The organism is Streptomyces sp. NBC_00005, assembly GCF_045160215.1.
GTDB lineage: Bacteria > Actinomycetota > Actinomycetes > Streptomycetales > Streptomycetaceae > Streptomyces.
Map to the genome: position 1 here is coordinate 10501952 of NZ_CP108316.1, position 57348 is coordinate 10559299.

51 protein-coding genes and 6 pseudogenes (1 of these 57 running past the window's edge) are annotated in these 57348 nt (G+C 69.5%); 42 read left to right on the forward strand and 15 right to left on the reverse strand.

From position 1 onward, the window contains the following. The 3 genes and pseudogenes from OG303_RS47985 to OG303_RS47995 all read right to left on the reverse strand — a co-directional run. A protein-coding gene (locus OG303_RS47985) for a hypothetical protein (RefSeq protein ID WP_405876351.1) crosses the window boundary here: on the reverse strand, positions 1-79 show its start. The gene continues 602 nt to the left of window position 1, outside the view; only the first 79 of its 681 coding nucleotides appear in the window; the start codon lies at positions 77-79; its stop codon lies off the left edge, out of view. 79 nt (positions 80-158) lie between these two features. Beyond that, positions 159-1188, reverse strand: a pseudogene (locus tag OG303_RS47990) (IS701 family transposase); the annotation flags it as partial. Between the two features lie 248 nt (positions 1189-1436). After that, positions 1437-2042, reverse strand: a complete 606-nt coding sequence (locus tag OG303_RS47995; RefSeq protein WP_405876352.1) for a dihydrofolate reductase family protein — start codon at positions 2040-2042, stop codon at positions 1437-1439. Between the two features lie 467 nt (positions 2043-2509). On the opposite strand from OG303_RS47995, the gene OG303_RS48000 reads away from it, so the two are divergent. The 20 genes from OG303_RS48000 (at position 2510) to OG303_RS48095 (ending at position 19662) form a co-directional block, all read left to right on the forward strand. Further along, complete coding sequence (locus tag OG303_RS48000) at positions 2510-2824, forward strand: DUF6400 family protein (protein ID WP_405876353.1); 315 nt, start codon at positions 2510-2512, stop codon at positions 2822-2824. Further along, positions 2811-3068 (forward strand): hypothetical protein, encoded by a 258-nt coding sequence (locus tag OG303_RS48005; protein WP_405876354.1) that lies wholly within the window; start codon positions 2811-2813, stop codon positions 3066-3068. Before OG303_RS48000 ends, OG303_RS48005 begins: the two co-directional genes overlap by 14 nt. Positions 3069-3263: 195 nt before the next feature. Further along, positions 3264-5045 carry an enoyl-CoA hydratase-related protein gene (locus OG303_RS48010; RefSeq protein ID WP_405876355.1) on the forward strand — a complete coding sequence of 594 codons (1782 nt, stop codon included), beginning with the start codon at positions 3264-3266 and terminating at the stop codon, positions 5043-5045. 63 nt (positions 5046-5108) lie between these two features. Next, positions 5109-6182, forward strand: coding sequence for a hydrogenase expression protein HypE (locus OG303_RS48015; RefSeq protein ID WP_405876356.1), 1074 nt, complete (start codon positions 5109-5111; stop codon positions 6180-6182). 81 nt (positions 6183-6263) lie between these two features. After that, a complete protein-coding gene (locus tag OG303_RS48020) occupies positions 6264-8048 on the forward strand; it encodes a nickel-dependent hydrogenase large subunit (RefSeq protein ID WP_405876357.1) in 1785 nt (594 codons plus the stop codon). Beyond that, positions 8045-8584: a hypothetical protein gene (locus OG303_RS48025; RefSeq protein WP_405876358.1), complete on the forward strand. Its 540-nt coding sequence runs from the start codon at positions 8045-8047 to the stop codon at positions 8582-8584. Before OG303_RS48020 ends, OG303_RS48025 begins: the two co-directional genes overlap by 4 nt. Continuing rightward, positions 8581-9243: a DUF5947 family protein gene (locus OG303_RS48030; RefSeq protein ID WP_405876359.1), complete on the forward strand. Its 663-nt coding sequence runs from the start codon at positions 8581-8583 to the stop codon at positions 9241-9243. Before OG303_RS48025 ends, OG303_RS48030 begins: the two co-directional genes overlap by 4 nt. Beyond that, positions 9240-9932, forward strand: a complete 693-nt coding sequence (locus OG303_RS48035) for a DUF6084 family protein (protein WP_405876360.1) — start codon at positions 9240-9242, stop codon at positions 9930-9932. Before OG303_RS48030 ends, OG303_RS48035 begins: the two co-directional genes overlap by 4 nt. Then, positions 9929-11368 (forward strand): hypothetical protein, encoded by a 1440-nt coding sequence (locus tag OG303_RS48040; protein WP_405876361.1) that lies wholly within the window; start codon positions 9929-9931, stop codon positions 11366-11368. Before OG303_RS48035 ends, OG303_RS48040 begins: the two co-directional genes overlap by 4 nt. Further along, positions 11365-11919 (forward strand): hydrogenase maturation protease, encoded by a 555-nt coding sequence (locus OG303_RS48045; RefSeq protein WP_405876362.1) that lies wholly within the window; start codon positions 11365-11367, stop codon positions 11917-11919. The genes OG303_RS48040 and OG303_RS48045 overlap by 4 nt, the downstream gene beginning before the upstream one ends. Before the next feature lie 11 nt (positions 11920-11930). Beyond that, positions 11931-12035, forward strand: a complete 105-nt coding sequence (locus OG303_RS48050; protein WP_405876363.1) for a DUF6893 family small protein — start codon at positions 11931-11933, stop codon at positions 12033-12035. Positions 12036-12185: 150 nt separating this feature from the next. Then, positions 12186-12593 (forward strand): hydrogenase maturation nickel metallochaperone HypA, encoded by a 408-nt coding sequence (locus OG303_RS48055; protein ID WP_405876364.1) that lies wholly within the window; start codon positions 12186-12188, stop codon positions 12591-12593. A 3-nt stretch (positions 12594-12596) separates the two neighbouring features. After that, positions 12597-13373 (forward strand): hydrogenase nickel incorporation protein HypB, encoded by a 777-nt coding sequence (gene hypB / locus OG303_RS48060; protein ID WP_405876365.1) that lies wholly within the window; start codon positions 12597-12599, stop codon positions 13371-13373. Then, positions 13370-15745, forward strand: coding sequence for a carbamoyltransferase HypF (hypF, locus tag OG303_RS48065; protein WP_405876366.1), 2376 nt, complete (start codon positions 13370-13372; stop codon positions 15743-15745). The genes hypB and hypF overlap by 4 nt, the downstream gene beginning before the upstream one ends. Before the next feature lie 31 nt (positions 15746-15776). Then, positions 15777-16082: a HypC/HybG/HupF family hydrogenase formation chaperone gene (locus OG303_RS48070; RefSeq protein ID WP_405876367.1), complete on the forward strand. Its 306-nt coding sequence runs from the start codon at positions 15777-15779 to the stop codon at positions 16080-16082. Beyond that, positions 16079-17209, forward strand: a complete 1131-nt coding sequence (gene hypD / locus OG303_RS48075; protein ID WP_405876368.1) for a hydrogenase formation protein HypD — start codon at positions 16079-16081, stop codon at positions 17207-17209. Before OG303_RS48070 ends, hypD begins: the two co-directional genes overlap by 4 nt. Then, complete coding sequence (gene hypE, locus OG303_RS48080) at positions 17202-18281, forward strand: hydrogenase expression/formation protein HypE (RefSeq protein WP_405876369.1); 1080 nt, start codon at positions 17202-17204, stop codon at positions 18279-18281. Before hypD ends, hypE begins: the two co-directional genes overlap by 8 nt. Before the next feature lie 218 nt (positions 18282-18499). Next, a complete protein-coding gene (locus OG303_RS48085) occupies positions 18500-18739 on the forward strand; it encodes a transposase domain-containing protein (protein ID WP_405876370.1) in 240 nt (79 codons plus the stop codon). A gap of 128 nt (positions 18740-18867) precedes the next feature. Next, positions 18868-19179, forward strand: a complete 312-nt coding sequence (locus OG303_RS48090) for a hypothetical protein (RefSeq protein WP_405876371.1) — start codon at positions 18868-18870, stop codon at positions 19177-19179. A 78-nt stretch (positions 19180-19257) separates the two neighbouring features. Continuing rightward, the gene (locus tag OG303_RS48095) at positions 19258-19662 is read left to right on the forward strand and encodes a transposase (RefSeq protein WP_405876372.1); all 405 of its coding nucleotides are present in this window, start codon (positions 19258-19260) and stop codon (positions 19660-19662) included. 26 nt (positions 19663-19688) lie between these two features. Here OG303_RS48095 and OG303_RS48100 read toward each other — a convergent pair. Continuing rightward, a pseudogene (locus OG303_RS48100) lies at positions 19689-19880 on the reverse strand (hypothetical protein); the annotation flags it as partial. Between OG303_RS48100 and OG303_RS48105 the strand changes: the two are divergent. The 4 genes and pseudogenes from OG303_RS48105 (at position 19828) to OG303_RS48120 (ending at position 23081) form a co-directional block, all read left to right on the forward strand. After that, positions 19828-20283 carry a zinc ribbon domain-containing protein gene (locus OG303_RS48105; protein WP_405877843.1) on the forward strand — a complete coding sequence of 152 codons (456 nt, stop codon included), beginning with the start codon at positions 19828-19830 and terminating at the stop codon, positions 20281-20283. The pseudogene OG303_RS48100 and the gene OG303_RS48105 overlap by 53 nt on opposite strands. Continuing rightward, positions 20256-20659: pseudogene (locus tag OG303_RS48110) on the forward strand (SDR family oxidoreductase). The gene OG303_RS48105 and the pseudogene OG303_RS48110 overlap by 28 nt, the downstream one beginning before the upstream one ends. 36 nt (positions 20660-20695) lie before the next feature. Beyond that, positions 20696-21769, forward strand: a complete 1074-nt coding sequence (locus OG303_RS48115) for a sugar ABC transporter substrate-binding protein (protein ID WP_405876373.1) — start codon at positions 20696-20698, stop codon at positions 21767-21769. A 256-nt stretch (positions 21770-22025) separates the two neighbouring features. Then, positions 22026-23081 carry an IS110 family transposase gene (locus OG303_RS48120; protein ID WP_405877845.1) on the forward strand — a complete coding sequence of 352 codons (1056 nt, stop codon included), beginning with the start codon at positions 22026-22028 and terminating at the stop codon, positions 23079-23081. Positions 23082-23871: 790 nt separating this feature from the next. Here OG303_RS48120 and OG303_RS48125 read toward each other — a convergent pair. Further along, positions 23872-25098 (reverse strand): cytochrome P450, encoded by a 1227-nt coding sequence (locus OG303_RS48125; protein WP_405876374.1) that lies wholly within the window; start codon positions 25096-25098, stop codon positions 23872-23874. 683 nt (positions 25099-25781) lie between these two features. Here OG303_RS48125 and OG303_RS48130 point away from each other — a divergent pair. The 3 genes from OG303_RS48130 to OG303_RS48140 all read left to right on the forward strand — a co-directional run bounded on the left by OG303_RS48130 (position 25782) and on the right by OG303_RS48140 (position 27335). Then, a complete protein-coding gene (locus OG303_RS48130) occupies positions 25782-25967 on the forward strand; it encodes a hypothetical protein (protein WP_405876375.1) in 186 nt (61 codons plus the stop codon). Next, positions 25964-26275, forward strand: a complete 312-nt coding sequence (locus tag OG303_RS48135) for a hypothetical protein (protein WP_405876376.1) — start codon at positions 25964-25966, stop codon at positions 26273-26275. Before OG303_RS48130 ends, OG303_RS48135 begins: the two co-directional genes overlap by 4 nt. Positions 26276-26501: 226 nt before the next feature. Further along, positions 26502-27335, forward strand: coding sequence for a PIG-L family deacetylase (locus OG303_RS48140; protein ID WP_405876377.1), 834 nt, complete (start codon positions 26502-26504; stop codon positions 27333-27335). Between the two features lie 505 nt (positions 27336-27840). Here OG303_RS48140 and OG303_RS48145 read toward each other — a convergent pair. Further along, positions 27841-28206, reverse strand: a complete 366-nt coding sequence (locus OG303_RS48145; protein ID WP_405876378.1) for a hypothetical protein — start codon at positions 28204-28206, stop codon at positions 27841-27843. 1121 nt (positions 28207-29327) lie between these two features. On the opposite strand from OG303_RS48145, the gene OG303_RS48150 reads away from it, so the two are divergent. After that, positions 29328-30302: a hypothetical protein gene (locus OG303_RS48150; protein ID WP_405876379.1), complete on the forward strand. Its 975-nt coding sequence runs from the start codon at positions 29328-29330 to the stop codon at positions 30300-30302. Positions 30303-30418: 116 nt separating this feature from the next. Here OG303_RS48150 and OG303_RS48155 read toward each other — a convergent pair whose 3' ends face one another. Further along, positions 30419-30814 carry a helix-turn-helix domain-containing protein gene (locus OG303_RS48155; RefSeq protein WP_405876380.1) on the reverse strand — a complete coding sequence of 132 codons (396 nt, stop codon included), beginning with the start codon at positions 30812-30814 and terminating at the stop codon, positions 30419-30421. Between the two features lie 118 nt (positions 30815-30932). Between OG303_RS48155 and OG303_RS48160 the strand changes: the two genes are divergently transcribed. From OG303_RS48160 to OG303_RS48170, 3 genes are all read left to right on the forward strand, one after another. Next, positions 30933-32186: an IS256 family transposase gene (locus tag OG303_RS48160; protein ID WP_405876381.1), complete on the forward strand. Its 1254-nt coding sequence runs from the start codon at positions 30933-30935 to the stop codon at positions 32184-32186. Then, complete coding sequence (locus OG303_RS48165; RefSeq protein ID WP_405876382.1) at positions 32183-32662, forward strand: hypothetical protein; 480 nt, start codon at positions 32183-32185, stop codon at positions 32660-32662. The genes OG303_RS48160 and OG303_RS48165 overlap by 4 nt, the downstream gene beginning before the upstream one ends. Before the next feature lie 162 nt (positions 32663-32824). Then, a complete protein-coding gene (locus OG303_RS48170; RefSeq protein ID WP_405876383.1) occupies positions 32825-33313 on the forward strand; it encodes a GNAT family N-acetyltransferase in 489 nt (162 codons plus the stop codon). Positions 33314-33976: 663 nt separating this feature from the next. Here OG303_RS48170 and OG303_RS48175 read toward each other — a convergent pair. Further along, positions 33977-35197 (reverse strand): metallophosphoesterase, encoded by a 1221-nt coding sequence (locus tag OG303_RS48175; protein ID WP_405876384.1) that lies wholly within the window; start codon positions 35195-35197, stop codon positions 33977-33979. A 683-nt stretch (positions 35198-35880) separates the two neighbouring features. Here OG303_RS48175 and OG303_RS48180 point away from each other — a divergent pair. Beyond that, a complete protein-coding gene (locus OG303_RS48180) occupies positions 35881-36246 on the forward strand; it encodes a hypothetical protein (RefSeq protein ID WP_405876385.1) in 366 nt (121 codons plus the stop codon). A gap of 88 nt (positions 36247-36334) precedes the next feature. Here OG303_RS48180 and OG303_RS48185 read toward each other — a convergent pair whose 3' ends face one another. After that, positions 36335-36553 (reverse strand): hypothetical protein, encoded by a 219-nt coding sequence (locus tag OG303_RS48185; protein WP_405876386.1) that lies wholly within the window; start codon positions 36551-36553, stop codon positions 36335-36337. 3 nt (positions 36554-36556) lie between these two features. Here OG303_RS48185 and OG303_RS48190 point away from each other — a divergent pair, with 3 nt between their 5' ends. Next, complete coding sequence (locus tag OG303_RS48190; RefSeq protein WP_405876387.1) at positions 36557-36796, forward strand: hypothetical protein; 240 nt, start codon at positions 36557-36559, stop codon at positions 36794-36796. A 194-nt stretch (positions 36797-36990) separates the two neighbouring features. Beyond that, a complete protein-coding gene (locus OG303_RS48195; protein ID WP_405877847.1) occupies positions 36991-37383 on the forward strand; it encodes a helix-turn-helix domain-containing protein in 393 nt (130 codons plus the stop codon). A 147-nt stretch (positions 37384-37530) separates the two neighbouring features. Here the strand turns inward: OG303_RS48195 and OG303_RS48200 are convergent. Continuing rightward, positions 37531-37683, reverse strand: a pseudogene (locus OG303_RS48200) (IS5/IS1182 family transposase); the annotation flags it as partial. Positions 37684-38363: 680 nt separating this feature from the next. Between OG303_RS48200 and OG303_RS48205 the strand changes: the two are divergent. Genes OG303_RS48205 through OG303_RS48215 form a run of 3 tightly spaced genes read left to right on the forward strand, consistent with a single transcriptional unit; the run spans position 38364 to position 47678 of the window. Further along, entirely contained in the window at positions 38364-39296 is a 933-nt protein-coding gene (locus tag OG303_RS48205; protein ID WP_405876388.1) for a prenyltransferase/squalene oxidase repeat-containing protein, read from the forward strand. Further along, entirely contained in the window at positions 39280-46821 is a 7542-nt protein-coding gene (locus tag OG303_RS48210; RefSeq protein ID WP_405876389.1) for an SDR family NAD(P)-dependent oxidoreductase, read from the forward strand. The genes OG303_RS48205 and OG303_RS48210 overlap by 17 nt, the downstream gene beginning before the upstream one ends. Continuing rightward, on the forward strand, positions 46821-47678 hold the full coding sequence (locus tag OG303_RS48215; protein WP_405876390.1) for an alpha/beta fold hydrolase: 858 nt from the start codon (positions 46821-46823) through the stop codon (positions 47676-47678). Before OG303_RS48210 ends, OG303_RS48215 begins: the two co-directional genes overlap by 1 nt. 372 nt (positions 47679-48050) lie before the next feature. On the opposite strand, the gene OG303_RS48220 is transcribed toward OG303_RS48215, so the two are convergent. Then, positions 48051-48788 carry a LuxR C-terminal-related transcriptional regulator gene (locus tag OG303_RS48220; protein WP_405876391.1) on the reverse strand — a complete coding sequence of 246 codons (738 nt, stop codon included), beginning with the start codon at positions 48786-48788 and terminating at the stop codon, positions 48051-48053. 516 nt (positions 48789-49304) lie between these two features. Continuing rightward, positions 49305-49496 (reverse strand): annotated as a pseudogene (locus OG303_RS48225) (hypothetical protein); the annotation flags it as partial. A gap of 228 nt (positions 49497-49724) precedes the next feature. On the opposite strand from OG303_RS48225, the gene OG303_RS48230 reads away from it, so the two are divergent. From OG303_RS48230 to OG303_RS48245, 4 genes are all read left to right on the forward strand, one after another. Beyond that, positions 49725-50135, forward strand: a complete 411-nt coding sequence (locus OG303_RS48230; RefSeq protein WP_405876392.1) for a hypothetical protein — start codon at positions 49725-49727, stop codon at positions 50133-50135. 184 nt (positions 50136-50319) lie between these two features. After that, a complete protein-coding gene (locus OG303_RS48235; protein ID WP_405876393.1) occupies positions 50320-51159 on the forward strand; it encodes an SDR family oxidoreductase in 840 nt (279 codons plus the stop codon). Between the two features lie 110 nt (positions 51160-51269). Beyond that, positions 51270-52475 carry a cytochrome ubiquinol oxidase subunit I gene (locus tag OG303_RS48240; RefSeq protein WP_405877849.1) on the forward strand — a complete coding sequence of 402 codons (1206 nt, stop codon included), beginning with the start codon at positions 51270-51272 and terminating at the stop codon, positions 52473-52475. Next, positions 52472-53035 (forward strand): gluconokinase, encoded by a 564-nt coding sequence (locus OG303_RS48245; RefSeq protein WP_405876394.1) that lies wholly within the window; start codon positions 52472-52474, stop codon positions 53033-53035. The genes OG303_RS48240 and OG303_RS48245 overlap by 4 nt, the downstream gene beginning before the upstream one ends. Before the next feature lie 4 nt (positions 53036-53039). Here the strand turns inward: OG303_RS48245 and OG303_RS48250 are convergent, their stop codons facing one another. Together OG303_RS48250 and OG303_RS48255 are read right to left on the reverse strand one after the other, a co-directional pair. Continuing rightward, positions 53040-54788 (reverse strand): cation:proton antiporter, encoded by a 1749-nt coding sequence (locus OG303_RS48250; RefSeq protein ID WP_405876395.1) that lies wholly within the window; start codon positions 54786-54788, stop codon positions 53040-53042. 69 nt (positions 54789-54857) lie between these two features. Beyond that, the gene (locus tag OG303_RS48255) at positions 54858-55313 is read right to left on the reverse strand and encodes a DUF6325 family protein (RefSeq protein ID WP_405876396.1); all 456 of its coding nucleotides are present in this window, start codon (positions 55311-55313) and stop codon (positions 54858-54860) included. A gap of 153 nt (positions 55314-55466) precedes the next feature. Between OG303_RS48255 and OG303_RS48260 the strand changes: the two genes are divergently transcribed. Further along, on the forward strand, positions 55467-56837 hold the full coding sequence (locus tag OG303_RS48260; protein WP_405876397.1) for a hypothetical protein: 1371 nt from the start codon (positions 55467-55469) through the stop codon (positions 56835-56837). Here OG303_RS48260 and OG303_RS48265 read toward each other — a convergent pair. Next, positions 56821-57300: pseudogene (locus tag OG303_RS48265) on the reverse strand (DUF389 domain-containing protein); the annotation flags it as partial. The gene OG303_RS48260 and the pseudogene OG303_RS48265 overlap by 17 nt on opposite strands. Positions 57301-57348 lie beyond the last annotated feature (48 nt).

The window sequence follows — 57348 nt, forward strand, 5'->3', positions numbered from 1 at the left end:
GCCATCGGGACAGTCCAGCACACAGCGTCGACTTGCCCACTCCGGGAGATGCTCCCCACACGGTGATCAGAACCGTCATGGTTGCCGAGCCTAGGAACGGCAACCGTCACTGCCAACCCCGCCGCATCTCCGCCAGCCCCTGCCGCAGATCGTGACCTTCATCCCCGAACGGCTCGGTCCCGGTAGTGGCTGGCCCGGGATCGGGCCTGGTGGCGGCGTCGCCAGTCGGCCCCGCCGAGCCGATGGGCGACGTCGAGGGCGGGCCGGACGACGAGCGTGATGAACAGGCGCTGGATCTCCTTGCAAGTGAGCGGTATAAGGCCGTCCGACGCGGGGCTGCGGGCATGTTCGTCTGCGCGGACGACGGCCAGGAAGGCATACGCGAGCATGGCGAGGGTGACCCAGCGGGATCAGGACGCGTAACGGCGGAGCTGGTGCTCGTCCAAGCCGGCCAAGCCCTTTCCGGACTGGAAGAACTCCTCGACTCGCCACCTGGACCCTGCGACTCGCACCAGCGTGGTCAGTGGCACCGGTTCGGGCGAGTAGCAGCGGTAGTAGGCGAGTTCACCGGTCGTGCGGTTGCGGCGGATCAGCAACCGGCGGTGGCCCGGCGCCGGTTCGGCCAGGTCGATGACGGCCCAGGCGTAGAGCCTCTGTCCTCCGCGCCGCTTCCGGCCGGGAGCTTCTGCCAGGCTCGCTTGGGCACCTTCTTCATCAGAGTGTCGGCGCGGAACGTGCCCGCACTGGTGGTCCCTTCGGCAGAGCAGGCCACGGCGAGGACATAGCCGACGCCGCGTTCCTCCAACGCGGACCGTAGTTTCGGGTTGCCGCCGTAGACCTCGTCGCCGGCCACCCAGCCGGCGCGGTGTCCGGCGTCCAGGAACCGTTCGATCATTGTGCGGGCCAGGTCCGGCTTGGTCGCGAAGGCAGTGTCCTCGCCGAGCCCCGCGGCCCGGCAGCGATCCGGGTCGCACGTTCAGGAGCGCGGCATGTACAACTCCCGGTCCACCGCCGCGTGCCCGCGCTCGCCCGCATAGACGAGGTAGACGGCCACCTGCGCGTTCTCGATCCGCCCGGCGGTGCCGGTTATTGGCGCTGGACGCCGACAGCGTGGGTGCCCTTTTTCACGTCTCCTCTCTCGTCGACGACCAGTACCGCACCCTCGTCGTGCAGGTGCTCGACGACGTATGCGCGCCCTGCCCAGGCCGGTCCTGCGGATCGCCTCCACCAGCAGTACACCGCCGGCCTGGGAGACCACCCCGCGACCCCCACCTTCGGTACGGAGACGCGGGTAGGACCCGATGCGCTTCTTCACCTGGAGAGTGCCTCTTTCACGCGACGACCTGGACCCTAGAAAAGTCCCATCGTTGCAGGTCAGGAGCACTCTCCACGTTTCTGATCACCTACCGGACGCCCTGCCACGTGAAAGCGCGAGGCTAGTAGCTGTCGTAGCTGGGCTTACCGTTCGGCCGGTAGACGCCGACGACGGTGCCGCCCTTCGTCGTCGAGACGCTGACCGGCTCCAGCGCAGTGGGGATCGCTCCGTCGGCGAACAGCCGCTTGCCGGTACCGACGATCACCGGATGGATGGTCAGCCGGTACTCGTCGACGAGGCCGTGCTGCATGAGGGTCTGGGCGAGGTCGCCGCTGCCGACGACGTTGATGTTGCCGCCGTCGGACGTCTTCAGCTTGCGTACGGCATCGACGATGTCGCCCTCCAGCAGCGTGGAGTTCTGCCACTCGACGGACGTCAGGGTCCGAGACGCCACGTACTTGTGCATGCTGTTCATCCGATTGGTGAACGGGTTGCCGGGATCGGCGGTCGGCCAGTACGACGCGAAGATCTCGTACGTCTTGCGGCCGAGCAGCATCGCGTCGGAGTGCTCGTACCAACCGGCGATGGCCGTGCCGACCTCGTCGTCGGCCACCGGTTTCTGCCAGCCACCGTGCTCGAAGCCGCTCTCAGCGTCCTCGTCCGGACCGCCCGGCGCCTGCATGACGCCGTCCAGCGTCAGGAACGTGCAAACGATGATCTTGCGCATGGTGCGCTCCCTTCGTCGACGGGTAGACGGCACAGCCGCCGGAAACTCATCGGCGGAACTTCCGCGGCGCAGCACAGCGGAACCCTTGGTGCGGAAATGCCTCGGAACTGCTGGGCAGAGCTGGGATACCGGTGGGGGATATCGGGAGTAAGGACGCGTTTCTCCTCGCCGCTCAGCTGTACGCCGCGAAGGGCGCCTGACGGGCATCTGCCCAGTTCAGGCGCCCACTTTTCCCGTGACGCGGGTGCCGTCCGACGAGGCGCCGACCGCTGCCGTGCGTCGGCTGGGGGTTCGGGCCGAGGCCCGCAGCGGGCCTTCTCCCGGGGCCCGTGTGGTGCGGGGAATTCGCCCAGCTCCACCGGGTCGATGTGGGGTCCGCCTCCGGGCGCCCCCGAGGCCGCGGACCTGCTGTGACTTCTCCCACCTGCTCTTGCCGGGGCGAGGAATGCTTACCTACGTTCGGTCGCATGTCCTCCCACGGCCGCGCCCTTCCTGGCGAACCGGACGAACCCGCTGAGGCGCGCAGGCCTGCGGCGGACCGACCTGGCGCCCTCCCCTTGGTCGACCTGGACGTCGACCTGAGCTCACACGAACTTCTCCGGCGCGCTCATGTTCTGGACGCTCTCGGCTCCGACTGGGACCCCGTCGCAGCACTGCGCGGCGAGGAAGCGGCGTATGAGCTGCTCTATTCCGGCCTCAGTGCGGAGCAGCAGCGCGTGTACGACGAGCTGGTCTCGGCCGGTGTGCTTCCGCGGAGAGGGGGCGGCCATGCTGCCGCTTGACCCGCAGGCCGACATCGGGCGTCGCGCCTGGGTTGCCTGCCCGAACTGCGACGACCATCGCGGGTGCGCCACCTGCGAGCAGGGGCGCACCTGCTCCGAGCACTGGCGCTACCTGCTGTCCAACGTCGGCAGCCTGCTCCACCTGCAATGCCGGTCGTGCACCCACATCTGGACACACGAGACCCGTTTCGGTGCCACCCGCTCCCCGTGGGAGCGCATTACCAGCGGTCTGCGACGACGGTGATCATTTACCGCGGCTGACTCGGTGAGCCAGGTCGTCGGTGCCGTCGCGGGTCATGGCCGGTGAGGCCAGACGGCGGATCGGCGCCCGCTTTTCGGATGACCTGACCGTCTGTCGTCGGGGACGGCCAGGCAGCCTTGGCCGAGGATCGCGGTCGGCGGCCATTCCTGCCTGCCGTTCGTCCGCCCGGAGGCAGCCGTGCACATCCTGCTCCTAGCCAGCGCGTTCAACAGTCTCACTCAGCGCGCCCACGCCGAACTGCGCGACCGTGGCCACTCCGTGGCGGTGGAACTCGCCCTGCCCGGCAGCCCGTTGCCGGAAGCCGTGCGGCGGCATGCACCGGAGCTCATTGTGGCGCCGATGCTGAAGACGGCGATTCCCGAGGAGGTGTGGGCGGCGCACCCGTGCCTCGTCGTCCATCCGGGACCCGTGGGTGACCGAGGACCGTCGTCCTTGGACTGGGCGATTCACGAGGGCGCCGACCAGTGGGGCGTCACCGTCCTGCAGGCCGACGGGGAGATGGACGCCGGGGATGTGTGGGCCTCCGTACCGTGCCCGGTCCTTCCGGTGTCCAAGAGCGAGCTGTACCGGGGCGAGATCGCCGACGCAGCTCTCGAGGCCGTCCTGCTCGCGGTGGAGCGCTTCGCCGGGGGAACTCACGTACCGCGCAAGCAGGACGCGGCATGTACGGCCGACGCTTGCCTGCGCTTCCGTCCGTACCTCGACCAGAGCGTCCGGCGGATCGACTGGGCCGAGGACTCCACACCGGACGTCCTGCGCAAGCTGAGAGCGGCGGACTCGCAGCCCGGCGTGCTGGACACGCTGCTCGGCGGTGAGTGGTATCTGCACGGCGGTCATCCCGAGAGCGTGTTGCGCGGCCGCCCTGGCGAGCTGCTGGCCACCCGAGCCGGGGCGATCTGCCGGGCCACCAAGGACGGCGCCGTGTGGATCCCCGAACTGCGGCCCCGGCGCGGGCCCGGGCAGCCGCCCACGTACAAGCTGCCCGCTGTGCTAGCCCTGGGCGACCGGCTGCCGCCGCTGCCCGAGCACGCCCTGCCCCTGTTGTCCGAGGTGCGCGAGCGGACCTGGGCGGACATCCGCTACCGGGAGGACGGGAACGTGGGCTTCCTCTCGTTCTCCTTCCCCGGCGGCGCCATGAGCACGGAGCAGTGCCGACGTCTGCTGGACGCCTACCGGGAAGCGTGCGCGCGGCCCACGTCGGTGCTGGTGCTGGGGGGCGAACGGGACTTCTTCTCCAACGGGATCCACCTCAACGTCATCGAGGCCGCCGCCGACCCCGCCGCCGAGTCCTGGGCGAACATCAACGCCATCGACGATCTGGTCGAGGCGGTCCTGACGACGACGGACCGGCTGGTGGTCTCGGCGGTCGCGGGCAATGCCGCGGCGGGCGGGGTGATGCTCGCCCTGGCAGCCGACGAGGTGTGGTGCAGATCGGGCGCCGTGCTGAACCCCCACTACGGTCTGATGGGCCTGTACGGCTCGGAGTACTGGACGCACACCCTGCCGCGCAGGGTGGGTCCCGCGACGGCCGAACGGCTCATGCGTGAGGCTCTGCCGGTGAGCTCGGCGAGCGCACTGAGCCTCGGACTCGTCGACCGGGTGGTCGACTGCGGTCCTGATGAGTTCGCGCGGGAGGTCGGCGGCCTGGCGGCGCGTCTGGCGTCACTTCCGGCGACGGCGTCACGGATCACCGCGAAGAAGACGGAGCTGGACCGGCTGGAGAGTGCGACCCCGCTGGCCGGCTTCCGTGAGCGGGAGCTGGCCCGGATGCGCCGGACCTTCGACGACCCGGCCGCCCCGTACCACGCTCTGCGTCGTTCCTTCGTCCACAAGGAGCGGCCAGCGTGCACCCCGCCGCACCTTGGTCCGGTCGCGGTTGCGCAAACCGGTCCGATCCCCTCTGCCGCGGATGTCACCGGAACGGCCCTCGATGGTGTCTCGTCAAGGCCGAACGGCTGATACGAAGACAAGCGATGGCCGAAATGTAGGCCTTCATCCCTTACCTCCCCAGGAGGCGGTCCCATGACTGAGGCGACGACGAAGACAGTCGGCGCTGCGCCCGCCGACGAGACACCCACGATCCACATTCTCTGGATCAACGCGGGCCTGAGCTGCGACGGCGACTCGGTCGCGTTGACGGCGGCCATGCAGCCGAGCATCGAGGAGATCGTGCTCGGTGTGCTGCCGGGGCTTCCGAAGATCGCCGTCCACTGGCCGCTCATCGACTTCGAGTGCGGTCCGGTCGGCGGCGCGGACACGTTCATCGAGTGGTTCTTCAAGGGGGAGCGGGGCGAGATCGACCCGTTCGTCCTGGTTGTCGAGGGCTCCATCCCCAACGAGGCGATCAAGCCCGAGGGCTATTGGTGCGGCTTCGGCGACAACCCGGAGACCGGCCAGCCGATCACCACCAGCGAGTGGATCGACCGGCTCGCCCCGAAGGCACTGGCGGTCGTCGCCATCGGCACCTGCGCCACCTACGGCGGCATCCACGCCATGGCGGGCAACCCGACCGGCGCCATGGGCGTGCCGGACTACCTCGGCTGGGACTGGAAGTCCCACGCCGGAATCCCCATCGTGTGCGTCCCCGGCTGTCCGATCCAGCCCGACAACTTCTCCGAGACGCTCACCTATCTGCTCTACCAGGCGGCCGGCTCCGCCCCGATGATCCCGCTGGACGACAAGCTGCGTCCCACCTGGCTGTTCGGGGCCACCGTGCACGAGGGCTGCGACCGCGCGGGCTACTACGAACAGGGCCAGTTCGCCTCGTCGTACGACTCGCCGACATGCCTGGTCAAGCTCGGCTGCTGGGGCCCCGTCGTCAAGTGCAACGTGCCCAAGCGCGGCTGGATGAACGGGATCGGCGGGTGCCCCAACGTCGGCGGCATCTGCATCGCCTGCACCATGCCCGGGTTCCCCGACAAGTTCATGCCGTTCATGGACGAGCCCCCCGGCGCAAAGGTGTCGAGCGGCGCCAGCGGGGCGTACGGCGCCGTGGTCCGCAAGCTGCGCTCGATCACGGCGAAGACGGTGGACAAGGAGCCCAAGTGGCGCCGCACCGGAGAAAAGATCACCACCGGCTACCGACCCCCGTGGTGAGCATCAGCCACACATGATCCGCTCCCCGCTTCGTGCACCCCCCACACGAACCTCCCGCGCAACGAAGGGCACGGCACACAGATGGCACCGAAGACGAAGGCGGCCGGCGACGGCAGCGACCTGGTGGAGATGGCCTGGGACCCGATCACCCGGATCGTGGGCAGCCTGGGTATTCACACGAAGATCGACTTCAAGCAGAAGCGGGTCGCGGAGTGCTACAGCACGTCGTCGGTCTTCCGCGGATACAGCGTCTTCATGCGCGGCAAGGATCCCCGCGACGCCCATTTCATCACCAGCCGCATCTGCGGGATCTGCGGGGACAACCACGCCACCTGCTCGGTGTACGCGCAGAACATGGCGTATGGCGTGAAGCCCCCGCACCTCGGCGAGTGGATCATCAACCTCGGCGAGTCCGCGGAGTACATGTTCGACCACAACATCTTCCAGGAGAACCTGGTGGGGGTCGACTACTGCGAGAAGATGGTCAAGGAGACCAACCCCGGCGTCCTCGAACTCGCCGAGCGCACCGAGGCCCCGCACGCCGCGGAGCACGGCTACCGCACGATCGCCGACATCATGCGCTCGCTCAATCCCCTGGAGGGCGAGTTCTACCGCGAGGCCCTTCAGGTGAGCCGCTACACGCGGGAGATGTTCTGCCTGATGGAGGGCCGCCATGTGCACCCCTCCACGCTCTACCCGGGCGGCGTCGGAACCATCGCTTCCGTGCAGCTCTTCACGGACTATCTCAGCCGGCTGATGCGCTACGTGGAGTTCATGAAGCGAGTCGTGCCCCTGCACGACGACCTGTTCGACTTCTTCTACGAGGCGCTGCCCGGTTACGAGGAAGTGGGCCGTCGGCGGGTCATGCTCGGCTGCTGGGGCGCGCTCAACGACCCCGAGTACTGCGACTTCACCTACGCCAACATGACTGACTGGGGTCGGCGCATGTTCGTCACCCCCGGCATCGTCGTCGACGGCAAGCTCGTCACCAACGACCTCACCGAGATCAACCTCGGGATCCGCATCCTGCTGGGCAGCTCCTACTACGAGGACTGGCAGGGCCAGGAACAGTTCGTCACCCACGATCCGCTCGGCAACCCGGTGGACCCGCGCCACCCGTGGAACCAGCACACCATCCCCGCCCCGCAGAAGCGGAACTTCGACGACAAGTACAGCTGGGTCATGTCGCCCCGCTGGTTCGACGGCAAGGACCACCTCGCCCTGGACACCGGCGGCGGCCCCATCGCCCGCCTGTGGTCCACCGCGCTGTCCGGGCTCGTCGACATCGGATACGTCAAGGCAACCGGCCACAGCGTGGTCATCAACCTGCCCCGCACCATGACCAAGCCGGAGACCACCTTCGAGTGGAAAATTCCGCAGTGGTCCAACGCGCTGGAGCGCAACCGCGCCCGTACGTACTTCCAGGCGTACGCCGCCGCCGTCGCCCTGCACTGTGCGGAGAAGGGCCTGGCAGAGGTCCGCGCCGGACGCACCCAGACCTGGGAGAAGTTCGAGGTCCCGGACGAGGGGCTCGGCGTCGGCTTCACCGAGGCGGTCCGCGGCGTCCTCTCCCACCACATGGTGATTCGCGACGGCAAGATCGCCAACTACCACCCGTACCCGCCCACGCCCTGGAACGCCAGCACCAGGGACACCTTCGGCACGCCTGGCCCGTACGAGGACGCCGTACAGAACACCCCCATCTTCGAGGAGAACACCCCGGAGAACTTCAAGGGCATCGACATCATGCGCGCTGTGCGCAGCTTCGACCCCTGTCTGCCCTGCGGAGTCCACATGTACGTCGGCGGCGGCAAGACGGTGAAGTCGATGCACGTGCCCACCGGCCTGAGCGGACTGGGCGGATGAGCGCGCCGACGGCGACGGCGCCGGTGAACGCGGAGCAGACCGGACGCCGTGTCGAGGAGGTGCTGGAGCGACTGGCCGCGAGCGGCGACCCGGCCGCCGCCGCGGCGGCGGAGGAACTCGTCCGCTCCCTCATGGACTTCTACGGTGCCGGCCTGGCCCGCATCCTCCACCTGCTGTCCTCCGCTCCCGGCGAAGCGTCGGCGGGACTGCTCGGTGACGAACTGGTCGCGAGCCTGCTCGTCCTGCACGAACTGCACCCCGAGGACCGCGACACCCGTATCGCCCGCGCCCTCGGCGTCGTACGGGAACACGCCCTGGACGTCGTGGGCTTCGACGAGGAGAGCGGCAAGCTGACGCTGCGGGCCGGGGAGGCCGGTGGCTGCGGTTGTGGCTCCGGCTCCGGTGCGGGCGCCCGGGAGGCCGCGGAGGCGGCGCTCGCCTGCTTCGCACCGGAGGTCAGGGCCGTCGACGTACAGACCGCGCCCGCCGGGCCCACGCTGCTCCAGATCAGCACGGCACCGACGGGGGCCCGATGACGGCGTCACCGGCGGCGCGCACGTCCGGCCTGCGGAGGTTCCTCAGCGAGAGGCCTCCGCAGCCCGAACGGTGCGAGCTGTGCGCCGTGACGGTGGAGGCGGGCCACCGTCATCTCGTCGACACCGAGAAACGCGCCCTCGTCTGCGCCTGCACCCCCTGCGCGCTGCTGATGGCAGAGCCGGGCGCCGCCGCGGGCCGCTTCCGTACGGTCCCGGCCCGCTACCTCACCGACCCCGGTCATCGCCTCGACGAGGGCGCGTGGGACGCGTTGCAGATCCCGGTCGGCGTCGCCTTCCTCTTCCGCAGCGCGGCGCTCGACCGGCTGGTCGCCCTCTACCCGAGCCCGGCCGGAGCCACCGAGAGCGAACTGGAACCGGCCACCTGGACGTCGGTCCTCGGCGGCAGCCCCCTCGCCGAACTGCTCGAACCCGACGTGGAGGCGCTGCTGCTGCGCCGCACCGACGGCCGCTTCGAGTGCCACCTCGTACCGATCGACATCTGCTACGAACTCGTCGGCCGTATGCGCCTGTTGTGGCAGGGCTTCGACGGCGGGGCCGAGGCCCGCGCCGCGCTGGACGCGTTCTTCGCGGACGTCGCGCGACGCGCCCGGCCCGTGGACGCGGCGGGACATTCGTCGAAGGAGGCGGTGCGGCCGTGACCGCGTTCTCCTTCGCCTGCATCGGCGTCCGCGCCGACCGGTACGCCGCAGGGCCGACCCTCGTCTTCCGGCTGCGCGTCACCGCCGGCGACAACGCCCACGTGCACGCCCTCGCGCTGCGCTGCCAGATCCGTATCGAACCCGCCCGCCGCAGTTACGAGTCCGCCGAGGCGGACGGGCTGGCGGACCTCTTCGGCGAGCGCTCACGCTGGGGCAGCACGCTCCAGCCGGTGCAGTTCGCCCAGGTCTCCCTCATGGTCCCGAGCTTCACCGGAGAGATCGAGGCCGACCTCGTCGTGCCCTGCACCTACGACATGGAGATCGCCGCCACCCGCTACCTCACCGCCCTCACCGACGGCGAGGTCCCCCTGCTGATGCTCTTCTCCGGTACGGCGTTCACCGGAGCAGGCGGTTTCCAGGTCGAGCCGGTCCCGTGGGACCGGGAGGCGGCCTTCCGGATGCCGGTCGCCACCTGGCGGGAGATGGTCGAGCAGCACTTCCCCGGGTGCGGCTGGATCCGGCTGCCGCGCGACACCATGGACGCCCTCCTCGCCTACCGCTCCCGGCGCGCGTTGGCCTCCTGGGAGGCGACCCTCAAGGCCCTGCTCGACGCCGACAGCGCCGCGGACCCGCCCCGGAGCGACCCGCTGCGCGCGCTCACCTCCACCACCGGAAGGACGGATCCGTGACTGTGACCGCGTTCGCCTCCGCGACGGAGGAGCGGTTCGCCCTCGCCCGGCAGGTGGCCGACGCCGTCCTCTTCGAGGGCTATGTGCTCTACCCGTACCGCGCCTCGGCCGCCAAGAACCGACTGCGCTGGCAGTTCGGGGTGCTCGTACCTCCCGGCTGGGGCGCCGAGTGCGAGGAGCACGACTTCCAGCACACCGAATGCCTGATGGAACCGAGGGCGGGCGCGACCCTCTCGGTCGAGGTGCGCTTCCTGCACGCCCGACGGCGCACGGTGCAGCGGGCCCGCCCGGACGGCGGCTACGACACGGTCTCCGAGCTGCACCTCGACGACCGGGTGCTGGTGCCCTGGGACGAGGGCGGCGAGGAGCGTGTCGAGGTGGTCGCGTCGGTGGACGAACTCCTCGGAGACGGCATCACCCATCCTTTCCGACTCCCCGCCCGGGAGGACACCGCACCGGTCCTGGACGCGGCCGGCCGGACCGTCGGCCGACTGGTCCGGCGATGTGCGGAGATCAGCGGGACGGTCCGGCTGTCCGCCCGCGAGCTCGACGGTCCCTACCGCGCCATGCGGCTGACCGCCGTCGTCGAGAACACCAGCGACTGGACACCGCCCGAGGGGCGCGCCGCCGACCGGGACGCGGCGCTGCCGCACTCCCTGGTGGCCACCCACCTCCTCATGGCCCTCAGCGCCGGATCGTTCCTGTCGATGACAGATCCCCCCGAGTGGGCGAAGGACGCGGTCGCCGCCTGCCGCAACCTGCACACCTGGCCCGTACTCGCCGGCGAACCCGGCAGCGCCGACCTCGTGCTGTCCTCGCCGATCATCCTGGAGGACCATCCGGCCATCGCACCGGAGAGCCCCGGTGCGATGTACGACGCCACCGAGATCGACGAGATCCTCGCGCTGCGCACAGCGGCCCTCACCGACGAGGAGAAACGCGAGGCCCGGGGCACCGACGAGCGGGCGGCCGCCGTGATCGAGCTGGCGGACTCGATGCCGGCCGAGGTTCTGGAGCGCCTGCACGGGGCGGTACGGAGCCTGCGCGAGGTCACCGGTCCCGACCCCGCCGCCCCGGACCTAGGCTTCCCCGACGAGTTCGGGGTGCAGCGCCCGGACACCCCCTGGTGGGACCCCGCGAGCGACGCGGGCTTCGACCCGGCGCAGGACCGCGTGGTCGTGGACGGCCGGTCGGTGGGCAAGGGCAGCCGCGTCGAGCTGCACCCGGGCCTGCGGCGAACCGACGCGCAGGACATCTTCCTGCGGGACCGCACCGCGAAGGTCGAGGCGGTGCTGCACGACGTCGACGGCGGGGTGCACCTGGCGGTCACGGTCGAGGGCGACCCGGGCGCCGACATCCGCCGCGAGCAGGGACGGTTCCTGTACTTCCAGCCCGACGAGATCACACCGCTGGAGGACCGGGAGGCCGACGCATGAACCTTCCCCCACCGGCAGGTCCAAGGACCCTCGTGGCGGGCATCGGCAACATCTTCCTCGGTGACGACGGCTTCGGCGTGGAGACCGCGCGCCGACTGGCGGAACGGCAACTGCCGGAACACGTCGAGGTGGTGGATATCGGCGTACGCGGCGTCCACCTCGCCTACCAGGTCCTGGACGGCTACGACACCCTCGTCCTGGTGGACGCCACCGCGCGCGGCGAAGCCCCCGGCACGCTGTACGTGATCGAGGACGACGGCACCGGCCGCGATGCCGGTGGGGTCCCCGCGATCGACGGCCATCGGATGACCCCCGACACCGTCCTGGCGTTGCTCGGCACACTCTGCGCCGGCACCGGTGGACAACCGCCGCGACGCGTCCTGATCGTCGGCTGCGAACCGGCCTCCGTAGAGGAGGGCATCGGTCTCAGCCCGCCGGTGACCGACGCCGTACCGCAGGCCGTCCGGCTGATCGAAGAACTGCTGCGGGGCGGCACACCATCCGTGGCGCCGTCCGTGGCGCAGGCCTCAACCGCTGAGGCTCAGACATGAGGAGAGACGGGATGAAGAAGATCGTCATCGGTGGAGCGGCACTCGCCGCCCTGGGCGTCGTCGTCGCCGAGGTGCTTCCCGACATCCGGCGCTACCTGCGGATCCGACGGATGTGAACCGGGGCCGGGGGTGCCGCCCCGTGGTGCCGTGCGGTTGCGTCGAACGGCGTACCTGCCCGGCCGGTGACGGCGTGCCGGGCCGTGCCCCCGGGTGTGCGCGCCTCTAATGAGGCGGTCGGGAGCCAGGCCGCGGAAGGACGGAGACCCATGCACGAGATGTCCATTGCGCTGGCCGTCGTCGACCAGGTGACAGAGGCCGCCGAGCGGGCCGGTGACGTCACGGCGGTGCGATCGGTACGGCTCCAGGTGGGCGAACTGGCCGGTGTCGTACCCGACGCGCTCGCCTTCTCCTTCGAACTGGCCTGTGCCGGAACCCTGCTGGAAGGCGCCGAACTGCTCACCGAAGCGGTGCCGGGGCGGGCCCGCTGCACATCCTGCGCACACGAATGGGCCGTAGGCATGCCACCCCGGCTGACCTGCCCCGAGTGCGGTGGAACGAGTACCGACCTGCTGGCGGGCCGGGAACTGCAGATCGTCGACGTGCACTGGGAGGACGGCCACAGGCACGGCCCCGCGCACGCGCCCACCCGCGAACCGATCTCCGAGGAGCGCTGAACGATGTGCCGTGTTGTCGACCTGCGCCAGGCCGTACTCGCGAAGAACGACGCGAGCGCCCATGAACTGCGCGCACATCTCGCGGCGCGAGGCACCGCGGTCGTCAACCTGCTGTCCAGTCCGGGCAGTGGCAAGACCGCGCTGCTGGAGCGCGAACTGCTGCGGGCACGGGAGCGGTCCGTTCCCGTCGCGGCGCTGAGTGCCGATCTCGCCACCGAGAACGATGCGGCACGCCTGGCGCGTTCGGGTGTCCCGGTCAAGCAGGTGCTTACCGACGGACTGTGTCATCTGGAATCGGGGATGCTCGCCGTTCACCTGGACGGGTGGCTGCCCGACGACACGCGGCTGCTGTTCGTGGAGAACGTCGGCAACCTTGTCTGCCCGGCCTCCTACGACCTGGGGGAAACGCTGAGGGTCACCCTCGCCTCCGTGACGGAGGGCGAGGACAAGCCACTCAAGTACCCCACCGCCTTCGGCCTCGCGCACCTGGTCGTGGTCACCAAGACCGACATCGCGGAGGCCGTCGAGTTCGACGAGGCCGCGTTCCGCGCGAATGTGGAGCAGGTCAACCCGGGAGTCGAGGTGGTCCTGACCTCGGCACGCCGGGGGCAGGGAGTCGGTGCGCTGCTCGACCGGGCGATGGCAGCCGCGGACGGCGCGCCCGTCCACTCGCCGGTCATGGCCCGCCAGCCCCATCACGACGGTCACACGCACGCGGACAACGGTCACCCACACGCGCATCCGGAGGCCACCGGCACGATGGCCCACACCCACTCGTGAGCGGTCCGCAGGCGCAGGCCGCCGTTGCCGAGGACACTCCGCGACGCCGACGGGTCACCGTCCGGGGCGTGGTGCAGGGCGTGGGCTTCCGGCCCTACCTGTACGGCCTCGCCACCGAACTCGCCCTGGCCGGACACGTGACCAACACCCCGGAGGGCGTCGTCGTGGAAGTCGAGGGCACCGCCTCGGCCGTGGCCCGGTTCTGCGACCGGATCGCCGCCCAGGCACCCCCGCTGGCCCGCGTCGAGTCCGTCCACCACCGGGAGATGCCTCCCGCCGGCGGCACCGCATTCACCATCCTCACCTCCCGCACCGACGGACCGGCCCGCACCCTGGTCTCCCCGGACTCCGCCACCTGCGCCGACTGCCTCGCCGAGCTGGCCGACCCGACGGACCGGCGCTACCGCCACCCGTTCGTCAACTGCACCCACTGCGGACCGCGCTTCACGATCGTCACCGGAGTGCCGTACGACCGGGCCAACACCACCATGGCCGGCTTCGCGATGTGCCCCGACTGCGCCCGGGAGTACGCGGATCCGGCCGACCGCCGTTTCCACGCGCAGCCGGTCGCCTGCCCGGCCTGCGGGCCCCGTCTGCGGCTGGTCGTCGCCCAGCAGCCAGGGCTCAGGAGTGTCGAAAGGGCGGACCCGGTCACCGAGGCACGCACACTGCTGATGCGCGGCTCGGTCCTCGCCGTGAAGGGCCTGGGCGGCTACCACCTGGCCTGCGACGCCACGAACGAGGAGGCGGTCGCGCTCCTGCGCCTGCGCAAGGCACGGGGGGACAAGCCGTTCGCCGTCATGGCCCGGAGCGCGGCCGACGTCGAGCACCTCGTCCGACTGAGTGCCGAGGAGCGGAGCCTGCTCGAAGGCCGCGCCAGGCCGGTCGTGTTGGTCAGGCGCCGTCCGCACGCACTTGGAGATCTGCGGCCCGCCGAGGCCGTCGCGCCCGGCAGCCCCGACCTCGGCGTAATGCTGCCGTACACGCCCCTGCACCATCTGCTGCTCGGCCTGCCCGGCGACCCGGACGGGCCCCGGCTGCTCGTCATGACCAGCGGCAACGTGTCCGGTGAGCCGATCGTCACCGACGACACCGAGGCGCTGGAGCGGCTCGGACGACTGGCCGACGCCTGGCTCACGCACGACCGGCCGATCCACGTCCCGTGCGACGACTCCGTGGTCCGCGTCTGCGACGGGGAGCCGCTGGTTATCCGCCGCTCTCGTGGCTACGCCCCGTTGCCGGTCTCCCTCCCGCTGCCCGTGCGGCCGGCCCTCGCCGTCGGCGGAGACCTGAAGAACACCTTCTGCCTGGGGGCGGGCCGCCGCGCCTGGCTGTCGGCGCACATCGGCGACATGGACGACGTCGGTACGCAGCGGGCCTTCGAGCACGCGGCGGCGCAGTTGGAGTCCATCACGGGGGTGCGGCCCGAGACCCTGGTGTCCGACCGGCATCCCGGCTACCGCTCCGTCCGATGGGCAGACCGGAACGCGGCGCACCGGCCCGTCGTACGCGTCCAGCACCATCACGCGCACGTCGCCGCCGCGATGGCCGAGCACGGGCTGGACGGCACCCGGGCGGTGATCGGCGTCGCCTTCGACGGCACGGGCCACGGCGACGACGGCGCCGTGTGGGGCGGGGAGTTCCTGCTCGCGGACTACGACCGCTTCACCCGGTTCGGGCACCTCGCGTATGTCCCGCTGCCCGGCGGCGACGCCGCGGTGCGCCGGCCGTACCGCATGGCGCTGGCCCATCTGTGGGCGGCCGGGATCCGCTGGTCCGGCGACCTCGCGTGTACGGCCGCCTGCCCGCCCGACGAACTCCGTCTCCTGGAACGGCAGTTGGAGCGCGGCCTGAACTGTGTTCCGACGTCCAGCATGGGCCGGCTCTTCGACGCCGTGTCCTCTCTCGCCGGGGTGTGCCACCGCGCCGGATACGAGGCACAGGCCGCCGTCGAGCTGGAGGGCGCGGCTGTGCACGCGCCTGCCGCGGACACCACCGCCTACGCCTTCGCCCTGCACGAGTCGGAGGAGGACCGGGGCGGCATCGTACGGGCCGATCCGGCCCCGGTGCTCGCGGCGATCGTCGGCGACCTGCGCGCGGGCATCGAGCCGGCCCTGGTCGCGGCTCGCTTCCACCGGGGCGTGACCGGCCTCGTGCATCGGATCTGCGCGCGGGCGCGAGAGCGGCACGGGCTGGACACGGTCGCCCTGACGGGAGGCGTGTTCGCCAACACGCTGCTCTCCTCGGCCTGTGCCGCCGCCCTGCGCGCGGACGGCTTCACGGTCCTGCGGCACCACCTGGTGCCGCCCAATGACGGCGGCCTGGCACTGGGCCAGCTGATGGTGGCCGCCCGGGCCACTACCACCGACTGAGCGACGCGCGACCCACAGCGAGGAGAGGCTCATGTGCCTGGCGGTACCCGGCAGAGTGCTGGACATCGAGGAACGGGACGGCACCCGGATGGCCACCGTCGACTTCGGCGGCGTGGTCAAGGAGGTGTGCCTGGAGTACCTGCCCGACCTCCAGGTCGGCGAGTACGCGATCGTCCACGTCGGGTTCGCCCTGCAACGGCTGGACGAGGAGTCGGCGAAGCAGACGCTCGAACTCTTCGCTGAACTCGGCCTGTTGCAGGAGGAGTTCGGCGATCCCTGGGAAACGGCGGCGGTGGAAGCGGGCGTGGCCCCGGTGGAAGAGGTGCGCAACCAGTGAAGTACATCGACGAGTTCCAGGACCCGGAGCTGGCGCGTCGGCTCCTCGACGACATCCACGCCACGGTGACCAGGCCGTGGGCCCTCATGGAGGTGTGCGGAGGGCAGACGCACAGCATCATCCGGCATGGCATCGACCAACTCCTGCCGGAGGAAGTCGAGTTGATCCACGGGCCGGGCTGCCCTGTGTGCGTGACCCCGCTGGAGGTCATCGACAAGGCTCTGGAGATCGCCTCCCGACCGGAGGTGATCTTCTGCTCCTTCGGTGACATGCTGCGCGTGCCGGGCACCGGACGGGACCTCTTCCAGGTCCGCGCGGAAGGCGGTGACGTGCGCGTCGTCTACTCGCCGCTCGACGCCCTGCGGATCGCGCAGCAGAACCCGGACCGCGAGGTGGTGTTCTTCGGCATCGGCTTCGAGACGACGGCACCCCCCAATGCCATGACGGTCCATCAGGCCCGGAAGTTGGGCATTCTGAACTTCAGCATGCTGGTGTCTCATGTCCGCGTACCCCCCGCCATCGAGGCGATCATGTCGTCGCCGAGCTGCCGGGTGCAGGGCTTCCTCGCGGCCGGGCACGTCTGCAGCGTGATGGGCGTGGGGGAGTACCCGGAACTGGCGGAACGCTTCCGCGTGCCGATCGTCGTGACAGGGTTCGAGCCATTGGACATCCTCGAAGGCGTGCGCCGGGCCGTCCGTCAGCTGGAACGCGGTGAGCACACCGTCGACAACGCCTACGCCCGTGCCGTTCGCCCGGAGGGCAACCCGGCCGCCCGGGCCATGCTGGAGGACGTCTTCGAGGTCACCGACCGTGCCTGGCGCGGCATCGGGGTGATCCCCGACAGCGGCTGGCGGCTGTCGTCGAAGTACCGCGACCACGACGCCGAGTGCCGCTTCTCGGTCGGCGACATTCAGACGGCCGAACCCGCCGAGTGCCGCAGCGGAGAGGTCCTGCAGGGACTGCTCAAGCCGCACGAGTGCGAGGCCTTCGGCACCTCGTGCACCCCCCGCACTCCCCTGGGAGCCACCATGGTCTCCAGCGAGGGCGCCTGCGCGGCCTACTACCTCTACCGGCGTCTGGACGTGCCCACCACCACGACGGTTCGGGAGGCGAGCCCCGTTGTCTGACACCACCGATCTCCCTGTCCCCGCCCTGGACCTCGAAGGGTGGACGTGCCCGGCACCGGTACGCGACCGGCCCCGCGTCGTCATGGGCCACGGCGGCGGTGGAGTCCTTTCCGCCGAACTGGTCCAGCAGATCTTCGCGCCCGCCTTCGGGGGCGAGGTGCTCGCCCAGATGGGCGATGCCGCCGTCCTCTCCCTCGACGGTGCCCGGCTGGCGTTCTCCACCGACTCCTACGTGGTGCGGCCCTTGTTCTTTCCCGGCGGCAGCATCGGTGACCTGGCGGTCAACGGCACCGTCAACGACCTCGCCATGAGCGGCGCCCGCGCCGCCTACCTCTCCTGCGGATTCATCCTGGAGGAGGGCGTCGAGCTGGACGTGGTCACACGGGTGTCCGAGGCGCTGGGAGCGGCCGCCCGCGCCGCCGGTGTGGAGGTGGCCACCGGCGACACCAAGGTGGTGGAGGCCGGCCACGGCGACGGGATCTACATCAACACCGCGGGCATCGGTCTCGTCCCGGCGGGTGTCGATCTGCGTCCTGAGCGGGTCGTCCCCGGCGACGTCGTGATTGTCAGCGGTGCGATCGGCGTCCACGGGGTGGCGGTCATGAGCGTTCGCGAGGGCCTGGAATTCGGCGTGGAGATCAAGAGCGACTGCGCGGCACTCGGCGGCCTGGTCGACGCCATGCTCGCCGTCACCCCGGATCTGCACGTACTCCGCGATCCCACCCGAGGCGGCCTGGCGGCCACGCTCAACGAGATCGCGGAGGCCTCCGGCACAGGGGTGGCCATCCGGGAACGCGACGTCCCGGTCCCGACGGCCGTGGCCAACGCCTGCGCCATTCTCGGACTGGACCCCATGTACATCGCCAACGAGGGCAAGCTCGTGGCCTTCGTCCCCCGCGAGCACGCCGACGCCGTCCTCGAAGCGATGCGAGCCCACCCTCTGGGCGCGGACTCCGTGATCATCGGCGAGGCCGTCGAGGCGCATCCCGGCATGGTCGTGGCCCGAACCGGCCTGGGGGGAACGCGCGTCGTCGATCTGCCGATCGGGGAGCAACTGCCGCGGATCTGCTGACAGGGGCGTCGCTCGTCGAGGAGTCGGCTGTGCGGGCGCCGACCGGACCGTCAACCCGGTCGGCGCCCGGACGGTGGGTCCTGTGGGTCCACGCCGGTTGTGGCACAAGCGTCTTTGGTGCCGCTGGGCGCGACCGGCCCCGGCCTCCTTTGTCGGCCTGCTCAGCCGTACGGAAGGAGCGGTTAGTTGGCGGGGCCGGGCGGGCTGGGCTGCTGGATATGGCGGGTGGGGGTTTGCAGCGTCAACGAGCCGTAGCTGATGGCAAGTTGACTGATCACGTGGCGATCGGAGTGCTCACGGAACGGGTCCCCAGAGGACTGGTCGACGAGGTCATGGACAGGGCCGGGCGCCGTGAGAAATGTGTGCAACTGCTCCCGGCCCAGGTCGTGGTGTACTTCGTCCCGGCCATGTGCCTGTTCTTCGGTGGCCGGGCAGGCCGGAGCGCCACAGCGTCATGATGTCTGCTCGCCGCGGAGCGGCCGGGTCTCTCGTCCGGTCAAGGCGTCGACGCACTGCCATGCATCTCACTCGTTCGGGTGATCGATTTCGAACGTGGGGTGCCGTCTCGTGCAGGTGTGTAGGTTCGGTGCTGGTGAAGCTGGTGGTGCAGGTCAAGCCGTTGCCGACGCCGGTGCAGGCGGCGGCACTCGAGGCGACCCTGCGCGCCTGCAACGAGGCCGCCGACTGGGTGAGTGAGGTGGCCTTCGAGTGCGGGGAGTTCAAGAACACCGGCCTGCGCAGGCGCGTCTACGGCGAGGTCAAGTCCCGCTGGGGCCTGGGCGCGCGCAGCCCAGCACGTCATCAAGAGGACGTGCGACGCGTACACCACGCTGAGGGCGAACCTGAAGGCCGGAAACCTGGCCCGGCCCGGCTCGAGGCGCTACCGCCGGGCGAGTGAGAAGCCGATCGCCTTCCGGCCCCGGGGCGCGCAGCCCTACGACGACCGCATGCTGTCCTGGCAGATCCCGGACCGGACGTGTCGATCTGGACCACCGGCGGGCGGGTCAAGAACGTGGCGTTCACCGCCTCGGTCGAGCAGCTGGCCACGCCGGCCCTGTACCGCCGGGGCGAATCGGACCTGCTGGAGCGGGACGCCATGTGGTTTTTGAACGCCACCTGCGAAGTCCCCGAAGCCGAGCCGAACGCCGATCCGGTGGACTTCCTCGGGATCGACCTGGGCATCGTGAACATCGCCACCACCTCGGACGGCGAGATCCTGGCCGGACGCCGGCTCAACCGCAGCCGAGGCCGTGAACGACAGTTGCGCACCACGCTGCAGAGGGAGAACACCCCGTCCGTCAGGCACCGGTTGAAGAAGCGCAGGCGCAAGGAGGCCAGGCGGGCGCGGGACACCGGCACCCCTGCTCGGCGGGCCTTGTAGGCGATGAAGCTTCCGAGCTGGGCGAAGGCCCAGCCGGCGTGGGTGGCCCGTTGGGGCTTGCGCAGCCGTACCCGCTCGCGGATCCCCATCAGGTCCTCCAGGGCGAGTCCGCGACCAGTGCGTTTTGCCTCGGCCACCACATGCTTCGCGGTCTTGGGGTCGGTGGTGCACGTCGATCCCGCGTACACCTCCCGTACCTGCGCCGAATGCGGGCACATCGACAGGGCGAACCGGGTCTCCCAGGCCTGGTTCGCGTGCCGGTCCTGCGGATTCGTTGATCACGCAGACCGATGGGGGCACCTCCCGCTCGAGCGAAGTCGAGAGTGGGGGAGGCTCCCGCAACATCCGCGCCCGTGCGTGGGAGTTGTGGCGACGCGGGGCCGAGTCAACGGCCCCCGCCCCACCCCGACAACAGCCGGGGGGCTGGACGCAAACGCAGCATCACACCCAGTGACGCCCGTTGTGCAAACCCGGCGCCTTCAGCGCCGGGTAGTTGACCCCGGACCGCCCGGCATCAGCGCCGAACTCCAACCGGCATCGTTGATCGCTCATCGCCGCCCCGACGGCCTAGTGTGGAAAACGGAGGCAACAACATGGGCGCGTCGGAGTATGCCGGGCTGATGGCAGTAGTGACCGGTGGCGCATCAGGTACCGGACTGGCCACGGCGCGGCTGATCGCCGCCCACGGGGCCCGTGTCGCCTGTCTCGGCCTCAAGCCCGACGACGTGACCGTAGGGGCGGCGGTCGAGGATGCCGCGCGGCGGCTCGGTGGCATCGACATCCTGATCGACAACGCCGGTATCGGCGCCCAGGGCTCCATCGAGGGCAACACCCGACGACGAATGGCGCCCGCCAGCCGATGGACCGACGTGTCACCACCGACGACGTCGCCGGCGCCCTCGCGTACCTCGCGAGCCCGCTCTCCGGTTCCACCACAGGTCCTGATCTCGCCGTCGACGGCGGCATGCACGGACCACGCATCCGGCCCCGCGCCTGACCTCCCGCACGAAACCGTCGGCAAGGAGAACCAGCCGTGAAGACCCGATGCCTCAGAAATCTCGGCCTCGGCACCCTCACCGGCCTCGCCGTCACCGCGCTCAGCGCCTGCGGCGGCTCCGGTGCCGACTCGGGGGGCGACGCGGACGGCGCCCCGGTGGTGGGCGTCGACTACCCCCGCTCCGACACCGACTTCTGGAAGGCGTACATCAAGTACACCCCGCGGTTTGCCAAGGAGCTCGGTCTGGAGCTGAAGACCACTGACTCGCAGAACGACGTCGCCAAACTCGCCGCCAACGCACAGACCTTCATCATCCAGGAGGTGAAGGGGGTAGCGATGGCCCCGCAGAACACCGCCGTGATCGCGCCCACCTTCCAGCAGCTGGCCGCGCAAAAGATCCCCGTGGTCACCCTGGATACCCGTCCCGACACCGGCGACGTCTACATGGTAGTGCGCGCCGACAACCGCGCGTACGGAGAGAAAGCATGTCGGTTCCTCGGCACCAAGCTCGGCGGCAAGGGCAAGGTCGTCATGCTCCAGGGCGACCTTGCCTCGATCAATGGCCGGGACCGCACCGAGGGGTTCAACGAGTGCATGAAGGAGAACTATCCCAAGATCAAGGTCTTCGGGGAGGAGACCAACTGGGACGGGGCGGTCGCGGCGCAGAAGCTGCAGACGGATCTCACCGCCCACCCTGATATCAAGGGCATCTACATGCAGGCCAGCTTCGCGCTCTCCGGCACCCTGCATGTGCTCAAGGAGCAGGGTCTGCTGGTCGGCCCGAAGGACAAGAAGCATGTGTTCGTGGTCTCCAACGACGGCGTCCCCCGGGAGCTCAAGGACATCGCCGAGGGCAAGATCGACGCCACGGTCTCCCAGCCCGCTGACCTCTACGCCAAGTACGCCCTCTATTACCTGAAGGCGGCGATCGACGGCAAGACGTTCAAGCCCGGCAAGACCGACCACGACAGCACGATCGTCCGAGTCCGCGACGGTGTGCTGGAGGACCAGCTGTCCGCACCGCTGGTGACCGCGGACGGCGGAACCTACGGCGGGATTCCCAGTCTCAAGAGCGACGACACGTCCCTCTGGGGCAACAACCTCGACTGACAGTGAGGATGTGACGTGGTGACGCTGCGGGTGGGTCTGACTCGCCGACTGACTGACGTCTCGACTGTCCTGTTTGGGATTTGTCGGCCCGCCGGGCGTCACCACGCACGCGGCCGGACGGGCGTTTGTGACCTTATAGGAGCTTGGTCCAGAAGCCCCGTCACTGTCTTGTCCACCCGCCCGACCGGCGCGTGCCGCCCTCGGAACGGATACGCAAGGACGGACATGACCAGCATGACGCACGACGGCACGGCAGATCACCGGCGGAGTCGACACCCACGGCCTGACCCATCACGCGGCCGTGATCGACGCGGTGGGCCGACACCTGGCCGACCGAGAGTTCCCCGCCACCATCCGCGGCTACCGGGACCTGCTGGAGTGGATGCGTTCGCACGGCGTGCTCACCGCGGTCGGGGTCGAGGGCACCGGCGCCTACGGCGCCGAACTCGCCCGGGTGCTGACGGCGGCCGGGATCACCGTCATCGATATGGACCGGCCGGATCGCAAGACGCGGCGGATGAAGGGCAAGTCCGACCCGATCGACGCCTATGCGGCCGCGACGGCGGTGCTGTCCGGGCGGGCAACCGGCATCCCCAAGAGCCGGGACGGCGTGGTCGAGGCGGTCCGGGTGCTGCGGACCGCCCGCCGCAGCGCCGTCAAGGCCCGCACCCAGGCGATGAACCAGATCCGCAACCTGCTCGTCTCGGCCCCCGCGATGCTGCGCGAGCAGGTCGCCGAACTGGAGAAAGCCGTATTGATACGCACCCTGGCCCGGCTGCGGCCGGGCGGGGACCTGTCCCGCCCGCCGGCGGCGACCCGGGCCTCGCTGCGGCGCCTCGCCCGCCATCACCAGGCGTTGGACGAGGAGATCACCGAGCTGGACGCCGAGATCGGCCCGCTGGTCAAGCAGGCCGCCCCCGCGCTGCTGGAGCTGTTCGGTGTCGGCCCCGAGACCGCCGGCCAGCTGCTGGCCTCGGCCGGGGACAACCCCGAACAGATGCGGTCCGAGGGCGCGTTCGCGCACCTGGCCGGCGTTGCGCCGATTCCGGCTTCCTCCGGCCGCACCCACCGCCATCGCCTCAACCGCGGCGGCGACCGGGCCGTGAACAACGCCCTGCACACCATCGTGCTCACCCGCATGCGCTACGACGAACGCACCCGCGCCTACGTCGAACGCCGCACCAACCAGGGGCTGTCCAAGAAGGACATCATGCGTTGCCTCAAGCGGTTCGTCGCCCGAGAGGTCTACCGCGCCCTGACCAGCACACCAAGCGAACCAGTCACTCAAATCGACCTGACTCCCGCGGCTTGACAGCCATAGGAGCATCCTCGCACCGCGTGCGCTCGGCGAATGCCTCCTGTAACGCCGCAACCTACTGCTGCCCGCCGTTGTGCCGCGGGTGCCGGTTCCCGGTCGGCCAGGCACCGCGTTGTGCCGGTACACCGGATCGACCGGCCCCAGCGGCGGGCGCGCCACCGGCACGGCCGCACAGCCCAGGGACCGCTCCACGAGCGCGGGCAGCCGATCTCGGCGACGTGGGCGCAGGTCGGAAACTGCTGGTAGCAGGCGGGCACCCCGACGCCGACCGCGTTCCAGAAGTCCCGGGAGTCGGCGAAATGCCCGCCGGGAGTGCGACTGTCAGCTGGATTGAGCCACGGCGGGGTGCAGTTCGCGTACGCCGGCCGTATGCGGGTGCCGTTGGGGCAGTTCGGTGACGATTCTGCGGATTGCGGGCCGTCTGTGACCTCGCCGGGGCTGGCCCGGTAGGCGTCCAGCAGGGCGCGTGCGGTCTGTTCGGGCCGGTTCCATGCCCACCAGGCCCGCGCCATGTCGGTGCCCAGCGTGAACCCGGCACAGCCGTCAGGAGCGCGCCGTGACCGCCGATGCCGGGGGTCGGGTGAGTCAGGAGCCGGCGGGGCACGGCGCGGGCCGATGACGGCCGGGGCCCGACAGGCTGCGGTTTGCCCCGCAGAGTTTCGACACGTGGGTGTCTGGCGTCTTCACGGGCCGGGGTGCGGCGGCGCTGGTGGGCGAGGGGCTCGTGACGAAGTCGGCGTACGGGGCGGCGCGGGAGGGCCTGGCGTCCGGTCGGAAGGCGCGGTCACCAGGCGACCGGCAGGGAGATGGGGCCGCGGATCATCGTGCGCTGCCGGAAGGGGACCCGGTCGGCGGGTACGGCGAGGTGGAGATCCGGGCAGCGCTCCAGGAGGGTGTCGATCAGCAGCTCGATCTGCATACGGCACAGGACGGCGCCCGTGCAGTAGTGCGGGCCGCTGCCGAAAGCCATGTGTGCTGCGGCGTCCCGGTCGACGTCGATCCGGTCGGGGTCGGTGAAGACGTCCGGATCGCGGTTGGCGGCCAGGTAGGAGACGTAGACGGGATCGCCCGCGCGGACCCGGACGCCGCCGATCTCGACGTCCTCCAGAGCGACGCGGGGCAGGCCCACGGCGGTGCGGTGGGGGATGTAACGCAGGAGTTCGTCGATGACGGCGGGGCGGGACGCGGTGTCGTTGCGCACGCGGTCCATCAGCTCGGGCCGGGTCATCAGGAGGTAGAACATCTGGCCGCTGTTGTTGGTGAGCGCCTCGCCGCCGATCTGGAGCGGGCCGGCGACGCTGATCGCCTCCTCCTCTTTGAGCTCACCGCTGCGCACCGCGCCGCCGAGCAACGACAGGACATCGTCCCCGTCGCCGTCCTGCCGGTCGCGGATGGCCTGCGCGATCCAGCCGAACAGGCCCTTCTTGGCGCGCTCGGAGGCCTCGGCGCCGCCCGCGGTGGAGATGATCTCCCGCGTCCAGTCGTGCACCTTCTGCCGCTCGTCCGCAGGTACGCCCATGACTTCGCAGACGACGGAAATCGGGAAGGGCTCGAGGACCCGCTCGATCAGATCGGCGGGCGGCCCGTCCTGCACCATGGCGTCGACGAGCTCATCGAGCATCTTCTTGGCGCGGGGGCGCAGCCGCTTCACCGCGCCCACGGTGTACGCGGTCGAGGCGGCGCGGCGCAGCCGGTTGTGGTCCGGCTGATCGGCCCACGCCAGCGCCCCGGGCCGCGGCGCGAAGTGCGGCGCCAGCCGGGTGAACTGCCGTACGGAGGCCTCCTTACGGCTGAACCGCGGATCGTTCGTGATCATCTTCACGTCGTCGTACCGTGTCGCCAGCCACGCCCACTCCTCCTCGCCGTGCGGAAGCCGGATCCGCGTCAGCGGCCCTTCCTTCATCAGCTCCGCGAGCACCGGGTCGAACTCGGTCCCCTGCACCCCTACGTCGGGCCAGTCGCGGACGGGGGGAGGGGTCTGTTCGGCGAGGGTGGTGGTGTCTTCTGCCATGGGTCCACGATCGGGCGCCCTACGGTGCGCTGTCGCGGGGGAGTGCTCCAGACGGAGGTCGAGGCTCCGCGCGCTGCGTAGCGCAGCAGGTCCGCGGTCGAGATCGTCCCATCGGCGACGGTGACGTCTCGCCGTACACGAAGTCCTTGCGGATGGCGCAGCGCGGGCCGCCTGGCGTCTGGGAGATGTCGGACGGGAAGGAGAGGACCACGCCACAGCGACGCTCCGCGAACTGAACGAAGAACTCGGCATCGCCGAGAACAAGGCCGAACTCGGCGGGCAGCTCGCGGAGCGCAGCAAGGACCACATGGTGGGCGGGCGCGAAGTGAGTCAGGTCGAGCGGTCTTCCTCGCTCATGTTTCTCCCGCCGATGTCGATCCGGCCCGGGCCACTCAGCCGGACACCATCCGTGATCACCGCTGGTGGACGGTCGGTGAGCTGCGCACCACCCACGAGACGGTCTATCCCGTGGGTTTTGCTGACCTTGTTACGGCTGTCGCTGGTGGCCGCACACCTGAGCGTCCTGTTGTGCCGGCCGGCTGATCTCCGTTGTTGTGGACCCGCGCCGTGCTCGGCGCAACCCTGCCCCCACCAGCTGATTGAACTGCACGCGAGCAGCGTTACTTCATCCTGCTGGACGGCAGGGGTGCAATGATGGCATCCAAGCCACTAGATTTGGTGTCATGACTGCCATCACGTTGCGAATCCCCGATGCCATGGACAAGCAGCTCCGCGATGCCGCGGCCGATGCTTCGTCGCTGAACGACTACATCCTCAAAGCGGTGCGTCGGCAGATGACGCTCGATGCCGGCCACAAGCTGGCCACGATCGAACCCCTCGACCTCGATGGCGAGGGCGACGCCCTGTGACGATCCGAAAGGGCGATGTCTTCGACGTCGACACCGGCAAGGGGGTTCGTACCGTGCTCGTCGTCAGTCTCGACGGACTTGCGGAGGCGTATGGTGCGCTGGTCGCCCTGGTGCTTCACGCCCCGGCCAGACACCCGGACACGGCGATGAGCGTTCGGCTCACCTCCCCGGTCGACGCCTCGGTGGTCGCCGTCAACCTGATCCAGCTCTCCACGGCCCGCTTCGAGACCGCCACTCTGCACGGCAACGTAGGCCCCGAGCAGCAAACGCTCATCGACAACGCACTCCGCGCGGTTCTCGATCTGTAGCGCGACAGCATGAGTACGCACCAGGGCCTGGCGGCCGCCCCTCGGCGCAAGGCCGGGAACAGCCGGCCCGTCCGGCACTGTTGCATCGACCGAGGGACCGGCGCCGCACGGGCGGGGATCACGGAGACCACGAGGTCATCCGCCGCGACAGGATCCGGGCCTCGGGATCGCGGTACGCCCGCCGGGCTACTTTGACCAAGACGTGTTTCTGCAGGAGGACTGCTTCATGACTGACCGGCCCTTGACGCTCATGGCGGTGCACGCCCACCCCGACGACGAGGCCACCGGAACCGGAGGGGTCCTCGCGCAGTACGCGGCGGAAGGCATCCGCACGGTTCTCGTGACGTGTACCGACGGCGGTTGCGGTGACGGACCGGGGGGTGTCAAGCCGGGCGATCCCGGGCACGATCCGGCGGCGGTCGCCTTGATGCGCCGTCAAGAACTCGAGGCGAGCTGTGACGTCCTGAAGGTCAGCGATCTCGAGATGCTGGACTATGCCGACTCCGGAATGATGGGCTGGCCGAGCAACGACACCCCCGGATCCTTCTGGCAGACGCCCGTGGAGGAAGGCGCGGCCCGCCTCGCGGAACTGATGCGGCACTACCGACCTGATGTGGTCGTCACCTACGACGAGAACGGCTTCTACGGCCACCCCGACCACATCCAGGCCCACCGCATCACGATGGCGGCGCTGGAGATGACCACGCTGACACCGAAGGTGTACTGGACCACGATGCCCCGCTCGATGATGCAGCGGTTCGGCGAAATCATGCGCGAGTTTCATGAGGACATGCCGGAGCCGGATCCTGCCGAGGCCGCCGCGATGGCCGAGATCGGCCTCCCCGACGATGAGATCACCACGTGGGTGGACACCACCGCCTTCAGCGGTCAGAAGTTCGACGCGTTGGCCGCGCACGCCAGCCAGGGCGAGAACATCTTCTTCCTCAAGATGGGCAAGGAGAGGTTCGGCGAGTTGATGGGCATGGAGACCTTCGTACGTGTCCTGGACGCCACCGGTGCGGCCGTGCCCGAGAGCGACCTCTTCGCAGGACTGCGCTGATCTGCCCGTCCGACCGGGGCGCGGGAAAGCTCATCGGCCGCCCCGCCGACGGCCACACCCTGCTCGGACGCAGCCTGTGCAGAGTTGCCTGTGGCGCGGCTGCTACTCATCAGACCCGACGTCCCCCAACGGAAACGTCCGCCGAGTGTGGGACGGCCGCGCCCCCTGCCGAAGTTCCCTGTACGAGGTGCCGCACCACGGCTGCATCACCGGAGCGAGGCCGTGGGGTCCATGGCCCAAATCGCCTTCCGTTACGACCGGTTGACACGCCGCACGCGGGCCGGCTTGTCGCGGTCACCGGTTTGCCGACGGTGAGCAGCAGCATCGCCGCCGTGCATGTGCGTGCGACTGCGGGGGCGCAAGCGGGTCCGGCGGCGGCGTGGGCAGCTTCGAGGGTGTCCGTGAGTTCCTCCAGCGTGGCGCCCAGCCCAGTGACAGCAGCTCTGCACGAAGCTCCCGGAGGCCGGGACGTCCGGCTCCGGAAGCTGCTGGTACGAGCAGTCGGCTATGGCTGCAGCACGATGGATTTGAAGGCCTCCATGTAACGAATGTCGATCACGCCGCCGGGCTTCAGCTCGATGGTGCAGCGCGTGCCGTTGGTCCCCTGGCAGAGCCACATGGTCGCGTTGCCGGTCTGGTGGTTGTAGGCGCGCCAGGTCCCCGTCACGCCCGTGAGGTTGTAGTACCCGTACTTGTAGTAGGTAAAGGGGTGACTGTCGAAGCTGGCACCCTTGTACAGGCATCCGTATCCCACTGGGCACTCGGCCAGTGAGGTAGGAGCTGTTGGGGCGGCGGATGCCGAGGTCATCAGGCCGGCGCCGGCGAGTGCCAGTGACGCGAGAGCGACTGCAACGATCTTGCGGAATGCCATGATTCTCCCTGGTGTGGTGGGGCCTGCTGTTTCCTCGTCGTTCGCGGTTGCGCCCCTCCGCGGCGGCACAAGCGCTGTGGAAAACGGCTGGGGTCTGCTTGGGCAAGCAGGCCGTCGTGGATGACGGTGGCATGACAGGGTTGTGGAACGCTGAAGGTTCCTGATGGGTCGTCAGGTTCACCACGGGCGGGGCCGTCGCGCTGGGGGATGCGGATCCTGGTGGTCGAGGACGACCGGCGTCTGGCGGAGCTGCTGTGCCGGGCGTAGCGGTCTCGATGCGTGTGCGGGAGTCTCGTTCCGTGCTCAGGTGACGGTTCGCTCTGTCATGTCGTCCAGTGTGTGGGCGGGAGCAGAGTCGCTAGTAGTGCCGAAGTGGCATGCAAGGGCGTGGAGTTGTCACCGTTCGGCATGACATCTGTCATCTGGCAGCCGTCATCGCGCGCAGTGAGCCCTCGTTCAACCGACCTCAATCCGATGGGGCTGGTCCGGCTGTTCGGTAAAGGGAGCACCAGCGACGGCACCGCCTTCGTCGAGCAGTCTCGGCTGTGGCTCAACTCCTTGTGGGACTCGGTCACCACCGACCTGTCCGGCTCCCGAAACGAGTTACCGGTGTACGGAGAACCGCCCGGCCGCGGGCAAGGGCCGTCACCGCCGACGGTGCTCGCTCGCCGACACGAGGGCGCTCTCGTAATGACGGCGTCTCCCGGCCCCGTTGAGGGGCTGCCCCTGTGGGCAAGGGAACGCACCGAGATCACGGGCCTGTTGATAGCGCTGCGGAAGGGGCCCTGGTCGAACTCGGAGGCGTATCTGGTCCGCAGCTCGATGATTTTCTCCACCGGGGCATCAGCGATTGCATCAGGGACGCGCAGCTCGGCCGCGAGTATCGCGAGGCTGGAGGTTGGTGATGGGGCCATGGGATTCCGGCAGCTTGCCGGGTATCAGCCAGCGGGCTGCACAGAGGGCGCGACCATGTTATGCGCATGCGCGCTCCCTGTGCTTCCTATGCCCGCCGCACGCCCCTGGACCCTCGTCGCTGTGGCGATTAGAACTGTCCCGATGCCCTGATCCAGCCCTGGCCGACTTCGATGCGGATGCGGGGTCGCAGCCAAGGAAATGACGTCGTGGCTAGTGCGCTGAGCCTGTCGGAGATGTACTGCCCCTTTCCCTCTATTCCGCACCCGGACCCCGACGCGGTTGAAGACCGGGTCATTGATTGGATGCGCCGCTTCGACTACGTGTCCGACGCGACCGACGAGCAGGCAGCACGCCACTCCGGCATCGCTCGCGTCGGTGCCTGGGCGGCCCCGTATGCCGACGTCGACGGCGCGGCACTGGTGGCCAAATGGATGGTCTGGCTGTTCATAGCGGACGATTTGCAGGTCGAACGCCCCGCGGAACTGGGGCAACCGGAGATCTTCGCTCACGATGTGCTGCGCTGCATGCGCGTCTACCACCAAGACCACATGCCTGAGAACGCGGAACCGCACCTGCACGCCCTCGCGGAACTCGCCGGGGTCGCCGGGCACGAGGTTATTCTGCGGATCGGGGACGGGCTCAACGATTACTGGCTCGCGTGCGCCTGCGAGATCATGTTCCACACTCGTGGGGTCATCCCGCCCCCTGACGAATACGACCGGCTGCGCGAGTCCCTGATGCTCATGCGCCCCACCAGCATGGTCCTGTCCGCACTGGTACAGGACAGCGATCTGCCCACCAGCATCTGGTCTCAGCCGCAGATCCAGGCCGCGGCCCGTTCCGCCTCGCGCATCATCGGCTACACCCACGACTACCACGCGGGTCCCCGCGAAGTGCGCTGGCCCGGCTCCATCTGCTTCATCAACGTCCTGGCACAGCACCACGGATGCGACCACCAAGAGGCCCTGGACCGCCTCAACGCCCGCAACACCGCCGAGACCCACCGTTTCCAGCGCCTCACCGCCGACCTGCGCCGGGATGGCGATCCTGCTGTCGACCGCTACCTGGCCAGCTTGGAGAGGTGGATCCGTGGCAACTACGACTGGAGCCGCGAATGCGGCCGCTACCACATCTCCGATCAGACCGCCTACACACCACGGCGCGGCCCATTCGGCATCTGACACCAAGAGCTGTCATGAGTGCCGGCGACATCGCTCCACGCGTCACCGCGGAACGTGGCTGGAGATCGGTGGTTGTCCACAGGGTCGCACGTACCCGTCCACAAGCCTGTACGGTGCTACCCCAGTTGATCACGAGCAGGGGGTGTGCAATGCGATACGGCGTGGTGGTGGAGGAGTTGGCCTCCGAGGTGATGGCGGAGCTGCCGACGGCTGCGGCGCGGCGCGAGGTGCTCGAGCTCGTCGAGCTGGTGCACGGTCGCCCAGGAGTGCGTCTGCGGAAGATCGCGCTGAGCCAGCTCGTGGCGGATACGGCGGGCACCCCAGCGTGGATGCTGCCGCCGCAGCTCGCAGACCGCCGCCTCAACGGAGGCCGGCAGCCGACTCGGGCTGGCCTGCCAACGCAGTGATCTGTCCGCCAGACCGGGCAGCCCCTCCTGCTCGAACCGCGTCCGCCAGGCGTGCAGCGACTGACGGGTCGTCCCGTACCGCTCCGCGACCTCGTCGGCGAGCAATGCTCAAGACCTGTGGATCGGCCTCGGGGCGGCACGCTAAGGGCGTACCTTCCCGAGTGATCGATTGAAGGTCACCGAGTAGGCCGACGCTGCGAACGTCGGTCGGGAAGGCACGCCCGTGCTCAGCGTAGTCAACGCCGATGGCACCACCCCGAAGGGCTCCCTGATTGACGAGATCGTCCGTGAAGGTGCACGGCGCATGCTGGCCGCCGCGCTGGAGGCCGAAGTCAACACCTATATAGCGGAGTTGGCAGACCAGCGGGACGAGACCGGCCGGCGTCTGGTCGTGCGCAACGGTTTCCACCAGCCGAGGAGGGTCACCACGGCGGCCGGAGCAGTCGAGGTCAGGGCCCCGCGGGTGAACGACAGGCGGATCGATGAGGCGACCGGTGAGCGCAAGCGGTTCTCCTCGGCGATCCTGCCGCCCTGGTGTCGCAAGTCCCCGAAGATCAGCGAAGTGCTGCCGCTGCTCTACCTCCATGGCCTGTCCTCCGGTGATTTCATGCCCGCGCTCGAGCAGTTCCTCGGCTCCTCGGCGGGCCTCTCGCCCGCGACGGTGACCCGGCTGACCGCCCAGTGGCAGGCCGACCACTCGGCGTTCATGGACCGCGATCTGTCCGCCACCGACTACGTTCACGTCTGGGCCGACGGCGTCCACCTGCGCATCCGCCTGGAAGAGGCAAAGGCCGCCGTGCTGGTGTTGATGGGGGTGCGCGCGGACGGCACGAAGGAGCTGATCGCGATGACCGACGGCTACCGCGAGTCGTCCGAAGCGTGGGCAGGGCTGCTGCGGGACTGCGCGCGCCGGGGCATGCGCGCCCCGGTCCTGGCGGTCGGGGACGGCGCAATCGGTTTCTGGAACGCGTTGCACGAGGTGTTCCCCGACACCCGCCACCAGCGGTGCTGGGTGCACAAGACCGCCAATGTCCTGGACGCTCTGCCGAAGTCGGCCCAGCCCGCCGCCAAGCGCGCGATCCGGGAGATCTACAACGCCGAGGACAAAGAGCACGCCGCCAAGGCCGTCGCTGCGTTCGCCAAGCAGTACGGGGCGAAGTACCCCAAGGTCGTCAAGCGGATCACCGACGACGAGGACGAGCTCCTGGCGTTCTTCGATTTTCCCGCCGAGCACTGGATCCATCTGCGGACCACGAATCCCATCGAGTCAACCTTCGCCACCGTCCGGCTGCGAACCAAGGTCACCAAGGGCGCCGGCAGCCGGGCTGCCGCGCTGAGCATGGTGTTCAAGCTGATCGAATCTGCGCAGGCCCGCTGGCGCTCAGTCAACGCACCTCACCTCGTTGCCCTGGTCCGGGTCGGTGCCCGCTTCGAGCGCGGCCGGTTGGTTGAGCGGCCGGAAGGGCTCGCGGCATGATCGGTCCTCACCTCGACGAGGAGCCCGCCGAGCATCGGCGCTTCGCCCGCTACCTGCAGGCCCTGGAGGCCGTCGCCGAGGCGGATGAGGCCGGCCTGGTGGCCGCCGTCCTGCGCGACCAGGACGTGACGATGGCGGACAGCGCGGTGGGCCGCCATCTGGACCGCCGGGCCGCCGACTTGCTGACCGGCCCCTGGTTCACGGCTTGGGCTCAGACCATGACCGAGGTGATCGCGGATCGCGACTTCCTCACCCTCCGCCTGCGCGAGTGGACTCTGCTCAGAACCATCGCCCTGGGCGACCCATGGACCGCCGAGGAGCTCACCGGAGCAACCGACTGGTTCCAGCGCATGGCCGCAACCACGCGGATCGTGACCTCACCCAAGGCCCTCATGCTGCTGGCAGAACGCGGACGAACCCGCCGCGTCCGAAACGCAGCAAGCCATCAGCTGCGACACCGGGACCAGCCCAACTGACTTGATCCACAGGTCTTGACGATTTCTCCTCGTCGGCCGGTGAACCACCCAGGACCTCACACACCGCGCGATACCGGTAAGGAATTCCTGAGCCGTTACAGAGCCGGCCCGGGCAGCCGACCCGCTGCAGGAAGGCACTCCTCGGTACGAGATACTCTCCCGATGAGTTCACGCACTTCCCCGTTCAGCCAGTCGATCACGATACGGAGGGCAGGCGCGCGGGATGCCAAACGGCTCACGCGGCTCGTGCGTGGCTCAGGCGCCTACGAGGGTAAGTACGCAGCCGCAGTGGCGGGCTACCGGGTCGGCCCTGATTACATCGAAGCCCACCGCGCCTTCGTAGCCGTCGGCGCCGACGAGCATGGAGGCCGGGTCCTAGGGTTCTACTCGCTCGTCCTCGCTCCACCGGAGCTCGACCTGCTGTTCGTCGCCGACGAAGTGCAAGGACGGGGTATTGGACGGCTGCTCGTCGCGCACATGCAGTCCGAGGCCCGTGCCGCCGGGCTCGACCGGGTCAAGGTCGTGTCGCATCGTCCCGCCGAGGACTTCTACCACCGCGTCGGCGCAGTGCGGACCGGGACCGCGCTCGCGAACCCGCCCGCCGTGCCGTGGGACCGCCCCGAATTCGAGTTTCGCATTCCTTCGGAATGACGCGGCGCCGGTTCGCAGGGCACCGGCTTCGCCTGCATGGTGGCCGGCATGCAAGGAGCCGCTGGACGCCGCGCGCTCCGTGTGTCTGTCGGTCTCTGCCCTGGCGGAGGGGATCGCCTGCGCCAGCGGCCTCTCCCGGCGACTCCCTCGCCTCCGGCACTCCCAGGGCCAGCGAAATCGCGTACACCTCGGCTCGTTCCACACACGATCGAGGTCGGCCGCGTAAATACGTAGTTCACACAACCCTGATCTGCGAGACGAAGTGGCCACAGTCCACCGTCAGCGCTGTAGGGGGTGATGCCTTGCCATTGCAGCCATCAGCGCAAGTGGAAGAAGTCACAGCCCTTGCCCCGTGGCTTGGCCGACCGGCGTCGGTGCGGCCCGCGGTGGAGCGGATCGGCGGGAGGCTCCGGACGGGGGCAGGCGGAGGCGGAGGTCAGGCCGTAGGCCGACTGCAGGTCGCTGGGGCCGTAGCCGGTGGGGGGAGTCCGCGGCGGCGTTCGGCCGGACGGCCTGGGGTGCGGTGCCCTTCTTCGCCGCCTGCTCTTCCTGGAAGGCGGTGGTGCCGCTGGTGACGCGCAGGGCGTTGCAGGATGCGTAGCCCTTCTTCGGGGTGCCGGCGCACTGCAGCATCTCCAGGCGGAACCGCCGGCCCGCCTGGCGCTACGGCGAGGGGGGTCGTTGCGGGGAGCGGAGTACGAGCAGGGTGATCTCGCTGGGGGCGAAGACGCGGAAGGGCGGGCCCCAGAAGCCGGTGCCGCGGCTGGTGTAGAGGAGGGTGCGGGTGCCGTGGTGGCTGAGGCCGGCGAGGGCGGGCTGGTCGATGCGGACGAGGTGGTGGAAGGGCCAGATCTGGCCGCCGTGGGTGTGGCCGGAGAGTTGGAGGTCGATGCCGTCGGCTGCCGCCCGGTCGATGAACTTGGGCTGGTGGGCCAGGAGCAGGACGGGTAGGTCGGGGTCGGCGCCGTTCAGGGCTCCGGCGAGGTGGGCGCGGTGGCCGGCGAGGCCGGAGGATTCGGCGGTGACGTCATCGACGCCCGCGACCACGAGAGTGTCGCCGCCGCGTTCGAGCAGCAGATGGCGGTTGCGCAGCGGCTCCCAGCCCAGTTCGTCCATCAGGTCGACCCAGCCCTGGGCCTCGCTGTAGTACTCGTGGTTTCCGGTGACGTAGACCCGGGCCCGGGTGGCCTGCACGGTGCCGAGTGGGGCGGCCTGGGCACGGCGGCGTTCGGCCGTGCCGTCCGCGATGTCGCCGGTGTGGCAGACCAGGTCGGCTTCCAGGGTGTTCACCCTCTCGCAGACCCGTGCCGACCAGCGAGTGCGATCGAGGGGGCCGTAATGGGTGTCGGTGATGAGGACGACGCGGATGCCGTCCAACCCGGCACCCAGGCGCGGAAGTTGCACGTCGAGGCGGCGCACGCGTGGCACGCGGCGGGCTTCGGCGTACCCCCAGGCGAGGAGTACGGCGGTGATGCCGAGGACGCCCCAAGTGACGATTCGGGCCCGGTCCTGACTCTCGTCGACGCCGGCCATAGTCAGGGCGAGCCGCAAGAAGACGCCGAGCAGTACGGACCAGGTGAACAGAACCCAGCTGGTGCCCAGCAGGGTGTCACCGACGATTGCCGCCCGGTCCTGCTGGCGCCGGCCGTGGCCGCGCACCATCGCGAGCGGCATACCGACGAGGCCGAGGGCGAACAGGGCGGTGCCGACCAGCGTGACGGGAAGCGGCCAGTGCTGGCCGGTGTGCAGCAGCAGCCAGCAGGGCACGGCCCACAGCAGGACGGGGGCGATCAGGGGGATGTAGCGCATCAGGCGGTGCAGTCGGCTCTGCTGAGTCGCGTGCGCTGCACTGTCGGCGGATCGGGTTTCGCTGGTGTCGGTCACGCTTCCCCTCCTTGAGCAACCGGGCTGCCGTCTCGCGCACTGTATCCGGCCGTCCCGGGCCGGTCGGACGGGGTGCTCATGGTGGGCAGCCCCATGTGGCGAGGTGGCCTCCGAGTTCGCCCCCCGGCTCACGCGGTTGGTGACTCTGCTCGTGACCGGGGCCGCGGCGGCTTCGAACGGTGAGGCGTAGAAGCTCCGGAGGCAGTGGAGAGTACAGCCCATCATCGTGGGCCGGGTGAGATTCACATGCCGGTGCCGGTAATGCTCAGTATTTCTGGGTGGGGATGCTGTGACGGGCGGGAGGATGGGTGGGTGTGCTGTCCCGGGTCCGGGGTCTGACTCATGACACGCCTGACCGAAGTGTCCTGGTCTCACAGTGTCGGCCGTTGGCTGGGGATGGTGTGTTGTCGGTGCAGGGCCGGCGGGGCGTGTCCCGATAGGGGCCTGCCGATCAGTTGTGGCGTCCTCACGAATTTGACGGGCCAGCGAAGCGCCCCGGTCCTGATCCTCGGTCCCTCACTGGGTACCTCATGGCACAGGTCAGTCCTGCCACGCAGGACATTGATGCCGTTCAGGAGATCCGGTCGGCCAGGGCCCTCACATGTCGCGCACCGCAGCCGCCGGGCCCAGGCTGGAGGGGAACGGGTTCCCAGGTTCCACAGCGGACCGGATGCGGAGGAGTCATGACGGCAACGACGCGTAAGGACGCTCCTGTCGCGGTCGAAGGCGGCGGTGTGGAACTGCGCATGCAGGAAGTCGGGGGCGACATGACTGTCGCGTTTGTGAAATTCCCCAAGGGCACGGACATGGCACCGGCTCTCAAGGGCCTGCCCGGTGATCTGTGCCAGTGCCCCCACTGGGGATATCTGTTCAAGGGGCGACTGAAGATGCGGACGAAACACGGGGACGAGATCTACGAGGCGGGGCAGGCGTTCTATTGGACGCCTGGGCACGCCCCGGAAGCCCTTGAGGACTGCGAGTACATGGACTTCTCGCCGACGAAGGAGTTCAACGAGGTCATTGACCACGTCAAGTCGCAGATGGGGTGACCCGACGCTCCGCACGCAGAAAGGACCAGTACTCGTCCCAGGCCTCCTGATCGGACCACAGGGCCCAGCCCACCGTGATCCTGCCGTCTCAAATGTGGAAGACGATCGCGTATTCCATGTTGAGCTCCTTGTCTTCAGGCCATGCATGGAGCAGGGCGATCGTGTGCTTGTCGTTGGCGAGCACGCGGAACCGATGAAAAGCTCCGAGCTGCTGAAATGTGACTTGCATCGGATGGTAGTGCCGCGTAGACGCGTGAAAATTTCCCATGCGATGGACGTGACCGGCCAATTCAATGATCGTTCCCACGGCATGAAGATGCACCGAATGCTGGCCGTCGGCGCTCTCGCGCTGGCCGCCGTCGCCACCCCCACCGCCACCCCCACCGCCGCCCAGGCCGCTGACCAGCCCCCCGCCCCCCAATCTGATCAGCTCCCCGTCGTGGGAATCTGGCCGCAGTTGGATGAACTCCCCGTGGTTGTGGCGCCGGGGGTGGTCACTGTGGCGAAGCTGCTGGGCGTCCCGGTGGTGAATCCCCCCGCCAAGTCCTGAGCACCTGCCCTTGAGGTAGCTCGGGCACAGTCGGCGAGGTCCCACCCCATCCGAAGATCGGGTGGGGCCTCGCATTTTTCGGCACATGTTTCGAGGTGGTGTCTGAGTTGGGATGGTGGGGCACGGTCGGCTGCCTTGCCGAGTGCCGCTTCCCGAGGCACGCGAGGGGGCCGGGTGTACGGGACGTGCCGGAGGTGCGTTCGGCCGGGGCCCGCCGAGACCCACGGCATGGTATTTCGTCATTGCGGCGTCGGGATTTCGTCGGTTGGCCAGCTGACCAGTGCGAACGCGAGGAGATATCCCGCGGTGTCGCGGCCGGTGAGTCGGCCCGGCGCTTGGCCAAGCGACTGGGCAGATCAGCGTCGACCGTCTCCCGCGAGATCGCCCGCAACGGCGGCCGGGACCACTACCGTGCCGCGTCCGCAGGCGCGGCCGCCTACGTGCGCGGGCGCCGGCCCAAGCAGGCCAAGCTCGCCCAACAGCCCGTTCTGCGGGCGCTGGTGAGGCCAAATTGGCCCTGTGCTGGTCGCCCGAGCAGATCCCAGTCCTCGCCATATCGCGCGGGCCATCCAGCACCCCGTCCCTGACAACTGGGCCCGGTCACTGGTTTTCTGACGTGCTTTTGTCCCCTTCGCCTTTCGGATCCAGGTAAGTCATCGGGCCCAGGAACCGCCTTCCGAGTTCCTCCCGGCTGAACCGGGGATACAAACAGAGCGCCTCATGGCGCACATGATGCGCTCGATGGCCCAGCGATGGCGCCCCAGCCGCTGCGAGGACCCGAGTCCCTTGCGAGCGATGCGGCCCCGGATACCCCGCTTGGCCAGCCATCGCCGCAGGTGAGCGTAGTCGCACTCCTAGTCGGCGTGCAGCTTGCCCGGCCTGCGTCTGCGAAGTGTCGGCGTGAGCGTGCTGGCCGTATGCCCTTCGCGAGCAGGAACGTGATGCGCGGTACGGGACACCGGTCGCCGACATGTCGGCCGACCTGGAGTGGATGCTCAAGGAGTTCACCGACGGGGCCAGGGGCGTGCTCGAAGGGCGGGTCTGTCGCCGTGCCGCACCGTGTGTGTTCATCGGCATCTGTCCAGCGGTCCCGGCCGCGGATGTGGCCGATCGGCCACACCCGCCCGGCCGACCGGCCGGTGTAGCGGGGTGGCGATTGCCTCTCGTGGTGCCGACTCGATATTCGTGGTGCGAGACGTTCTGAGGGAGATGTTCTCCCTTGCTTCTGAAATGCCGAGTTGAGGCGGGCGTGCCCGCGAACACCACTACCCCGTACGCCAATTGAGCAGAGCGTAATTCGAGACCCGCCACCGGCGTGGGCAAGGAATGCACGCGTGCGTCATCGCGCACGAAGTGTTGCCGATCCGATCCGGTGCGGCGACGCGGTACGCCGATACCGCCGGAAGCCGCTGGTCACGGTGATCCCGTCCTCGGCAACAGCCACCCGACACGAGCAGGGACGCACATGCTTACAGATGTCTTCGCCCGGCACGGCCTGGAGCCCGCGCCGGTTGCTGGAGAAGCGTTAGCGTACTTCCGGTCCTGTCAGCTCCCAAGCGGCGTCGTCATGGAGGACCCGTCCGAGTTCGCCATGGACAACTGGGACAACGTCCACGTCCTGAAGGCAGTGGCGCTGTGGCGCGACGGGGTGTCCGGCGAACACGGCCGCGCGGCCCAGGAATTGGCCGAGGGCGTCCTCGGATGGCTGCGCACGCGCGAGAACCAGGTCGGGGTGCTCACGTACGGCGGTGCCAACCCGACCGGGTTCTGCCCGGAGACCACGGCCGAGTACGTGATCGCTCTCGTGCGACTCGGCCGCCTTGAGGAGGCCCGGCGCCGTGCGGCCTATCTGCGGGCGCGGCAACGGTCCGGCGGGGACTGGGAGGTGGAGCATCCGTATCTGCCGACGGATGCCAGAGCCCTGCCGTCGGTCACCGGCTTCGTACTCGATGCGCTGATGGCCGTAGGCATGGAACCCTTCGACCTGGACGCCGCCCTGGACCATCTCGCTCGCTCGCAGCGCGCCGAGGGCCACTTCGGAACGCACCGCTGGTACTACGACACCCCGTACTACTTCCTGCGCCCGGTGACCGCGATCCTCGCGCGGTACGGGTATCACGCGGCTGTCGCCGCCGCCCGGGACTTCGTCCTGGCCCGGCAGCTGGACGACGGCAGCTGGCCGCGCAACGGGGAGGACGGTTCCTCCACCGAATTCCACACCGCACTCGCCCTGGAGACCCTCGCTCACGCTGGAATCGGCACGGAGAATCCCGGCGTCCGGCGCGGCGTCGAGTGGCTGCTGGCCCGCCGCCGCCCGGACGGCTCCTGGGCCGGCGGCAGGTATCCGGACTATCCCGAAGTGACGCTCTCTTTGATGCGGGCGGGAGCCGGGGCGAAGTCCTACGGCCGTCCCCCGCAGGACGTGTACGCGACGGCGCAGACGCTGTCGACGTTCCATCAGCTCGCAGACCTGGAGGCACGCCGTGGCGCACTCACGTGAAGAAGCAGGGCAGGCGGTCGCCGTCGTCGGCATCGGATGCCGCATGCCTGGCGGGATCAACGGGCCGCGGTCGCTCTGGGAACAGGTGGCGAAAGGGCTCGACGCGGTCGGGCCGATCCCGCGCGACCGCTGGGACAGCGAGCGGTACTACTCCCCGGACTGGCAGCGGCCGGGGCGGATGAACTCGCGGCAGGGCGGCTTCCTCGATCGGGTCGACGGTTTCGACGCGGCCTTCTTCGGCATACCGCGGCGAGTGGCAGAGCAGATGGACCCGCAGCAGCGGTTGCTCCTGGAGATCTGCTGGGAGGCGCTGGAGGACGCCGGCATCGCGCCCACCGATCTGGCCGGCAGCCGGGCCGGGGTGTTCGTCGGCGGCTGCAGCCAGGACTACGGCGGCCTGCAGACCAGCCTGGGCGAACTCGAGGGCCTGGGCGGGCACTCGGCCACCGGCGCCTACTTGAGCATCCTGTCCAACCGGCTCTCCTACACCCTGGACCTGCACGGGCCCAGCATGACCATCGACACCGCCTGTTCCTCCTCCCTGGTCGCGGCCCATCTGGCCTGTGAGAGCCTTCGGCGCGGCGAGAGCGACCTCGCGCTCGTGGGCGGCGTCAACCTGATGCTGCATCCGGGCGGCATGGTCGCGCTCAGCCAGGCATCCATGTTCTCGCCCGACGGCCGTTCGAGGGCGTTCGATGCGACGGCTACCGGCTACGTCCGCGGCGAGGGCGCCGGTCTCGTCGTACTCAAGCCCCTGGACCGGGCGAGGCGCGACAAGGACCGGATCTACGCGGTGATCAGCGGCACCGCGGTCAACCAGGACGGCCGCACCCAGGGCATCACAGTCCCCAGCGGCGACGCCCAGGAGGCCAACTTCCGTGCGGCCCTTGCCGTCGCGGGCATCGAACCCCGCGAAGTCGGCTACGTCGAGGCGCACGGCACCGGCACACCGGTGGGCGACCCCATCGAGGCCAACGCGCTGGGACGCGTCCTGGCCGCGGACCGCGATCCCGAACAGGTGGCGTTCGTCGGTTCGGTCAAGACCAACATCGGGCATCTGGAGGGCGGCGCCGGGATCGCCGGGCTGATCAAGGCCGCGCTGTCGGTCCACCATCGCCGCATCCTGCCCAACCGGCACTTCGAGTTCCCCAATCCGGAGATCGATTTCGCCCGCTGGCGCCTCGCGGTCCCCACCGCCGAGCAGGACTGGCCGGCGTACTACGACCGCGCGATCGCCAGCGTCAACTCGTTCGGCTTCGGCGGCACCAACGCCAACGTCGTGCTGGAACAGGCCCCGGACCACGAGGCGACCCGCACGCACTCGCCGCCGGACACGCCGGTGGTTCTCACCCTCAGCGCGCGCAGCGAACCCGCCCTGCGGCAGCTCGCAGGCCGGTATGCGGAGCATCTCGCCGAGCACCCGGCGGAGTTGGAGACCGTCGCAGCGAACCTGGCGTTGCGCCGCAGCCACCACGCCGAGCGGCTGGCCGTCACCGCCGCGGGCGCGGAGGAGGCCGTGGCGCGACTGCGCGGCTACGCAGAGGGTGTCGCCGAGCGTGGAGTCGTGGCGAACTCCGCCCACCAGGGCCGCGGCAAGCTGGCCTTTGTCTTCAACGGCCAGGGGCCGCAGTGGTTCGCGATGGGCCGGACCCTGCTGCGTTCCAGCCCGGTCTTCGCCGCCAAGGTCGCCGAATGCGACCAACTCGCTCGTGAGTACGTCGACTGGTCGATCCTCGACGCGCTCAACGCCGACGAGGAATCCTCTCCGGTCCAGGCCACGTACTGTCTCCAGCCGACGATGTTCGCCATCCAGGTCGCTCTCGTGGAGCTGTGGCGCAGTTGGGGCATCGAGCCCGACGGCGTGGCCGGCCACAGCATGGGCGAGATCGCCGCGGCGCATGTCAGCGGCGCGCTCGACCTGGCCACGGCGCTGCGGGTGATCTGCCGCCGGGCGCGCATCCAGGAGGACGCGGACCCCACCGGCGCGATGATGTTCGTCGCGCTGCCCAAGGACGAGGCGCTGGCCCTGTGTGACCGTTACGCGGACGGGCTGTGGCTGGCAGCGGAGAACAGCCCGAGTGCCTCCACCCTGTCGGGACGCCGGGACATTCTGGAACCGCTGGCGCGGGAGCTGACCGAGGACGGCGTCTTCGCCCGCCTGCTCAAGGTGAACTGCGCCTGCCACAGCAAGGACATGGACCCGCTGGAGCAGCGGCTGCGGCAGCAGCTGGCGGGCGTCGAGGGCCGTGAGACCGTTCTGCCGATGTACTCCACGGCCACCGGCGGCCTGATCGAGGGCGGTGAACTGGACACCGGGTACTGGTGGCGGAACTTCCGCCAACCGGTGCTGTTCGCGCCCGCCGTCCGGGCCATGCTGGCCGACGGGTTCGACACCTTCGTCGAACTGAGTCCGCACCCCGTGCTGGGCAACTCGGTCACGGAGATCGCGCGGGAGGCCGGCGTCGACGTCCTGTCCGTCGGCTCGCTGGTGCGCGGCAAGGACGACTGGACGTGCTTCCTCGACGCGTTCGGGACCCTGTACACGGCCGGTGCCGACGTGCGGTGGGAACGGCGCCACCCCCACCCCGTGCCGGCCCTCGATCTGCCCGTGAACCCGTGGATCCACGAATCGTTCTGGAACGAGAGCGAGGTCTCGCGCCGAAGCCGCACCCAGAACCAGCCGCACCCGATGCTCAGGAGCGTCGACGCCACGCGGCCCACCTGGGAAATCGACTGGGAGGACCACCGCTACGCCTGGGTGAAGCAGCACGACGTCTTCGGCTCCGTGATCGTCCCCGGCGCGGTCTACGTGGAGACGGCACTGGCCGCCGCCCGCGAGGTGACGGGGGAGCGATGCGCGCTGGAGTACGTGGAGTTCGAGCGGGCCTGCGTCCTCGCCCCGGACGAATCGCAACGCAGCCGCATCGAACTGGACCCCGACGACGGCACCTTCACGATCCACTCCCGGTCCGTCCGCGGATCCACCTGGATCCGCAACGCCTATGGCAGATACCACCGGGCACCCGGTGACCCCACTGCTCAGGCCTCCGCCTTCGATCTGGAGGCGATCCGCACGCGCTGCGGCGCGCCGCGCGGGGCCGGCGAGGTCTACGGACCGCTGCGGGACCGGGGCTACGTCTACGGACCCGCCCTGTGCGGGATCGACCAGCTGCGCGTCGGCCAGGGCGAGACCCTTGCCCGGATCGAAGTGCCGCGGGTACTGACCAGGGGGCAGGGTCTGGCCGGCTACCAGTTCCATCCGGCGCTGCTCGACGCGTGCTTCCAGAGCCTGCTCGTGCCCCCGGCCGACGAGCCACCGGATGCCGTGCGGCCGGCCAACCCCGTCCCGACGGGCGTCGAGCGGGTGCGCGTGTACGGCGACATCCCGGCGCGGTTGTGGTGTCACACGCGTCTGACCAGCGTCCAGGCGGACACACTGGTCACCGACGTCTTCGTCCTGGACGACAACGGCCGACTCCTCGCCGAGTACATCGGCCTGCGCGCCAAGTCGGTGCGGCGGCCGACCGACACCGCCACGCAGGACTCCATCGAGAACCAGTTCCACCGCCTGGTCTGGCAGCGCGACCCAGACGCGCACAGCCCCGGCCAGCCCCGGCCCAGCGCCCTGACCGAGGGTCCGGCCGACGTGCTGCCCGGCCTGGAAGCGCTCGGCGAGGAGCTGGGCCGACGCCTGCAGCGCCAGGCCTATGCCACGGACTACCAGACGCGGGTACGCGAACTGTGCGCCGCCTACGTCGTGCACTGCCTGTCCGCGTTCGGCTTCGGTACGCGCGTCGGCGAGGCGTTTGCCGTGCCCGACTGCACGGGGTTGCTCGCCGAACACCGGCGCGTGTTCGGTGTGTTCCTGCAGTTCCTCGTCGAGGACGGCGTACTGAGCGAGCAGGACGGGGGATACCGCTTCGAGCGCCTGCCGGACGCCGATCCCGGCCGCCTCTGGGCCGCCCTCCTGGCCGACCATCCGTCGTGCGTGTGGGAACTCAGGTTGCTGAGGTCCACGGGCGAGCGGCTGCACGAGGTGCTGGTCGGGGACGTGAACCCGCTGGAACTGCTCTTCCCGGCCGGCTCGACGGAGATCGCCGCGCTGGTCTACGACAGCTCGCCGGCCGCCCGGCTCTACAACACCCTGGCCCGCGAGGCGATACGGCGGCTGGTGGACGGCGCCGACCCGCGGCGCACCCTGCGCGTGCTGGAGGTGGGTGGCGGCACCGGAGGACTGACCGCGGCCGTGCTTCCGGTGCTGCCTGCCAACCGGTGCGAATACGTCTTCACCGATGTGTCCCCGGCCTTCACCCAGGCGGCCCGCGACCGGTTCCGGGACTTCGGCTTCGTCGAGTACCGCACGCTCGACATCGAGGACGACCCGCGGGCTCAGGGTCTCGACCCCGGCTCCTTCGACCTCGTGCTCGCCTCGGACGTGGTGCACGCCACCGCGGACCTGAAGCTGACGCTGTTGCACCTCCAGGACCTGCTCGCCCCCGGCGGGGTGCTGGCGCTCATCGAGGCCGCTCCGGGCAGCCGCTGGCTGGAGCTCACCTTCGGGCTGACCGCCGGATGGTGGCTCTTCCGCGACTTGCGGCTGCGCCCCGACGGCCCGCTGCTGCCGGCCCCGGACTGGGAAGGGGTGCTTGACTCCACCGGGTACGAGGACATCGTGGCGTTGGGCGACCCCGGCCATCAGGGCGCCGGCTCGCAGACGGTTCTGCTGGCGCGCGCCGCCCGGATCCCGAGCGACGCCCCAGGTCAAGGCGCGGATTCCGGTTCTCCCGAGCCGCCTGGCAGCTGGGTGATAGTGGGGGAGTCCGCCGGAGTCGGAGCCGAACTGGCCCGCCGTATCCAGGAGCACGGCGGTCGCGCCGTCCATGTGCCCCCGGGCCGGGCCGAGGATCTCGGCCGGCTTTTCGCCTCACTGCATCCCCGGGGCATCGTCCACCTGTGGGACGGCGCCGAAGAGGACAGCGCGGACGACCCGGCGCAGGCCCTGGAACGGGCGGCCCGCGAGCACGCGCTGCGTGTCGCCGACATGGTCCGGGCGCTGGACGGCGCGGCACCCTCCGCGTGGCCCCGGCTCTACCTCGTGACGCGCGGGGCGCATGCGCAGCGCAACCCGGCGACACGGCTCGACGGCGCCGCCGCCTGGGGTCTTGGGCTGGTCGTCGGGCTCGAACAGCCCTCGCTGGGCTGCACTCTGATCGACTTGGAAGGTGAACCGACCGAGGGGGAGGCCGACGCCCTCTGGACCGAGCTGCGGCGCGGGGACCATGAACGCGAGGTCCTGCTGCGAGCAGGGGAGCGCTTCGTCCGCAGGCTGGTCGCGCTGCCCCCGGACCAGGTCCGCGCCCCGGTCGACGCGCACCGTCTGCCTGCCGGCGCGGGGTTCGAGCTGGGGGTGACGATGCCGGGAGCGCTCGACGACCTGGAATACCGCCAGACGGCGCTGCTCGCCCCGGGCCCCGGCCAGGTGGAGCTGGAAGTGGTCGCCGCCGGACTCAACTTCCTCGACGTGATGACAGCACTGGGTCAGGTTCCGCCGCTGGAGGATGCCGATGGCTACCGGTTCGGCGCGGAGTGCTCCGGAGTGGTCACCCGCATCGGCGCAGGCGTCGCAGGTCTGCAGCCCGGTGACGCGGTCGTGGCCATGAGCTGCACGGGTGGCGCCATCGGCTCCCATCTCACCGTCGACCAAGCGTTCGTGGTCGCCAAGCCCGAGGCGTTGAGCTTCGAGGAGGCGGCGACGGTACCCGTGGTCTTCCTGACGGCGTCGTACGCCTTGCGGAAGCTGGCACGGCTGCGGCCCGGCGAACGGATACTGATTCACTCCGCGGCAGGCGGCACCGGTCTCGCGGCCCTGCAGATCGCCCACCTGCTGGGCGCGGAGGTGCTGGCCACGGCAGGCAGCCCGGACAAGCGAGAACTGCTGCGCAGGCTGGGAGTGCGGCACGTGATGGACTCCCGGTCGCTCACCTTCGCCGACGAGGTGCTGGCCGCCACCGATGGCCAGGGCGTGGACGTGGTGCTGAGCGCCGCCACAGGGGAGACCACCACGCGGAGCATCGGCTGCCTGGCGGCCTACGGACGTTACATCGACATCGGCAAGCGCGACCTGATGGGCGACCGGCGGATCGGGCTGCGGCCCTTCCTGCAGAACCTGGCCTACTTCAGCTTCGATCTGCGGCAGCTGATGGTGGACCGCCCACACCTGGTCCACGAAGAGCTCGCCGACCTCCTGCAGTTCTTCGCGTCCGGCGCGCTGCGGCCGCTGCCGTACCTGGCCCACCACCCGACCCAGGTGGAGGCGGCCATGCGCCGGCTCACCTCGGGCGGTCATGTCGGCAAGGTCGTCCTGGCGATGGACGAACGCGACGTGCGGGTCGTCCCGGCGGTCAGGCACTCCCTCGCCATGCCGAGCGGCACCTGGCTGGTCACCGGTGGCCTCGGCGGCCTGGGCCTGGCGATGGCCGAGCGCCTGGCCGACGCCGGAGCACGCCATCTCGTACTGGTGGGCCGCTCGGGCATCCCCGATGAGCCGGCCGGCGCCAAGGTCGAAGCCCTGCGGGCCAGGGGTGTGACGGTCCTGGCCGAAGCAGTGGACGTCACATCGCGCGACCAGGTGGCGGCCCTGCTCACCACGATTGAGCGCGAACTGCCGCCACTGCGCGGTGTCCTGCACAGCGCGATGGTCCTGGAGGACGCGCTCCTGACCGACCTCGACGATGCCGGGCTGCGCAAGGTGCTCGGCCCCAAGGTCCTGGGCGCGCTCCACCTGCACGAACTGACCGCGCACCTGCCGCTCGACGTCTTCGCCCTCTTCTCCTCCGCGACCTCCATGGTCGGCAACATGGGCCAGGCCGCCTATGCCGCCGCGAACGCCGTGCTCGACCAGCTCGCCGAACAGCGGCACGCCGCCGGGCAGCCGGCCCTCAGCGTCAACTGGGGCGCGCTGTCTGACGTCGGTTACGTCTCCCGCAACGAACGGGTGCACCGCCAGGTGGCCACCACCGGGCTGCGCGGCCTGTCCGCGGCGCAGGCGTTCCAGGCGCTGAGCACTCTGGCCGACGGTTCCTGCCCACGCGTCGGTGTGCTGCCGGTGGACTGGCCGAAGTTCTTCCGGCACCGCGACACCGACGCGGACACCGAGCCGCGCTACGAGCAGCAGTACGCCCTGCATGTCGCGGGCGCGCAGGCCGCGGCCGGGGCAGCCGGGGAGTCACTGCGGACACGCCTGCGGTCGTGCACCGGTGACGAGCGCCGCGACACACTCGTCGGCCACCTCAAGGCCCGGCTGGTCACCGCGCTCGGCATCCCGGTCGACCGGCTCGACGACTCGATGCCGCTGACGAATTACATCGACTCCCTGCTCGCCGTGGAGATCAGCGTATGGATCGAACGCGAGGTCGGGGTGAAGGCGAGCGTCATGGACCTGATGCGAGGCAAGAGCGTCGCCGACCTGGCGGCCGACCTCCTCGCCCGCCTGGACGACGAGGAAGTGACGGAGGTGGTGTCGTAGTGGCCGCGGAGGAAGTGTGTTTCGAACTCCCGCAGGCAGGAGTGACGCTGCGCGGCCTGCGCACGAGTACGCACGAGGGGCCCCCGGTCGTGTGCCTGCATGGCTGGCTGGACAACTGCGCCGGTTTCCAGATGCTGTTCGACGAGCTGGCCGACCTGAACCTGGTCGCAGTGGACCTTCCCGGGCACGGGCTGTCGGACCACCTGCCGTCGACCACGTACCAGGTCCTGAACTACGCGGCCTGCGTGCTGGAACTGGCCCACACCCAGGGCTGGGACCGCTTCCATCTGCTGGGCCACTCACTCGGCGGAATGGTCTCCGTGCTGGTCGCCGGAATCCGCCCCGAGAAGGTCGACCGCATGATCCTCGTGGACCCCGTCGTACAGCGCTCCTCGGACCCGGCGAGGCTGCGCGAGAGCGCCGGACGCTATCTCGCCGCTCTCATGGACGGTGCCCGCCCGACCTTCCGGACCCGGTCACAGGCGGTGCGGACCCGGGCCAGGGGTGCCGACTGCCTGCTGGACACGGCTGAACTGCTCAGCGAACGCGACCTGGTGGAGACGCCCGACGGCTACACCTGGCGCACCGACCCGAGGCTGAGGTACCCCTTCATCGAGGCGCTCACCGAGGAGCAGATCCAGGAATTCGTGCGGGCCATCACGTCGCCGACGCTCGTCCTCACCGCCGAACAGGCACGGGTGGCCTCACCGTTCGACCTGGCATGGGCACCGGCCACCACCCCCCTGCGGCACACGACCCTGCCCGGCGGTCACCACCTCCACATCGAGAATCCCGCTCCGGTGGCGCGAGAGATCCGGGCCTTCCTGTCCGAACCGGAAGGTGATGGAGCGTCGTGAACCGTTTCCCGAGCACGAGACAGCGGAGCATCAAGAGCCGGTGTCCGGCCCGGACGCGCCCGGCCGCCTCGGCGTAGTCGGACATCTGCTCGAACTGCGCCGCAGGCGCCTGGACTTCTTCCAGAGTCTGCGGTCCCAGGGCCCGGTGGGCAGGATCGGTTTCGGGCCGAAACCGGCGTACGTCGTCAACGATCCGGATCTCATCCGGCGGGTCGTGAACGACGCGAGCGACTACGACACGGGGGTCCTCCGGGAGCGGGTGCGGGCCGGGGACGGTTCGTGGCCGAAGGATTCACCGGCCGCAACGGGGCGGTGGCTGTTCGGCCACGAGCGGTGCTCCGCGAGATGGACCCTGGTTGCGGACCGGTGGATTCAGGCAGCCGGGCGGGGCCAGGCCGGGGTCGCCATGGTGGCGCCGGTGAGTCCCGCGTCGTGGGCGATGAGGGCGGCGCGTACTCGGTTGCTGCAGTTGAGCTTGGTGAGCAGACGGCTGATGTGGGCCTTGACGCCCCCCTCGCTCAGATACAGGGCCCGTCCGATCTCGTTGTTCGCCATGCCTTCGGCGACGAGGGCCAGTACTTCCTTCTCCCGCAAGGTCAGACCGCCGATGAGTTCGCGGGCACGCTCGACACGGTCGGTGTCGATCTCGGCCACGCGCTCCAGCAGGCGTTTGGCGACCTCCGGGCCCAGAGCCGCACCGCCGGTGGTCACCACCCGCACCGCGGCCACGATGTCCTGCGGGTTGCCGCTCTTGAGGAGGCAACCGTCGACCCCGGCGCGCAGTAACTGGTCGACATGCCGGCCGTCCAGCGACGTCGCGAGGACCACCACAGCGGTCGTGGGCGCCAGGCGGCGCAGGGTGCGGACGACCCGGGCCTGCTGGGCGCCGGCCATCATGCCGTCGATCAGCAGCACGTTGGGCTGATGACACGTGGCCAGCGCGAGGGCGGCCCCGGCGTCGCACGCCTCACCGGCGACGCGGATGTCCTCGGCCCGATCCAGCGTTGCCCGGATGCCGCCCCTGACCAGAATCTCGTGGTCGGCTATGCCGACCGTGACCGTTGAACGGTCCTGCCCGCCGGCCTCGTCGTGTGGCGCTGGGACGGACATCGGCGTCTGCCTGCGAACCGAGGCAGTCCTGGGCCGGACTTCTTGGTCAGGGGTCGCCTTCGCGGACCGGATCTGGCCGAACGGCCGCTCGGTCCGCAGTGGGGGTTGTGGCATGCCGACTCCTCTGGCAGACGTTCGGCTCGGCGGGCGGAGTCCCGGCGCCGGTGCCGGGAGTTGACCGCGCGAGCATGGCGGAGCTGCGATGCCGGGCGGGCACGGGGGTGCTGTCCTGCGAGTACAGGTCTCGCACCGACACCTCCTCGCGGTCCACGGCCCGACGGCTTCGCCATCGACACGAACAGCGCAAGCGGTGGGTTCGAACTTGTACGGGCACTTGACTGCGTCTTTGAACTTTCACCCAACTCCACCGCCTCGGGCGGCGGGGCGAGGCCTGGTGCTGGAGCTGCCCGGTGTTGCGCCCGGGGTCGAACTGGCGGCGCACCAGGCAACCTGAGCCCAACGACAGGGACATGAGGAACGCAAACTGCCGAAATTCGTTCGCGCAAAGGCGAGGACCGGCGAGGCGGACGGCGCCGGCTTCGGCGGCGCCTGTTGATACTCCTGCTGGGCCCATCGCCCCTGCTGGCGGCGTGAAGCGCGGTTCGACACGGCGGTCGCCGTTCCGGCCACTACGGCTGTCCGGGCAATCCCGCTGAGGAGACCTGGCGCGACGGTTTCCTTTCTCGCGCCGGGTATGGGAATGAACATAAATAGACAGACAATTTGCTGGCCGGGGGTGCAATGCTCCGTGCACCGGGCCCTTCTAGTGGAACACCGTATGAATTCCGTCGCGCACCGACCTCGGTCCTGCCTGTGCGCCTGGCGATGTTCTGCCGGTCGGCGATTCCCGTGGCAAGCTGAAATATGGGCCACCGGCCGGTCGTAGGTCAGTGGCGACGTCTACGCTGGAGGGTCCTGAAAATGACTACAGCGGGAATGCACCAACACCGAACCAGCAGCACAGGGGTGTGGGCGTCCGGTTGGACCGCCTTCGCCGGGGTCATGATGGTCTTCGGCGGAGCGATGGCGATATTCCAAGGAATCGCTGCCATCGCCGAGGATGACGTCTTCGTCACGACTCGCAACTACGCCTACAACTTCAATCTGACGAGTTGGGGCTGGATCCACCTCGTCCTCGGCGTCCTCGTCGTGTCCGCGGGCATCGCCCTGTTCAGTGGATCGCTCTGGGCGCGCGTGGTCGGCATCGCCGTCGCGGGCCTGGCGATGATCGCCAACTTCATGTGGCTGCCGTACTACCCCGTCTGGGCCATCGTGCTGATCGCCGTGGATGCCTTCGTCATCTGGGCGCTGTGCATCGGAACGAGCCGGGAGGCTCGCACCGACTAGGACAGGTCCCGCCGGTCACGCCGTCCGGAACGACCCGGTGTGCGGGCATTGGGCCGTTCGGTCCGGGCCGCCACCCCGACCGGCTGACAAGAAACGCGCTGCCGAGCGGTACTGATCCACCAGTGTTTTCGTTGTGGGGCGGAATCCTTCGAACGCCCGCGTCGGCACCCACAGGGAGACATGAGTGGAAACCAACGGAAGTGACGGTCGCCAGCCCCTCGCCTTCCCGCTCCTGAAGGGGCAGAAGGTGCTGGTGACGGGGGCGAATTCCGGCATCGGTAAGGCCACGGCGATCACTCTGGGGCGGGTTGGCGCCGATGTGGTGGTGAATTACGTGTCCGGGCAGGACGCCGCGGAAGAGGTCGTGCGCGAGATCGAGGGGTTCGGCGTCCGTGCCTACGCGCACGAGGCGGACGTGTCGCAGGAGGACCAGGTCGTCAACATGGTGTCCCGCATGGTCAAGGAGTTCGGGACCATCGACGTCATGGTGGCGAACGCGGGACTCCAGCGCGACGCCCCTCTCACCGACATGACCATGGAACAGTGGCACAAGGTACTGGACGTCAATCTGACCGGACAGTTCCTGTGCGCGCGCGAGGCGGCCAAGGAGTTCATGCGACGGGGCGTCGTCCATGAGGTCTCCCGTTCCGCCGGGAAAATCATCTGCATGAGTTCGGTCCACCAGCTCATCCCCTGGACGGGCCATGTGAACTACGCGGCGTCCAAGGGCGGGGTGCAGATGCTCATGGCGACCCTCGCGCAGGAACTCGCGCCGTACCGGATCCGGGTGAACGCCGTTGCCCCGGGAGCGATCCGCACGCCCATCAACCGCAGCGCCTGGGACACCCCCGAGGCCGAAGCCGATCTCCTGCGGCTCGTCCCCTATCACCGCGTCGGCGACCCGGCCGACATCGCCAACGTAGTGGCCGCTGTGGCCTCCGACCTGTTCGACTACGTCGTGGGGACCACGATCTATGTGGACGGCGGAATGACGCTGTTCCCCGGTTTCGCCACGGGCGGCTGAGGCCCGCTGTCCTCAGCCATCCCGGACGAGCCACCGAGGACCATGTGAACAGCGCGATCGACCATTTTCTGGCGGACGGCCCGCCACAGCTACTGCCGGCCCGGGAACTGATGGCCTTCACCCTGGCCTCGCACATCCTGCTCGTGCCCTTCGGAGTGGCGCTGCCCGCCATCACGCTGCTGATGCACTACCGCGGGCTGCGCAGGGGCGACGCCGTCGCCCTGCTGCTCGCGCGACGCCGGTCGGCGGTCATGGCCGTCCAGTTCGCCATGGGCATCGTGACCGGTACGGTGCTGTCCTTCGAATTCGGCCTGCTGTGGCCGGGGATGATGGGCCGGTGGGGCGATGTCTTCGGCCTCGGCTTCGGGGTCGAGGCGTGGGCGTTCTTCCTCGAAGCGATTCTTATCGCGATCTATTTGTACGGCTGGCGCAGGCTCAAGCCGTGGACGCACTTCTGGCTGGGCCTGCCCCTGCCGCTGGCCGCCCTGATGGGGGCGTTCGGCATCGTGGCCGCGAATGCCTGGATGAACACCCCGCGCGGCTTCACGCTCGATTCGTCCGGCAACCCCGTGAACGTCGACGTGCGCAAGGCGGTCTTCACGCCGATGCTCGGTCCGGAGTACTGGCACTTCGTGGTCGGCGTGGTCCTGACCGCCGGGTATGTCGTCGCGGGGGTGTACGCGGTCGGCTGGCTGCGGGGCCGCTATCACCGGCTCGGCTTCACCGTCCCGTTCACCGTGGCCGCGATCCTCACTCCCGTGCAGTTCGTGCTCGGCGACTCGATCGCGCGCTCCGTCTTCCACAAGCAGCCGGTCAAGTTCGCGGCCACCGAGATCGTCTGGAAGACCGACACACACGTGCCGGAGTACATGTTCGGGCGCCTGCATCCGGACGGGTCGATCTCCGGCGGGATCAAAATCCCCCAACTGGATTCGATCCTGGCCGGCTTCAGCGCGGACACCAAGGTCACGGGCCTGTCCTCGGTCCCCGCGAGCGACCGCCCGACGGCCACTGGGCTGTACCGCGCTGCGACGGGTTGGGCCAGGATCACGGCGGTCGGCAGCGTGGCCCTCGTCGTCGTGGCGTGGGGGCTGGCCCAGCGTCCCTATCTCATCCCCACGTCGCTGACCGTGTCCCAAGCGGCCGGCGCGTCGACGACGCTGCGCTGGCTGATGCTGGTCACGGTCATCGCGGTGGTGCTGGTCGGACCGCCCCTCGTCCTGCTCTACCGGCTCGACACCCGCGGGGTCCTGCAGCCCCTCACCGACGCGGACCTGCGGCAGACGGCGGCCGGACGCGAGCCCGAGAGTCCGTGACCGGGACCCGAGAACCGGTGACCGGCGCCGCGAACGGGCCGCCGATCGTGGTGGTCCTGGGTGTGTCCGGTTCCGGGAAGACCACTGTCGGCAAGGCGGTCGCCGAGCAGCTCGGAGTGCCCTTCGTCGAGGGCGACGACTTCCATCCGGCAGCGAACATCGCGAAGATGAGCGCCGGCCACGCCCTGGACGACGCCGACCGCAAGCCCTGGTTGCGTGCCCTCGCCGAGCGCATCCGGCAGTCCGCCCAGGCCCGCGAGGGGCTGGTCATCGCCTGTTCGGCCCTCAAACGCGCCTACCGCGACGAACTCCGGGCGGCCGCCGGCACACGGCTGTGGTGTCTGTACCTCGCCCTGGACCGGGACACGGCACGGGACCGGGTGTCCCGGCGCACCGGTCACTTCATGCCCGCCGGGCTGGTCGACTCGCAGTTCGCGACGCTGGAGCCGCTGGAATCCGACGAGCCGGGCATGATCCTGGACGTCACCGCCGATCTTCCGGCGCATCTCACCCGGGTGCGGGCCGCCGTCGCGCGCTTCGGCGGGCGCACAGGCAGCTGAGGGCTCAGGCGCTCAGGAGTACGGCGATGTCTCCAGGCCGAGGCGTCGGGCCGCCAGTAGGGGTGACAGGGAGGAGCCGGCCGTCACCCCGTACCAGGAACAGCATCCGGTGTCCGGCCGGGAGGGCGCCGTCGACGTGATGCGTCACGAGACGGGCGCCCCGGGCGTGGCGGCGGGCCAGTTCGGGTCCGGTCAGGTCCGGATCGAAGAGCACCTGACCACGCGCGTAGGGGGCGATGACGCCCTGGCCCTCCGCGGGCGACCCGAGCCGGTAGACCGTGCCCTCGACGGCGCCCTCGAGATTCGTGGCCGCCAGTGCGTTGAAGTCGTCCTCGCCCGTGAGGAGGAGGACACTGGTGAGGCCTTCGAGCTCCGCGCCGGTGCCGGTGGCCGCGGCGAACAGCTCCCCGGGGGCGAGTTCGATCCCGGCGGCGCGGATGCTGTCGCGCTCGGTTTCGCGCCCCGCCCACATCACCACGTCCAGCCCCGCCGACCGCAGGGCCCGCCCCAGATCGACCACCCATGGATCACCGCCCACGAGCAACGGTCTGGAGCGCGCCGAGCGCACCACGCCCAGCCGTCTCGCCATGGGCGCCGCGCTCAGCCCGTACAGCGTGACCGTGGCGACGATCACCACGAACGTGGCCGGCAGGATCTTGGCAGCGCCACCGACTCCCTTGTCGACCAGCGTGGCCGAGAACGTCGAGGCGGTGGCCGCGGCCACGATGCCGCGCGGCGCCATCCATCCCAAAAAGCGCCTTTCCCCAGCCGTCAGATCGGTCCGCAGTGCCGACAGGGCCGCCACCAGGGGCCGGGTCACGAGGACGAGGACCGCCACGAGACCCAGTGTCGGCAGCAGCACGTGCCGTAGGGAGTGGGGGCTGACGGTCGCCGAGATGGAGATGAACAGCAGTCCGATGACGAGGTTCACGAGGGTCTCGAAGAACGGTCTTCGGGCGGTGGCTTCCGAGCCGGGCAGGTTCGCCACCGCCAGGCCCATCAGGACGGCGGCGATGAGCCCCGTGTCGTCGCGAACGACGTCACAGGCGGCCGCCACACCGACCACTGCGGCGAGCTGGACCGTGGTGCCGAGCACCTCTCCGAGGCGGAGCCGGCGCAGCGCCACCGTCAGGACGGCCGCTCCGACGATGCCCCCCGCCACGCCCACCGCCGAGCTGAGGAGGAACTGCCAGAACCGGCTGCCGAAGCCGCCGTGCCCTCCGGCCGTGACGCCGTGGAAGACCAGCGCACCCAGGATGCCGCCCACCGGATCGATCAGCGACCCCTCCCAGACGAGGATCCGCTGCAACCGCTCCGTGGGGCGGACGAAGGTGAGCAGCGGGCCGACGACCGTCGGCCCGGACACGACCAGGATCGCCCCCAGCATCACGGCAGCTCCCTGGGACATCCCGAGTAGCGGTATGGCCACGAGCGCCGCCGAAGCGCAGGTGAGCAGGGTGCCGAGCCAGATCAGCCGCACCACGACCCGGCGTGTGTGGGCTTTGAACCGCTTCAGGTCCAGGCCGAGTCCGGCATCGTAGAGGATCACCGCGACAGCCAGCGAGACCAGCGGGGAGAAGGTGCTGCCCAGGAGCCGCTCGGGGTTGACGTCGTCGGTGAGTGCGCCTGCGGTGAATCCGACGGGCAGCAGCACGATCAGCGCGGGGATGCGCAGACGGTGCGCCAGCACCTGGGAGCCAGCGGCCAGCACGACGATCAGGCCGAGGCCCAGGAGCACTTGGTCTTCCGTCACCGCGATGCCTCCCGCGTGGACGAGGACACGTCACCGAGCCCGGCCCGGTGACCCGCAGTGGCGGAGTTTCTACATCATGGGCGGCGGGCCGGGTTCCGTGGCGTCCAGCGCAGCCACGACGTCCGGCACGGGGATCCGCCCGGAGGCGACCAGCTGCGCACCGCCGCGTCGCAGCGCGGCGGCGAAGGGCGCTGCCCACACGTTCTCGTAGATCAGGATTCCGGCCGCATTGCCGGGCTCCAGGGCAGCCGCCGCCTCCTCGATGTCGTCCTGGCCCAGCAGGCCGGAGGACGAGCCCTCGAAGACGGCCAGGTCGAGAGCCCCGTCGCCGGTGAGGTCGGCGATTTCCAGGCCGACCACCGATCCGTCCTTGTCCTTTCGGACAAAGATCAGATCGAGGATCCGAATGAGGCCGCGGTCCACCAGATCGACCAGCAGGGGAAAGCCTTCGCCGGTCATTCGAGTACCGGGAAATTCGACGACCACGTAGTCGATCGGTCCCATTTCGGCGAATTCATCGCTCACGGCTTCATCCCTGGGTGGTCACGGCATTGGGCACACCCCCGGTTCCCACGATCCATTGCAGCATCGGACAGGAGCCGTCGCACCTCGGTGCTGCATTCACCCGCTGGGCCTGTCCAGGTCGCCGGATCGGATCCGTACGGATCTCCTGGGAGCATGACCAGTGGCACGCCCCCACCAGACCCGGACAAGCACCCCGCGGGCCCGTCCGGCGACGAGAAGCTCTCGGCGCGCGAACGCCACGAGTTGGACGAGCTGCGCCACCGATTGACTGCGCTGGAGAGCGCTGGGCCCTCGGGTGCCGCGCGCCACCACTGGCTCCGGTCGACGGGATCGTTCCTGCTGATTCTCCTCGCCTCGCTGTTGTCCCTGCTCGCCGTCGTCTCGGTCTGGGCCAACAGCATCGTGCGGGACACCGACCGCTACGTCGCCACCGTGGGGCCGCTGGCGAGCAATCCGGACGTGCAGAAGGCGATCACCAAGCGGGTGACCGACGCCGTCCTGGCACAGGTCGACGTGGAGGGGCTGGTCAAGGAGCTGCAACAGGCGGCGGAGCAGAAGGGTGTCCCGCCGAAGGCCGCTCAGCTGATCGACAACCTGGACGGTCCGATCACGAGCGGGCTGAAGAGCCTGGTCAGCGGCGTCGTGGAGCGAGTGGTCTCCAGTGATGCCTTCGACAGAGTCTGGGTGAACGCGAACCGCAGGGCCCACACCGCCCTGGACAAGGCCCTCACAGGCGAGGCGGACAGCGCGGTCACCGTCAAGGACGGTCAGGTCGCCATCGACGTGGGACCGATCGTGGCCCAGGTCAAGGACCAACTGGTCAGTGCCGGCTTCCAGCCGGCCGCTCGGATCCCGACCGTTCACACGCAGTTCGTGGTCTTCGAGTCCAAGGACGTCGGCAAGATCAAGTGGTATCTGAGGGTGCTGGAGATCATCGGCAGCTGGCTCCCCATCATCGCCGTACTGATCGCCGCGGCGGGTGTCTACCTGGCTGTTCACCGTCGCCGGGCTCTGATCGGGGCCGCGCTGGGGGTGTTCGCCGCCATGCTGCTGCTCGGCATCACACTCAGCCTCCTACGGACGGTCTATCTCGACCATCTGCCTGCCGGGGCGTCCGATGCCGCTGCCGGCGCGGTGTTCGACGCGCTGGTCAAGTTCCTGCGCGCCGGCGTGCGGGCGCTCGGTGCGGTCGCTCTCGTGACGGCCATCGGCGCCTTCCTCACCGGTCCGTCCCGCATCGCCGTCTTCACCCGCACGGGCTGCGGCAAAGGCATCGGCGCTCTGCGTGACGTCGCCGTGTCGGCGGGGCTCCGGCTGGGCGCCGTCGGTCGGTTCGTGCACCGCTACAAGCAGTGGATCGGCGGGGTGATCCTCGCGGTCGCCGCGATCGTGCTGTTCACCTGGAACTACCCGACCACAGCGGTCGTGGTGTGGACGGTGGTGATCGTGCTGGTCGCCTTGGCGATCCGCGAGTTCCTGGACACCGGCGACGGCAACGACACCGCTCCTATGCCGTCCGCCTGACCGCCCGCTCGCGCCGGCGTGTGCTCACCCGGCGCCAGATCGCCCGCTGGCACTTGAGTGTGCCGGTCCCGACCACGATCAGTACGGCGATGTTGAGCAGCAGTTGCAGCAGGGAACCCCAGGCCTCGTCCCAGCTGCCGAACGCCGACGAGACACCGATGTCCGCCGCCGCCGGAATCGTGGTCACCGAGATGAAGACGCCGAGCAGCGCGCTCGTCCGGGCCTCGGCCAGGAAGACGATCCCGGCCGGCACCGCAACCGTGGCCGAGAAGAAGTTGGGGGTGTTGATCAGATTCGAGACGGGCCTCAGCCCCAGCTCGAAGGCCCTCGGCTGCAGTCCGAAGCCCCGGACGAGGAGGGCGAAGAAGAGGGGCGCGGCAATGGCCAGCAGGAAGCCCACGAGCAGCGCCATGAAGCCCTGCCGGATTCTCGGCCCGGAATGGCGGTTGACCCCGAGCGCGAGGCCGCCCGTCTGCAGAGGCAGGTTCAGGACGCACGCCTCGGCACTCAG

Excerpts from the sequence above, each read along its gene's own strand:
- OG303_RS48050 (WP_405876363.1), top strand. The coding sequence starts at position 11,931 with ATGAAGAAGATCGTCATCGGTGGAGCGGCACTCGCCGCCCTGGGCGTC.
- OG303_RS48005 (WP_405876354.1), top strand. The coding sequence starts at position 2,811 with ATGCTGCCGCTTGACCCGCAGGCCGACATCGGGCGTCGCGCCTGGGTT.
- OG303_RS48190 (WP_405876387.1), top strand. The coding sequence starts at position 36,557 with ATGAAGATGCACCGAATGCTGGCCGTCGGCGCTCTCGCGCTGGCCGCC.
- OG303_RS48140 (WP_405876377.1), top strand. The coding sequence starts at position 26,502 with ATGACTGACCGGCCCTTGACGCTCATGGCGGTGCACGCCCACCCCGAC.
- OG303_RS48220 (WP_405876391.1), bottom strand. The coding sequence starts at position 48,788 with ATGTCCGTCCCAGCGCCACACGACGAGGCCGGCGGGCAGGACCGTTCA.
- OG303_RS48025 (WP_405876358.1), top strand. The coding sequence starts at position 8,045 with ATGAGCGCGCCGACGGCGACGGCGCCGGTGAACGCGGAGCAGACCGGA.
- OG303_RS48205 (WP_405876388.1), top strand. The coding sequence starts at position 38,364 with ATGGAGGACCCGTCCGAGTTCGCCATGGACAACTGGGACAACGTCCAC.
- OG303_RS48130 (WP_405876375.1), top strand. The coding sequence starts at position 25,782 with ATGACTGCCATCACGTTGCGAATCCCCGATGCCATGGACAAGCAGCTC.
- OG303_RS48180 (WP_405876385.1), top strand. The coding sequence starts at position 35,881 with ATGACGGCAACGACGCGTAAGGACGCTCCTGTCGCGGTCGAAGGCGGC.
- OG303_RS47995 (WP_405876352.1), bottom strand. The coding sequence starts at position 2,042 with ATGCGCAAGATCATCGTTTGCACGTTCCTGACGCTGGACGGCGTCATG.
- OG303_RS48125 (WP_405876374.1), bottom strand. The coding sequence starts at position 25,098 with ATGGCAGAAGACACCACCACCCTCGCCGAACAGACCCCTCCCCCCGTC.
- OG303_RS48165 (WP_405876382.1), top strand. The coding sequence starts at position 32,183 with ATGATCGGTCCTCACCTCGACGAGGAGCCCGCCGAGCATCGGCGCTTC.
- OG303_RS48020 (WP_405876357.1), top strand. The coding sequence starts at position 6,264 with ATGGCACCGAAGACGAAGGCGGCCGGCGACGGCAGCGACCTGGTGGAG.
- OG303_RS48070 (WP_405876367.1), top strand. The coding sequence starts at position 15,777 with ATGTGCCTGGCGGTACCCGGCAGAGTGCTGGACATCGAGGAACGGGAC.
- hypB (WP_405876365.1), top strand. The coding sequence starts at position 12,597 with ATGTGCCGTGTTGTCGACCTGCGCCAGGCCGTACTCGCGAAGAACGAC.
- OG303_RS48085 (WP_405876370.1), top strand. The coding sequence starts at position 18,500 with ATGGCGGGTGGGGGTTTGCAGCGTCAACGAGCCGTAGCTGATGGCAAG.
- OG303_RS48170 (WP_405876383.1), top strand. The coding sequence starts at position 32,825 with ATGAGTTCACGCACTTCCCCGTTCAGCCAGTCGATCACGATACGGAGG.
- OG303_RS48015 (WP_405876356.1), top strand. The coding sequence starts at position 5,109 with ATGACTGAGGCGACGACGAAGACAGTCGGCGCTGCGCCCGCCGACGAG.
- OG303_RS48230 (WP_405876392.1), top strand. The coding sequence starts at position 49,725 with ATGCACCAACACCGAACCAGCAGCACAGGGGTGTGGGCGTCCGGTTGG.
- OG303_RS48045 (WP_405876362.1), top strand. The coding sequence starts at position 11,365 with ATGAACCTTCCCCCACCGGCAGGTCCAAGGACCCTCGTGGCGGGCATC.
- OG303_RS48055 (WP_405876364.1), top strand. The coding sequence starts at position 12,186 with ATGCACGAGATGTCCATTGCGCTGGCCGTCGTCGACCAGGTGACAGAG.
- OG303_RS48030 (WP_405876359.1), top strand. The coding sequence starts at position 8,581 with ATGACGGCGTCACCGGCGGCGCGCACGTCCGGCCTGCGGAGGTTCCTC.
- OG303_RS48000 (WP_405876353.1), top strand. The coding sequence starts at position 2,510 with ATGTCCTCCCACGGCCGCGCCCTTCCTGGCGAACCGGACGAACCCGCT.
- OG303_RS48240 (WP_405877849.1), top strand. The coding sequence starts at position 51,270 with ATGGCCTTCACCCTGGCCTCGCACATCCTGCTCGTGCCCTTCGGAGTG.
- OG303_RS48260 (WP_405876397.1), top strand. The coding sequence starts at position 55,467 with ATGACCAGTGGCACGCCCCCACCAGACCCGGACAAGCACCCCGCGGGC.
- OG303_RS48145 (WP_405876378.1), bottom strand. The coding sequence starts at position 28,206 with ATGGCATTCCGCAAGATCGTTGCAGTCGCTCTCGCGTCACTGGCACTC.